Annotated in this window: 56 protein-coding genes (1 of these 56 running past the window's edge); 25 read left to right on the plus strand and 31 right to left on the minus strand. The window is 45.9% G+C overall.

The genetic code is table 11. The features are described from left to right. On the plus strand, nt 1-841 hold the 3' portion of the coding sequence (locus tag ACHUFM_RS05750) for a bifunctional transcriptional activator/DNA repair enzyme AdaA (protein WP_394180441.1). 212 nt of this gene lie to the left of the window's left edge; only the last 841 of its 1,053 coding nucleotides appear in the window; its start codon lies off the left edge, out of view; the stop codon is at nt 839-841. Nucleotides 842-996: 155 nt separating this feature from the next. Then, entirely contained in the window at nt 997-1,404 is a 408-nt protein-coding gene (locus ACHUFM_RS05755) for a gamma-glutamylcyclotransferase family protein (RefSeq protein ID WP_394180443.1), read from the plus strand. Here ACHUFM_RS05755 and ACHUFM_RS05760 read toward each other — a convergent pair. From ACHUFM_RS05760 to ACHUFM_RS05790, 7 genes are all read right to left on the minus strand, one after another. Next, a complete protein-coding gene (locus ACHUFM_RS05760) occupies nt 1,379-2,548 on the minus strand; it encodes an aldose 1-epimerase family protein (protein ID WP_394180445.1) in 1,170 nt (389 codons plus the stop codon). The two genes, ACHUFM_RS05755 and ACHUFM_RS05760, sit on opposite strands and share 26 nt — an antisense overlap. 110 nt (nt 2,549-2,658) lie before the next feature. Next, complete coding sequence (locus tag ACHUFM_RS05765) at nt 2,659-3,111, minus strand: phosphatase domain-containing protein (protein ID WP_394180447.1); 453 nt, start codon at nt 3,109-3,111, stop codon at nt 2,659-2,661. Next, on the minus strand, nt 3,108-3,662 hold the full coding sequence (locus tag ACHUFM_RS05770; protein ID WP_394180449.1) for a histidine phosphatase family protein: 555 nt from the start codon (nt 3,660-3,662) through the stop codon (nt 3,108-3,110). The genes ACHUFM_RS05765 and ACHUFM_RS05770 overlap by 4 nt, the downstream gene beginning before the upstream one ends. After that, nucleotides 3,646-4,746: an MBL fold metallo-hydrolase gene (locus ACHUFM_RS05775; protein ID WP_394180451.1), complete on the minus strand. Its 1,101-nt coding sequence runs from the start codon at nt 4,744-4,746 to the stop codon at nt 3,646-3,648. Before ACHUFM_RS05775 ends, ACHUFM_RS05770 begins: the two co-directional genes overlap by 17 nt. Next, nucleotides 4,743-5,801 carry an ABC transporter ATP-binding protein gene (locus ACHUFM_RS05780; RefSeq protein WP_394180453.1) on the minus strand — a complete coding sequence of 353 codons (1,059 nt, stop codon included), beginning with the start codon at nt 5,799-5,801 and terminating at the stop codon, nt 4,743-4,745. The genes ACHUFM_RS05775 and ACHUFM_RS05780 overlap by 4 nt, the downstream gene beginning before the upstream one ends. Then, nucleotides 5,789-7,471: an ABC transporter permease gene (locus ACHUFM_RS05785; RefSeq protein ID WP_394180804.1), complete on the minus strand. Its 1,683-nt coding sequence runs from the start codon at nt 7,469-7,471 to the stop codon at nt 5,789-5,791. Before ACHUFM_RS05785 ends, ACHUFM_RS05780 begins: the two co-directional genes overlap by 13 nt. 50 nt (nt 7,472-7,521) lie before the next feature. Beyond that, on the minus strand, nt 7,522-8,499 hold the full coding sequence (locus ACHUFM_RS05790; RefSeq protein WP_394180455.1) for an ABC transporter substrate-binding protein: 978 nt from the start codon (nt 8,497-8,499) through the stop codon (nt 7,522-7,524). A gap of 140 nt (nt 8,500-8,639) precedes the next feature. On the opposite strand from ACHUFM_RS05790, the gene ACHUFM_RS05795 reads away from it, so the two are divergent. Beyond that, on the plus strand, nt 8,640-9,389 hold the full coding sequence (locus tag ACHUFM_RS05795) for a DeoR/GlpR family DNA-binding transcription regulator (RefSeq protein ID WP_394180457.1): 750 nt from the start codon (nt 8,640-8,642) through the stop codon (nt 9,387-9,389). A 114-nt stretch (nt 9,390-9,503) separates the two neighbouring features. On the opposite strand, the gene ACHUFM_RS05800 is transcribed toward ACHUFM_RS05795, so the two are convergent. Then, nucleotides 9,504-10,964: a coniferyl aldehyde dehydrogenase gene (locus ACHUFM_RS05800; protein ID WP_394180459.1), complete on the minus strand. Its 1,461-nt coding sequence runs from the start codon at nt 10,962-10,964 to the stop codon at nt 9,504-9,506. Between the two features lie 112 nt (nt 10,965-11,076). Here ACHUFM_RS05800 and ACHUFM_RS05805 point away from each other — a divergent pair, with 112 nt between their 5' ends. The 8 genes from ACHUFM_RS05805 (at nt 11,077) to ACHUFM_RS05840 (ending at nt 20,432) form a co-directional block, all read left to right on the plus strand. Then, entirely contained in the window at nt 11,077-11,697 is a 621-nt protein-coding gene (locus ACHUFM_RS05805; RefSeq protein ID WP_394180461.1) for an SGNH/GDSL hydrolase family protein, read from the plus strand. Nucleotides 11,698-12,114: 417 nt separating this feature from the next. Then, nucleotides 12,115-12,984 carry an NAD(P)-dependent oxidoreductase gene (locus ACHUFM_RS05810; RefSeq protein WP_394180463.1) on the plus strand — a complete coding sequence of 290 codons (870 nt, stop codon included), beginning with the start codon at nt 12,115-12,117 and terminating at the stop codon, nt 12,982-12,984. 476 nt (nt 12,985-13,460) lie between these two features. Then, nucleotides 13,461-15,053: an ABC transporter substrate-binding protein gene (locus tag ACHUFM_RS05815; protein ID WP_394180465.1), complete on the plus strand. Its 1,593-nt coding sequence runs from the start codon at nt 13,461-13,463 to the stop codon at nt 15,051-15,053. Between the two features lie 118 nt (nt 15,054-15,171). Continuing rightward, nucleotides 15,172-16,182, plus strand: coding sequence for an ABC transporter permease subunit (locus ACHUFM_RS05820; RefSeq protein ID WP_394180467.1), 1,011 nt, complete (start codon nt 15,172-15,174; stop codon nt 16,180-16,182). A gap of 14 nt (nt 16,183-16,196) precedes the next feature. After that, nucleotides 16,197-17,087, plus strand: coding sequence for a dipeptide ABC transporter permease DppC (gene dppC, locus ACHUFM_RS05825; protein WP_394180469.1), 891 nt, complete (start codon nt 16,197-16,199; stop codon nt 17,085-17,087). A gap of 10 nt (nt 17,088-17,097) precedes the next feature. Next, complete coding sequence (gene dppD, locus ACHUFM_RS05830) at nt 17,098-18,066, plus strand: dipeptide ABC transporter ATP-binding protein (protein WP_394180471.1); 969 nt, start codon at nt 17,098-17,100, stop codon at nt 18,064-18,066. Then, nucleotides 18,063-19,064: a peptide ABC transporter ATP-binding protein gene (locus ACHUFM_RS05835; RefSeq protein WP_394180473.1), complete on the plus strand. Its 1,002-nt coding sequence runs from the start codon at nt 18,063-18,065 to the stop codon at nt 19,062-19,064. The genes dppD and ACHUFM_RS05835 overlap by 4 nt, the downstream gene beginning before the upstream one ends. A 144-nt stretch (nt 19,065-19,208) precedes the next feature. Beyond that, nucleotides 19,209-20,432 (plus strand): MFS transporter, encoded by a 1,224-nt coding sequence (locus ACHUFM_RS05840; protein WP_394180475.1) that lies wholly within the window; start codon nt 19,209-19,211, stop codon nt 20,430-20,432. 137 nt (nt 20,433-20,569) lie between these two features. Here ACHUFM_RS05840 and ACHUFM_RS05845 read toward each other — a convergent pair whose 3' ends face one another. From ACHUFM_RS05845 to ACHUFM_RS05865, 5 genes are all read right to left on the minus strand, one after another. Beyond that, nucleotides 20,570-21,631 carry a methyltransferase gene (locus ACHUFM_RS05845; protein ID WP_394180477.1) on the minus strand — a complete coding sequence of 354 codons (1,062 nt, stop codon included), beginning with the start codon at nt 21,629-21,631 and terminating at the stop codon, nt 20,570-20,572. Continuing rightward, on the minus strand, nt 21,621-22,229 hold the full coding sequence (locus ACHUFM_RS05850; RefSeq protein ID WP_394180479.1) for a gamma-glutamylcyclotransferase family protein: 609 nt from the start codon (nt 22,227-22,229) through the stop codon (nt 21,621-21,623). Before ACHUFM_RS05850 ends, ACHUFM_RS05845 begins: the two co-directional genes overlap by 11 nt. Before the next feature lie 87 nt (nt 22,230-22,316). Continuing rightward, on the minus strand, nt 22,317-23,834 hold the full coding sequence (locus ACHUFM_RS05855) for a DHA2 family efflux MFS transporter permease subunit (protein ID WP_394180481.1): 1,518 nt from the start codon (nt 23,832-23,834) through the stop codon (nt 22,317-22,319). 15 nt (nt 23,835-23,849) lie between these two features. Then, nucleotides 23,850-24,914: an HlyD family secretion protein gene (locus tag ACHUFM_RS05860; protein WP_394180483.1), complete on the minus strand. Its 1,065-nt coding sequence runs from the start codon at nt 24,912-24,914 to the stop codon at nt 23,850-23,852. A 35-nt stretch (nt 24,915-24,949) separates the two neighbouring features. After that, nucleotides 24,950-25,366, minus strand: a complete 417-nt coding sequence (locus ACHUFM_RS05865) for a MarR family winged helix-turn-helix transcriptional regulator (protein ID WP_394180485.1) — start codon at nt 25,364-25,366, stop codon at nt 24,950-24,952. 180 nt (nt 25,367-25,546) lie between these two features. Here ACHUFM_RS05865 and ACHUFM_RS05870 point away from each other — a divergent pair, with 180 nt between their 5' ends. Then, the gene (locus tag ACHUFM_RS05870) at nt 25,547-26,290 is read left to right on the plus strand and encodes an SDR family oxidoreductase (protein ID WP_394180487.1); all 744 of its coding nucleotides are present in this window, start codon (nt 25,547-25,549) and stop codon (nt 26,288-26,290) included. A gap of 10 nt (nt 26,291-26,300) precedes the next feature. On the opposite strand, the gene ACHUFM_RS05875 is transcribed toward ACHUFM_RS05870, so the two are convergent. The 7 genes from ACHUFM_RS05875 to pdxR form a co-directional block, all read right to left on the minus strand. Then, on the minus strand, nt 26,301-27,953 hold the full coding sequence (locus ACHUFM_RS05875) for a tannase/feruloyl esterase family alpha/beta hydrolase (RefSeq protein WP_394180489.1): 1,653 nt from the start codon (nt 27,951-27,953) through the stop codon (nt 26,301-26,303). Between the two features lie 183 nt (nt 27,954-28,136). Beyond that, nucleotides 28,137-29,027 carry a heme o synthase gene (gene cyoE, locus ACHUFM_RS05880; RefSeq protein WP_063332274.1) on the minus strand — a complete coding sequence of 297 codons (891 nt, stop codon included), beginning with the start codon at nt 29,025-29,027 and terminating at the stop codon, nt 28,137-28,139. Nucleotides 29,028-29,079: 52 nt separating this feature from the next. After that, nucleotides 29,080-29,400 (minus strand): cytochrome o ubiquinol oxidase subunit IV, encoded by a 321-nt coding sequence (cyoD, locus tag ACHUFM_RS05885; protein WP_063332275.1) that lies wholly within the window; start codon nt 29,398-29,400, stop codon nt 29,080-29,082. After that, complete coding sequence (gene cyoC, locus ACHUFM_RS05890) at nt 29,400-30,020, minus strand: cytochrome o ubiquinol oxidase subunit III (RefSeq protein ID WP_063332276.1); 621 nt, start codon at nt 30,018-30,020, stop codon at nt 29,400-29,402. Before cyoC ends, cyoD begins: the two co-directional genes overlap by 1 nt. A gap of 2 nt (nt 30,021-30,022) precedes the next feature. Continuing rightward, a complete protein-coding gene (cyoB, locus tag ACHUFM_RS05895) occupies nt 30,023-32,002 on the minus strand; it encodes a cytochrome o ubiquinol oxidase subunit I (RefSeq protein WP_394180492.1) in 1,980 nt (659 codons plus the stop codon). Further along, complete coding sequence (gene cyoA, locus ACHUFM_RS05900) at nt 32,002-33,063, minus strand: ubiquinol oxidase subunit II (RefSeq protein WP_394180494.1); 1,062 nt, start codon at nt 33,061-33,063, stop codon at nt 32,002-32,004. Before cyoA ends, cyoB begins: the two co-directional genes overlap by 1 nt. A 643-nt stretch (nt 33,064-33,706) precedes the next feature. Beyond that, nucleotides 33,707-35,221 (minus strand): MocR-like pyridoxine biosynthesis transcription factor PdxR, encoded by a 1,515-nt coding sequence (pdxR, locus tag ACHUFM_RS05905; protein ID WP_394180496.1) that lies wholly within the window; start codon nt 35,219-35,221, stop codon nt 33,707-33,709. A gap of 127 nt (nt 35,222-35,348) precedes the next feature. Between pdxR and ACHUFM_RS05910 the strand changes: the two genes are divergently transcribed. After that, nucleotides 35,349-35,996, plus strand: a complete 648-nt coding sequence (locus ACHUFM_RS05910; RefSeq protein WP_394180498.1) for a pyridoxamine 5'-phosphate oxidase family protein — start codon at nt 35,349-35,351, stop codon at nt 35,994-35,996. Nucleotides 35,997-36,074: 78 nt separating this feature from the next. On the opposite strand, the gene ACHUFM_RS05915 is transcribed toward ACHUFM_RS05910, so the two are convergent. Continuing rightward, complete coding sequence (locus ACHUFM_RS05915) at nt 36,075-36,290, minus strand: DUF2798 domain-containing protein (RefSeq protein WP_394180500.1); 216 nt, start codon at nt 36,288-36,290, stop codon at nt 36,075-36,077. Nucleotides 36,291-36,425: 135 nt separating this feature from the next. Between ACHUFM_RS05915 and ACHUFM_RS05920 the strand changes: the two genes are divergently transcribed. Beyond that, nucleotides 36,426-37,316 (plus strand): LysR family transcriptional regulator, encoded by an 891-nt coding sequence (locus tag ACHUFM_RS05920; protein WP_394180502.1) that lies wholly within the window; start codon nt 36,426-36,428, stop codon nt 37,314-37,316. Between the two features lie 19 nt (nt 37,317-37,335). Continuing rightward, on the plus strand, nt 37,336-38,142 hold the full coding sequence (locus tag ACHUFM_RS05925) for a TSUP family transporter (RefSeq protein ID WP_394180504.1): 807 nt from the start codon (nt 37,336-37,338) through the stop codon (nt 38,140-38,142). A 4-nt stretch (nt 38,143-38,146) separates the two neighbouring features. Here the strand turns inward: ACHUFM_RS05925 and ACHUFM_RS05930 are convergent, their stop codons facing one another. Then, a complete protein-coding gene (locus ACHUFM_RS05930; RefSeq protein ID WP_394180506.1) occupies nt 38,147-39,433 on the minus strand; it encodes an MATE family efflux transporter in 1,287 nt (428 codons plus the stop codon). 415 nt (nt 39,434-39,848) lie between these two features. Here ACHUFM_RS05930 and ACHUFM_RS05935 point away from each other — a divergent pair, with 415 nt between their 5' ends. Together ACHUFM_RS05935 and ACHUFM_RS05940 are read left to right on the plus strand one after the other, a co-directional pair. Beyond that, nucleotides 39,849-40,052 carry a hypothetical protein gene (locus tag ACHUFM_RS05935; RefSeq protein WP_394180508.1) on the plus strand — a complete coding sequence of 68 codons (204 nt, stop codon included), beginning with the start codon at nt 39,849-39,851 and terminating at the stop codon, nt 40,050-40,052. Nucleotides 40,053-40,055: 3 nt separating this feature from the next. Further along, nucleotides 40,056-40,484, plus strand: coding sequence for a globin domain-containing protein (locus ACHUFM_RS05940; RefSeq protein WP_394180510.1), 429 nt, complete (start codon nt 40,056-40,058; stop codon nt 40,482-40,484). 75 nt (nt 40,485-40,559) lie between these two features. On the opposite strand, the gene ACHUFM_RS05945 is transcribed toward ACHUFM_RS05940, so the two are convergent. After that, nucleotides 40,560-41,198: a glutathione S-transferase family protein gene (locus tag ACHUFM_RS05945; protein WP_394180512.1), complete on the minus strand. Its 639-nt coding sequence runs from the start codon at nt 41,196-41,198 to the stop codon at nt 40,560-40,562. A gap of 143 nt (nt 41,199-41,341) precedes the next feature. Between ACHUFM_RS05945 and ACHUFM_RS05950 the strand changes: the two genes are divergently transcribed. Continuing rightward, nucleotides 41,342-42,301 (plus strand): helix-turn-helix transcriptional regulator, encoded by a 960-nt coding sequence (locus ACHUFM_RS05950; RefSeq protein WP_394180514.1) that lies wholly within the window; start codon nt 41,342-41,344, stop codon nt 42,299-42,301. Nucleotides 42,302-42,766: 465 nt separating this feature from the next. Here the strand turns inward: ACHUFM_RS05950 and ACHUFM_RS05955 are convergent, their stop codons facing one another. The 5 genes from ACHUFM_RS05955 to ACHUFM_RS05975 form a co-directional block, all read right to left on the minus strand. Beyond that, complete coding sequence (locus tag ACHUFM_RS05955) at nt 42,767-43,936, minus strand: GNAT family N-acetyltransferase (RefSeq protein ID WP_394180516.1); 1,170 nt, start codon at nt 43,934-43,936, stop codon at nt 42,767-42,769. Between the two features lie 3 nt (nt 43,937-43,939). After that, nucleotides 43,940-44,746 (minus strand): shikimate dehydrogenase, encoded by an 807-nt coding sequence (aroE, locus tag ACHUFM_RS05960; protein WP_394180518.1) that lies wholly within the window; start codon nt 44,744-44,746, stop codon nt 43,940-43,942. Nucleotides 44,747-44,794: 48 nt separating this feature from the next. Then, entirely contained in the window at nt 44,795-45,739 is a 945-nt protein-coding gene (gene hemF / locus ACHUFM_RS05965; RefSeq protein WP_394180520.1) for an oxygen-dependent coproporphyrinogen oxidase, read from the minus strand. 64 nt (nt 45,740-45,803) lie between these two features. Beyond that, on the minus strand, nt 45,804-46,751 hold the full coding sequence (gene lpxM, locus ACHUFM_RS05970) for a lauroyl-Kdo(2)-lipid IV(A) myristoyltransferase (RefSeq protein ID WP_394180522.1): 948 nt from the start codon (nt 46,749-46,751) through the stop codon (nt 45,804-45,806). Between the two features lie 51 nt (nt 46,752-46,802). Beyond that, nucleotides 46,803-47,354 carry a TetR/AcrR family transcriptional regulator gene (locus ACHUFM_RS05975; RefSeq protein WP_394180524.1) on the minus strand — a complete coding sequence of 184 codons (552 nt, stop codon included), beginning with the start codon at nt 47,352-47,354 and terminating at the stop codon, nt 46,803-46,805. A gap of 107 nt (nt 47,355-47,461) precedes the next feature. Here ACHUFM_RS05975 and lpdA point away from each other — a divergent pair, with 107 nt between their 5' ends. The 3 genes from lpdA (at nt 47,462) to ACHUFM_RS05990 (ending at nt 49,712) form a co-directional block, all read left to right on the plus strand. After that, nucleotides 47,462-48,889 carry a dihydrolipoyl dehydrogenase gene (gene lpdA, locus ACHUFM_RS05980; RefSeq protein WP_394180526.1) on the plus strand — a complete coding sequence of 476 codons (1,428 nt, stop codon included), beginning with the start codon at nt 47,462-47,464 and terminating at the stop codon, nt 48,887-48,889. Between the two features lie 131 nt (nt 48,890-49,020). After that, nucleotides 49,021-49,320: a type II toxin-antitoxin system HigB family toxin gene (locus ACHUFM_RS05985; protein WP_394180528.1), complete on the plus strand. Its 300-nt coding sequence runs from the start codon at nt 49,021-49,023 to the stop codon at nt 49,318-49,320. 11 nt (nt 49,321-49,331) lie between these two features. Further along, complete coding sequence (locus ACHUFM_RS05990; protein ID WP_394180530.1) at nt 49,332-49,712, plus strand: helix-turn-helix domain-containing protein; 381 nt, start codon at nt 49,332-49,334, stop codon at nt 49,710-49,712. A 59-nt stretch (nt 49,713-49,771) separates the two neighbouring features. Here the strand turns inward: ACHUFM_RS05990 and ACHUFM_RS05995 are convergent, their stop codons facing one another. Then, complete coding sequence (locus tag ACHUFM_RS05995) at nt 49,772-50,125, minus strand: hypothetical protein (RefSeq protein WP_394180532.1); 354 nt, start codon at nt 50,123-50,125, stop codon at nt 49,772-49,774. A 79-nt stretch (nt 50,126-50,204) separates the two neighbouring features. Continuing rightward, nucleotides 50,205-50,981: a hypothetical protein gene (locus ACHUFM_RS06000; RefSeq protein WP_394180534.1), complete on the minus strand. Its 777-nt coding sequence runs from the start codon at nt 50,979-50,981 to the stop codon at nt 50,205-50,207. Between the two features lie 158 nt (nt 50,982-51,139). Between ACHUFM_RS06000 and ACHUFM_RS06005 the strand changes: the two genes are divergently transcribed. The 4 genes from ACHUFM_RS06005 (at nt 51,140) to ACHUFM_RS06020 (ending at nt 55,465) form a co-directional block, all read left to right on the plus strand. Continuing rightward, entirely contained in the window at nt 51,140-52,141 is a 1,002-nt protein-coding gene (locus ACHUFM_RS06005; RefSeq protein ID WP_394180536.1) for a dihydrodipicolinate synthase family protein, read from the plus strand. Then, the gene (locus ACHUFM_RS06010; RefSeq protein ID WP_394180538.1) at nt 52,135-53,073 is read left to right on the plus strand and encodes a 4-hydroxyproline epimerase; all 939 of its coding nucleotides are present in this window, start codon (nt 52,135-52,137) and stop codon (nt 53,071-53,073) included. The genes ACHUFM_RS06005 and ACHUFM_RS06010 overlap by 7 nt, the downstream gene beginning before the upstream one ends. Then, entirely contained in the window at nt 53,067-54,371 is a 1,305-nt protein-coding gene (locus tag ACHUFM_RS06015) for an NAD(P)/FAD-dependent oxidoreductase (RefSeq protein ID WP_394180540.1), read from the plus strand. Before ACHUFM_RS06010 ends, ACHUFM_RS06015 begins: the two co-directional genes overlap by 7 nt. A 77-nt stretch (nt 54,372-54,448) precedes the next feature. Further along, nucleotides 54,449-55,465 (plus strand): Ldh family oxidoreductase, encoded by a 1,017-nt coding sequence (locus ACHUFM_RS06020; protein WP_394180542.1) that lies wholly within the window; start codon nt 54,449-54,451, stop codon nt 55,463-55,465. 23 nt (nt 55,466-55,488) lie between these two features. On the opposite strand, the gene ACHUFM_RS06025 is transcribed toward ACHUFM_RS06020, so the two are convergent. Then, nucleotides 55,489-57,018 carry an aldehyde dehydrogenase (NADP(+)) gene (locus ACHUFM_RS06025; protein ID WP_394180544.1) on the minus strand — a complete coding sequence of 510 codons (1,530 nt, stop codon included), beginning with the start codon at nt 57,016-57,018 and terminating at the stop codon, nt 55,489-55,491. Nucleotides 57,019-57,211: the final 193 nt, after the last annotated feature.

Raw genomic sequence — 57,211 nt, forward strand, 5'->3', positions numbered from 1 at the left:
CTGCCGACCAACAGAAAACAGTCAACAAGCACCGCCAGAAGTCGAAGCGGCGATGAATCTAGTAAGAGACTGCACGAAAGCCAAGATTACCGATCAGCAATTACGAGAAGCAGGAATTCGACCGATTTTTGTCCGCCGCTGGTTTAATCAGCATTACAGCATGACATTCCAAGCTTTTCAGCGCATGTATCGTATCAACTTCGCTTACCACGAACTAAAAAGTGGCAAGACAGCGACGCATGTGGCTTTGGATTCAGGTTATGATTCCTTAAGCGGCTTTGGCTACACCTATAAAAAACTGTTGGGTCATTCCCCCACACTAAACCGGGAGCAATCTGTGATTTTAATTGACCGACTGACCACCCCTATCGGCCCTATGTTCGTGTGCGCTACCGACCAAGGCATTTGCCTTCTGGAGTTCGTTGATCGCCGTATGTTAGAAACAGAATTTGAAGACTTACAGCGGCGTCTCAAAACCACCATCATCAATGGTGAGAATCAGCACATCGTCCAATTGAAAACGGAACTAGAGGAATATTTTGCGGGCCAACGCCAGCACTTTACGGTGCCTTTGCATAGCCCCGGCACCGAATTTCAAAACCAAGTGTGGCAAGTGCTGCAGACTATCCCATATGGTCAAACAGCCAGTTATCAAGAACAGGCCATTAAGCTGAATAATCCCAAGGCCGTTCGAGCGGTTGCTAGAGCCAATGGCATGAATCGCATTGCCATTGTTATTCCTTGCCATAGGGTCATTGGTAAGGATGGCAGTTTGGTGGGTTATGCCGGTGGTTTAGAACGGAAAAAATGGTTACTTGAACACGAGAAGACACACGCTTAAGTTACCTTTTGTATCTCACTGCAAGGTTTTCCGTCCCCTTTTCAAGGATGCGTCATAGCAAGGTAATTTTTCAGCAAAGCTGTTTCCAGTGGCTTGAATTTCCTCTGTAATAAGGCCATTTTGTGCGCTTTTACAGCTAAAGATGGAATTCAACCATGTCTACACACATCGTTGCCGTATATGGAACCCTTCGCGAAGGCTTGTCTGATCATGGCCTAATTGCCGACTGTAAACGCATTGGTTTGGGTTGGCTCACCGGCTTTCGTATGCACAATCTCGGGGACTTCCCTGCCATTGTCCCTACTCTAGACGAAAGTGGGCGCATCCGCGTGGAGTGGTATCAAGTAAGCGATGAGTTATTGGCCGAATTGGACCAATTACAGGGCTTCGATGAAAGTGCATTAAGCCAATCTATTCACACTCGTAAACGGATTTTTACCCCTTACGGTAAAGGCTGGATATACATTTATAATCAAACATTAGGCAATGCGCCCTACATGGAAGCGGGGGATTGGACCCGCTTCCTGAAAGAACAATCTAATCCAACACCACAACCGGCTTAGACGAGATTTGAGGAGACGTTTGAGCCTGCAATTCCTCAATGCGTAAACGACTCTCAGCGACTTCTTGTTCATCTGTGAATAGACCAAAACGAACAATAAATTGTTTTGATTCTCCGGCTTCGATGGTCGGCACTAAACCAAGTGGTCGCTGATAAGCACGGTTATAAGCAAAACTGGTGCCAGGCTCGATTCCCACCACATAACCTTGTTCCAGTGTGTCCGTATTTTTCCACACGGTAAGCACTGGCAAGGTGTCCGTTTGATAGCTGACTTCTATGCCACAGCTCGCATTGGCGTTATGTAACAGAGCATGAGAAAAACCTTTCACATCACTAATCGGACGAATGTTAAACACCATTTCATCAAAGTCTTTCGTTGGTGCAGGCATCTGATTCCAATCGTTCAAACCACCAGCTGCATAGTCGTTAAAAGGCGATAGTTCCGCCATAGGAACATGTAACTGCGCGCCATTCTCAAGAATCGGTTGCGCAAAATTATTGTGGTAAATGGCTTGGTATTCACGAGGATAACTACCTTTGTTGGTCAAGGTATCTTCAACCAATAAATAAGGTTCGTCTGGTGTTAATGATAAAACCGTGTGCAATTCAAAATTAGTGAATTTAAAACGCTTTTCATCGACTCGACCACGTAAAGTCACACGATAAGGCGGTACTTGCTCGACCTCTAAAACCACTTCGTCTGCGGGTGTGTTTTGAATACGACCGTGCAATGTTAAAAACTCATCGCCGTCTTGACCGGGATGCCCTGCCCACTGATAACCACAACGCACGATCATCTCGTTAAAACCATCTAACCAACCAATGCCGCCAGACGCTTCTTGATTAATAAAACTCGGATGAACCACTTCCTTAACAGGTGAATCCCAACCAAATCGTACGTCTTTTCCTGCCGTATCTTTTCTCACGACATCAAGAACCGCCATCCCGCGCGTCGGCACAACACGAACCACAGAATCACCAACGGTTAAGGTGATCAAACGAGAACCGGTTTGCTTGCCGCCGATTAAACAGGTTTGTTGCACGTGAATAGGAAGGTCTTTCGGCAAGCCCATTAATTCGGCAGAAAGAGATAAGTTGCCGACATCGATGTGTTGTTGATTACTAAGAAGGACAAGTTGAAACATAAGTAAGGCTCCAAAAAAATGTCCCACATGCTAGCGCGAGCTAGATAACAAGGCTAGCCATGAGGATAAAATCTGCTATTTATTCCATGTTCCTTGGCTCTTCGTTCTAATTAAAAATTCCCCGGCGCACACTGTAAACACGTCAGACCCAAATTACGCCAACCCTGCACCACAGCGTCGCGGTCATCCAATACCAACCAAGGGGAGAAGCCATCACTATGAATTTTCTCTAACAAGGCTTTTTTCACCTCTTCGTCTGGCACAGCATCGGCGCCTTCTGGACGTAAATATATGCCATCGCACGGAATATGGTGTTTTTGAATCCATTCAAGCGAGTGCTGTTTGTGGGACTCAGGACGACCACTGCAAATCAAAATATGCTGGCCTTGTTGCTTAAGAATATTCACCAATCGCAGCACATTTTCGATCACTGGCGCATGTTTCATGTGCTCAAAAAACGGGTCCCAATGTTTTTCAGCGCCCAATACCCAATGGGCAACTTGAGTGTGATCGAATTCAGCAAGGGTGCCATCTAAATCAACAATAACGGCGTTTGGAGTCATAAAAATCTTCCTTTAAAAGGGGTGATATTCCAGCCGTTTTCATCTTGGCTGGGAACGAAAGAAATCGGGGTCACATTGCCAATTCTGGGGCAATACGGTGTGCCATTAATCACATTGTTCAACACACGGTACACGCCCGAATGCGCAATGATTAACGGCCAATCATGTTCACTTAAAATAGTATTTAGCGTGCTGATAACACGGGCTTCAAAGTCATGCCAAGATTCGCCATTAGGCGGCGTAATTTCATAGGCCAGTTGCTGCTCAATCGGACAACCTTCTAGATCGCCCCAGTTGCGCTCTTTAAGCTGTTCGTAAGGGTGGATGACTTGATTGGGCACCGCGTAAGATGCGGTTTGTTGAGTGCGTTGTAGTGTGCTGGTAATCACCGCGCTCCACTCAATAGCGCTCAGTATCGGCGCCGCTTGTTGGGCTTGTTGAATACCTTTTTCACTCAATGGACTGTCGGTAAAACCACCAATGCGAAACGCGGCGTTGAACTCGCTTTGCGCATGACGAGCAAAGACAAAAGGTTTAGAAAGTAAGGTCATAATCTAACTCTATATACTCTAACTCAATATAAGCATCTGCAGTAACGCTTGGGCCAAGGGCCTGCCGCCATTCATTTAGGTCTTTCATCTGGTGAAAGAGGGGTGAACACAGATCGCACTCAAGATGATCAACAAGACGCTTGAGATCTCGCTTGCGCGGATGAACATTCCAACGTTCAAAGTGGGCCCTGTCTTCGCTGACGGCTTGTCGGGCGTGTTCAGGAAGATGTCCGGTATAAACGGGTAAATAACGCTCTGGCTGCTGTAGTAATACTGCCGCCTCCCCACTCATGCCATCAGGGTCACCGCATAACACCACCTTGGCATTTGGGTTAAACGGCTGGCTCTTAATACGTTCTAAGATAGGTCGGACCTCGGTACAAATACCTTCTATGGGTGCGGCCAAAGCCGACTCTGGTGACAAACAATCTTCGCCTAATGTCCAATCGTCGAAACCAAGCGACGTCAGCCAACAGGCAATTTCTAAGGCGCGTCCGCTTGGTGGAACTGGCATCAATAACGCTCTCTCATCACTAAGGAAATTCACCAAGGCACTTTTGCATTGCTCTAATGAATTGTCGTACAAACCATAGGACGCATCGAGCAAGGCGATGCTGGCTTGCGGCGGCGTAGTGAAAGGATACAAGGTAGATTCCAGACTGAAATCGCCGCTGTAGAACACCCCCTTCCCAATGTTGAGATGTAGCCAAATGCCGCCAAACGAATGCCCTGCGGAGCCTGTGGTGACTTCAATGCCTTCAACCAAGGTCGTGCCGCACACCGGCAAGGTCTGTAGATTCAGATGACTCGGTAGCTGTTTCTGCACCAACAAGGTCGCATACACTGGCACCTTGCTGTCTACGTCATCTAATCCGCCCATGTGATCTTGATGATCGTGGGAAATAAATATGGCATCTAAATGAGCGGGTTGCGTCCAACCTTTGGCTTCGTCCGCTTCTAACGCGCCTCCAGCATCCAGTAAAAAGCGCAGTGTTCGAGCATGAGGCGATGCTTGATAAGTGACCAAAATCGCCGCGGCGGTTTTTCGGCCAGCACCACTGAGAATATCTACGCAAACTTTCATGACTCACTCTCAAGCGACCAAGCCTGCCCTAGACGCACATGATGCTGGCTATCAAGCGTCATCGGCACATCGCTGTAAGCCAATAACGTCTGACCATCGTTTAGCCTTAACTCGATGTCATAACGCTCGCCCCGGAAAATACAGTTACGAACGGTCACGGCGAGCGGTTTTGAATTCGCAACATCGGCACTTGCATCAACAAACGCAATATCTTGTGGTCGAACCAACACCTTGCTGGAGACTGTTTGTGGCGAATAGCCATCAATCAAACGATGTAAGTCGGCGCTATTAAGGTATTGCTGAGGTGCAATCGCTTCTACACTTAACACGGAACCTCGACCGATAAAGTTCGCCAACCAAGTGTTCTTCGGCGTGGCGTACAATTCCTGTGGCGTTCCCCATTGCACAAGTTGACCTTTGTTTAATACCGCGATGTGATCTGCCAACGACATGGCTTCGGATTGATCGTGAGTCACATAAACGATGGTCGCGCCCGTACGCTTATGAAACGCGCGGAAGGTTTCTTCCATAGTGGCACGTAAATGACGATCTAAGTTCGCCAATGGTTCGTCGAACAACACCACGTCCGGTTCGGTCACCAAACTTCGCGCCAATGCCACGCGCTGACGTTGTCCGCCGCTGAGCTGTGCTGGCAATCGATCGGCATAGTCTTCAAGCTGAACGATCTCTAACGCTTCTTGGATGCGTCGATTGCGCTCGGCGGCAGGGATCTTCTGCACCTTAAGCGGATAACCAACATTGTCTTTGACGCTCATGTGCGGCCACAGCGCGTAAGATTGAAAAACCATGCCGAAGTTTCTGTCTTCCGTCGGAACATGCTGTCTCGAACTAGAAAGACACTCGCTTCCGTGAAGGATTTGTCCGTCAGAAACCGCTTCAAATCCCGCTAACATTCTTAAAATAGTCGATTTACCACAGCCGCTCGGGCCAAGCAACGCGACAAATTCGCCCGGTTCAATGGTCAAACTCAAGCCTTTAACAACAGGATCGCCATGAAAAGATTTATGTAGATTGTCTAATATTAATCGTGCCATGGAATCACTCCTTTCGGCAGACGGGAAGCAAACAAGCTCAATAGGCTCATCAGCCCTGCAACCAGCAACACCACCAGCACGGCAATGGCAGAAGCCAGTACACTGTCGCCACTTTCATCGAGGTTAAAAATCAGTACGCCTAAGGTTTCGTTTCCCGCACTCCACAGCAAAGCCGACACCGTCAGCTCATTAATCGAGATGAGAAACACCAATAACCCACCCGCGAAAAAGGCGGGAGCCGTGAGCGGCAGAATAATATCGACTAAGCGTTTCAGCGGCCTTGCGCCCGCCAGTTGCGCAGCTTCTTCTAACGCAGGATCTAACTGGGACATGGCGCTTAATACTGGCTTCAAGCACACGCTCAAAAAACACGAAAGGTACGCCAAAAAGATAATGCCCAAGGTGCCGTACAGGCTCACTTGGATAAAGGGCAAGGGTTTGGCAAACAGCAAAATAAAGGCAATCGCCAACACAATCCCTGGGATGGCATAAGGCACTTCGATCAAGCTGGCAATCACGGCTCTGGTGCGCATTGGCAAACGCATCAACAAATAGCCTAAAGGCAAGGACACCAACATGAGAACCAAAGCACAGGAAAAGGCCAAGAAAACACTGTTCTCAAACGCTCGTGACGTCACGCCTTGGCGACTGATCATCTCGTAAAACGCAGACAAAGTAATGGTGTCGGACGTCAGCGACATGCCCAAAGCAGGCACCAACGAACTCACCACCAAGGCAAACAAAGGTGCTACTAAAATAAAACAAAGTATCAAGGCCAACAGCACTTCCAGTGGTAAACGCCAGCGCTGTAAGCGAAATGAAATCGACTGCGCCGTGTGACCCAGTAAGGCATAACGGCTACGCTGCTGCAGCCATTGCTGTAAAAGCATGCCCGCCAACACCAACAAAGCGATGATCATCGACAGCCCAGCCACTTGGCTCAGCATATCGTTACCGAATCCCGCCATTTGCTGATAAATCAAGGTAGGCAAAACAATGTAACCGGCGGGGATACCCAGCATCGCAGGAATACCGAAATTACCCAGCGACGAAACAAACGCCAATGCCGCCCCCGCGATAATCGCACTGCGACATAACGGCACAATGATGTCGAACCAAACTCGACACTGAGATGCTTTCGACAGCTGTGCGGCTTCCAATAAATCTTGTGGTAATGCAATCAGTTGCGTTCGAAGAGCGAGATACACCAAGGGCGCACTTTGGATACCCAACAACAAGGCAATGCCTTCTGCAGAATACATCGGCTGTGGGCTACCCAACGCAGGCGCAATGCCCAAGGTGTTTAAAATAGGACTCGCCGGACCAAACAATTGTAGCCAGCTCAATGCTGTGACTTGAGGTGGAATCATCATCGGCAACATAAAGCAGAACACCCAAATGGCGCGCCCACGAATGTTCGTCAAAGTAACAATAAAGCCAAATCCGCCGCCTAGAATCACGGCAATCAAGGTGCCTAAACCAGACGTATAAAAGCTGTTTTTTAAGGCAATCCAAGTACGCTCACTGCGTAATACTTCCGCCAAAGGCGATGACGCCGAAAAGGTAACATGACTTAGCGCTTCCACCAGCAACCGCAAACTCGGCACAAGGCTCAAGGTCGCAATCAAAATGAAGAGTCCAATGGACAACCAGCGAAGCTGGCTGTCCATCGTCAATCCATCCATAACTCGTGCTTTTAACAAAGAAGGCGTCATCTTGCTTAACCTTCAAAGATCTTGCTAAAGCGAGCTTTATTCACTTCATTGTTTTCTAGCGTCTTCGCCGCATCAAATGGCATCAAACGAATCGCGTCACGCTTAGGAAACCCCGCTGGGACGCCGATATCACCACGAGCAGGTAAATACCCTTGCTCTAATACCAACTGCTGACCGTCTTTGGACAACAGAAAATCCACAAAACGTTTCGCGGCCGCTTTATTTTTCGCGCCTTTCATAATGGCAACCGGTTCCGTCACCATGCTTACGCCCGTTTTAGGGAAAATAAACTCGATCGGCGAGCCTTTCGCCGCTTCACGAATGGCTAAGAAATCCACAATCACGCCATACGGTTTTGTACCTGACGCAACGGCTTTCAATACACCACCGTTGCCGCCTTGGGCTTTCACTTGGTTCGCGTGCAATTGCTCGTAGTAATTCCAGCCTAGCGTTTTGTCATCCGTTAAGGTCGCAAGGTGGATCAGTGCCGCGCCAGAATACAAAGGGCTAGGCATGGCCACTTGGTTTTTATATTCAGGCTTCGCCAGATCCGACCAATCCGTTGGATGTTGTGGTGCTTTTTGATGACGAACAATGCCCGTCGTGATCAATTTTGTACCGTAGTAATAACCCTTATCGCTGTACAAACTGTCTTCGTATTGTGTGCGGTTAGGACTTAAGTAGGATTCTAAATAACCGTCCGACACCATGGATTCCATGGTCACGCTGTCGGCAATTAACAGCACATCAGGTTTCACCACGCCGGAAGACAATTCAGCGCGTAATTTGGTCATCAACTTCGTGGTGCCGTCACGAACCCATTCTACTTTGATGTCTGGATTTTCCGCTTCAAAAGCGTCCACTGTCATTTGCGCGTCTTTGTTTGGCTGACTGGTATACAGGGTCAACGTCTCTTGAGCTTGCGCAGAAAGAGGAAAAGCAAGTGCCGCTGCGCATATCAATAAAGTCTTCTTAACGGTCATTGGGAAACTCTCTTTTTGATAAGTGAGCTGCAACAATACCGACACAATTTGACACTATAGTGACAAAAAATTTTCGTTTAATGGCGACCTTCTTTCGCTTCGAAAAGCCACGTAAAAAACCACGAAAAGGACTCAGCCCTATGAATAAGCGACATCATGAAATTGTCCAATGGGTGAATTTACAAGGAAGACAGACATTACAAGCCGTCGCAGACCAGTTTTCGGTTTCGGTGCAAACCATTCGCTCGGACATTCGATTGTTGGCGGAAAAAGGACTCATACTGCGCAGTCACGGCGAAGTAATCCCATTTCCACATCGTGAAAATATCAGTTTTGACCAACGGCGGATTCGTCATGCCGCAGGCAAAAAACACATTGCCGACCTGTGTGTGAGCAAGATTGCGGATTATCAATCAATCTTTCTCGGCAGTGGTTCAAGTGTCGCGGAAGTGGCGAGTCAGCTGACGTCCTTTCAAGGCCTACAAGTGATGACGACCAACTTGCATGCCGCACGCAATTTATGTGAACACCCAGATTGCGAGCTGACGATTTCGGGCGGCCGAGTACGAATGCGTGACCAAGATGTTATTGGCGGTGATGCCATGCGCTTTTTCCAACGCTATCGCGCCGACATTGGTATTTTTTCCGTCGCGGCGACCAATAAACAAGGGTATTTATTTGATTTCACCGACGAAGAAGTCATGGCCAGAGAAGCCTTGGTAGAACATTGTCATTATCGTATTTTGGTGATCGACAGCACAAAATTTGATACTGAATCTCGTTGTTTATGGGGAAAGATGAGCGACTATGATTGTATCATTACCGACCAACAACCTGCTCCCGCGCTATTAAGTACCCTGACCTATCAAGGCGTTGAAGTATTGTATTGACCAGCACACGCCATGTTTGTAGACATTGCACAGAAGGTATTTGGCCGGAACCTAGACCAAGCCCCAAGCACTGACGGTTAAGTGCGTGGGGCTTTTTAAACACGCATTTGCGTGTTACAAATGTGGCCAGAATTTCGCCACAATGCGATGCACCCATCGATCGTAAGGAGGCGCAATCAGGGCGACCAAATTCACACCAGACTTACGCAACACCGCTTTATTATGTGACAAGGTTCGAAAGCCTTCTTCGGCATGATAGGCCCCCATGCCAGAGTCTCCCACGCCACCAAAAGGCAAATCAGATTGAGCCACGTGAATCAAAGCATGGTTGATCACCAACCCTCCGCTGGCGATGCTTTGCTCACAACGTTGTTCGTCTTCTTTATGCTGTGTAAATAAATACATGGCCAAAGGACGAGGGCGTTGCTGTATGTATTGAAACCCTTCGTCTATGGTCTGATAAGTGAGTATCGGTAATATCGGCCCAAAAATTTCATCCTGCATCACCGCGAGTTCTTCTTTAGCCTCATGCAAAACATACAATGCAAGCTTTCCTTCTAAGGTATCTGGCCCTTGTGGTAGAAGGTTGTCGCATTGAACCCCAGATGCTTGCGCTTCTTCTAGGTAGCCTTGCAGACGTGAGAGCTGTCGATCATTAATGATGCTGGTGTAATCTGGGCTGGCAATGCCTTGCGGATATTGATCAGCTAATACCTTTTTAAGGTGTTCAATTAGCTCCGCTTTTTGTGACTCATGGCACAACACGTAATCCGGTGCGACGCAGGTTTGCCCTGCATTAATAAGCTTAGCAAAGACCAATTTTTTCGCAGTATCCACTAAGTCCGCCGATGGCGTGATCAAGAGAGGTGACTTGCCCCCCAATTCCAATGTGACAGGGGTGAGGTGCTGAGCGGCATTTTTCATCACAATACGGCCAACGTTGGTCGAGCCCGTAAACAGCAAATGATCGAATGCCAATTGACTAAATTGATTGGCAATGTCCGCTTCACCTTCTATCACTTCAGCCCACTCATCACCGCAAGCGGTTTGTAAAATTTGGCGTAATACTTTATTGGTCGCCGGGCAAAACTCCGACACCTTCAACATCACTCGGTTACCTGCCGCGATGGCGCCAACGATGGGCCCCAGAGACAGCAAAACAGGGTAATTCCAAGGCGCGATCACACCCACTAACCCTTTAGGTTGATAAAACACCTTGCCACTGGCTGGCCAACTGGTCATATGCAAAGATCGTCGACTCGGTTTCATCCATTTGTGTAAATGCTTTAAGGCATGTTTGATTTCACCCAATAGCGGCACCAACTCAATCAAACGCGATTCAGCATGGGCGCGACAGCCGAAGTCTTGCTGTAACGCGTCCAACAAGGGGACTTCATACTCTAATAGGGTTGTTTTTAGGCTCAACAATAACTGCCGTCTAGCCTCTTCAGAAGGATACGGTTTGGTTCGAGTCAATGATTTCAAACGAGCGAAAGCCGAGTTAAGTTGTGCTTCCGAATCAATAAGGGTGCTGTTCATGTCTGCCTCAAAAGAATTATTGATTTTATTATTCATCCAAGCGCACCTAACAAAAAGGAAATTGTCCATTTATTGATCAATGTCGTTTCCTAACCCTCGGCGGTTGGCTACACTTTAATCTACTAAGAATAAGAGCAAGGAACGTATTATGGCAACCATACTCTGTTACGGCGACTCTCTCACTTGGGGCAGCATACCAAATGGTGGTCGCTACCCTAAACGTCTGCGCTGGCCATCTATTTTGAATCACTTACTCGGCTCTCAACACCAAGTCATTAATTTTGGTTTACCCGGACGAACCACCATTTGGAACGATCCTTTTTTAGAAGGACGAAACGGCTTAACCTATCTGCAAGCCGCTTTGGAGACCTTCGGGCCTGTCGACCTTCTTATCATCATGCTGGGCACCAATGATCTAAAGCGTCACTTCAATGTGGGTGCTTATGAAGCTGCAAAAGGCGTGGAAAAGTTGATCGCAAAGTCAAGAATGCCAAGTGATCATGGATTCCCTAGTCCAAGCCTGTTGATCATTGCACCACCAAATATTTTATCCCCAAAAGGCGCGATGTCTGAAAGCTTTAGCGGCGCCACTGAAAAATCCCAATACTTTCATCAACATTACCAAGATATTACCTCACAGAATCAATGTCTCTTCTTAAACTCCGCAGGTGTGTTACAACCCAGTGATATCGACGGTGTCCACCTAGATACACAAGGAAATGAGCAACTTGCTAACGCCATTTTTGAATTAATAAAAGACAGATTTTAAATATAACATACTGTTTTTATAGGGATTTATAGCGTTTTTTTGATAGTTGAGAGACATCAAATAAACGCTCTCTCATTTTTTTCTTCCGAGTGAATCTAAAAATTGGCAGAAATTAATGGGGTGTTAGATCTTGACAAAAAAACAGTCCTAATAATGATTGTTATGAAAAGTGAAAATTTGTACAAAATATGCACGATTATCCAGCCTTTTTTCGATTTAGATGAAATAATCGGCCATGCTTGCATTTCGTTCACAAAGTTATCCACAAGATGCTGTGTGCCAATTCTTTGCTTCAAATAAACCGGGTTCCCCCTGAAAAACCAACTGTATGTCGGAATTTAATGCATTTTGTACCTCAATTTTTAAAATGATCGACGTATGATACAAAGCACACTTGAGAGAAAAAGGACGCATAATATGAAGGTTAGCTTTATCGGACTCGGTACCATGGGGTTCCCAATGGCCGGACATTTAAGTAAAGCAGGTCATTCTGTTGTGGTTTACAACCGCTCAGTCGAAAAAGCGCAATTATGGTGTGATCGCTTTGCTGGATCCTATGCAGAAACGCCTGCGGTAGCGGCAAAAGATGCTGACATTGTGCTGACCTGTGTTGGCAACGACGAGGATCTCAAAGACGTTTACTTAGGGCAAAATGGTGCTTTCCAATGCGCCAAACCTGGCACCTTATTCATTGATCATACGACCGCGTCCGCTGAAGTCGCAAAAACCTTACTACATGCCGCCAATAAAAAAGGTTATGACTTTATGGACGCACCAGTGTCTGGAGGCCAGGCAGGTGCCGAGAATGGGGTATTAACCGTGATGATTGGGGGCGAACTCGCTCATTTAGAAAAAGCCAAGCCTGTATTAGACTGTTATGCCAAAGCCACCAGCCTCATGGGGGATGTGGGTCAAGGCCAAGTGGCCAAGATGGTGAATCAAATTCTCATTGCAGGTGTTTTATCAGGACTTTCTGAAGGCATTCGGTTTGCCCAGCAAGCAGGATTGGACATGGCAACCTTGGTCGATACTCTCAAACACGGCGCGGCGGGCTCTTGGCAATTAGAAAATCGCGGAGAGACCATGGCCAAGGATGAATTTGATTTTGGTTTTGCCATTGAGTGGATGCATAAGGATCTTGGTCTTTGTTTAGCGCAAGCGGAAAAAATGGGACTGAGCTTACCGCTGACACAAGAAGTCGACGACAAATATCAGCAACTGATCAATGCAGGTCATGGTCGCCAAGACACGTCCGTTTTAATCAAAGCACTTGACCAAACTACCTAATACTTTTTGAGCCAGAGAGGTCATGTCTCTCTGGCAAAGCGCGCTAATCCCTGTCTCTTTACACATTTTTTTCCTCCCTGAACCCATCACTTTTCTAAACTGAGAAAATGAATTTGCACTTTTTTGCCTCATTCAGTTTTTGCTTTTTCGTGCTTCAAGCCAGATATAACAAGCCTTTACCTTCGTTATCGAAAATCTCTATTCATTAGACGTATAGGACATATCGTTATTTCGATTGGTCATTGCTGATTGCTTCAGTACTCTTCAACAACGCTGTTTTGACAGTCTGTTCATCGGATCTGTCATATGGCTAAAGGGGGCTCAAGGATGAGGCAGAACAGCCCCATTTAAACTTGGAGTTTAAATGGGGCTTGTTTTATCAATAAGAAGGCTCTTTCCCACCTGATCACAAAAGTAACGAATATCGACTTCCCACGTGCTTAGCACGAATATAATTATGTTAATGGAGAGTTCAAATGAAAAAAGGGCTAGCAAAACTAACGCTCGCGCTAATGACCGCCGGTGCCATTAGTACTACTGCTCATGCGGCGACTACTTTGGTTTACTGCTCAGAAGGCAGTCCTGAAGGCTTTAACCCAGCTTTTTACACGTCTGGTACGACGTTTGATGCAACATCTAAAAACATGTTCAACCGTTTGATGGAATTCAAACTTGGCACCACTGAAACTGAGCCAGGCTTGGCGACCAGCTACGATGTTTCTGCCGATGGCCTTGAGTACACTTTCCATTTGCGTAAGGGTGTGAAGTTCCATTCTTCTAAATCGTTCAAACCAACACGTGACTTTAATGCAGACGATGTCATCTTCACATTTGACCGTCAGTGGAACAAAAACAACCCTTATCACACTGTTTCAGGTGGTTCATACGAATACTTCAACGGTATGGGTATGGGTGACCTAATCAAAGACATCGTGAAAGTAGATGACTACACGGTGAAATTTGTTCTAAATCAGCCAGAAGCGCCTTTCATTGCCAACTTGGCGATGGACTTTGCGTCTATCTTCTCGAAAGAACAAGCTGATTATCTAATGAAGCAAGGCACACCGGAGCAACTTGATATCAACCCTGTCGCAACGGGTCCATTCCAGAAAGTTCAGTACCAAAAAGACTCTTTGATTCGCTACACAGCCTTTAAAGATTACTGGAAAGGCAAAGCCAAAGTGGATCGCTTAGTCTTCTCTATCACACCTGATGCTTCTGTTCGCTACGCGAAATTGAAAGCCGGTGAATGTGATGTGATGCCGTACCCGAATCCTGCTGATCTTGAGCAAATGGATCAGGATCCAAACATCAATCTAATGAGTCAAGAAGGTCTGAACGTTGGTTATCTTGCGTTTAATACGCAGAAAAAACCGTTTGATGACATTCGAGTTCGCCAAGCCCTTAACCTAGCAACGGACAAGAGCGCCATCATTGATGCGGTTTTCCAAGGCGCAGGTAAAGCGGCGAAAAACCCAATTCCACCCACTATGTGGTCTTACAACAACAATGTCGTGGACTACCCATATGACCCTGTTAAAGCGAAAAAACTATTAGCCGAAGCGGGTTATCCAGATGGTTTCTCAACTAACATCTGGGCTATGCCGGTACAACGTCCATACAATCCAAATGCGCGTCGTATGGCTGAAATCATGCAAGAAGACTGGTCTAAAGTCGGTGTGAAGGCGGAAATCGTTTCTTACGAATGGGGTGAATACCTAAACCGTTCTAAGAAAGGTGAGCACGACACGGTACTACTAGGTTGGACTGGTGACAACGGTGACCCAGATAACTTCCTATACGTTTTGCTAGGTTGTGATGGCGTCGGTGGTTCAAACCGTGCGCAATGGTGTAACGAAGAGTTCAACGACCTATTACTAGCGGCGAAGCAAACCTCTGACAAAGCTGAACGTACTAAGGATTACGAGCAAGCTCAAGTGGTCTTCAAGCGCGAAGCGCCTTGGATCACGGTGGCACACTCTGTTGTCTATGAGCCAATCAGCAAAGACGTTAAAGGGTACAAAATCGACCCTCTAGGTGGTCATTACTTCTATAACGTAAGCAAATAAATTGTCCTAATTCGGACAAATAATGCCTACTTGTTGATGAGAGAAAGTCAGCAAGTAGGCATTCTGTTGAACGAGTGAGTCCTCGATCAATTCGTACCCCGAGAGAGCCTGTCCTATTATGTTCCAATTTATTTTTCGTCGTTTAAGTCTGGTCGTGCCAACCTTTATCGGCATCACCTTACTGACTTTCACGCTGATCCGTCTCATCCCTGGTGACCCTATTGAAGTCATGGCTGGAGAACGCGGTGTCAGTGCAGAGCGACATGCCGAGTTAAGCGCTCAACTAGGCTTTGATCAGCCTCTATATGTCCAATATTTCCGCTATGTTGGTGGGGTATTACAAGGCGACCTAGGCAATTCCTTAATCACCAAAGAGCCGGTCATGAAAGAGTTTCTAACCCTCTTTCCAGCCACCATTGAGTTGGCGTTTTGTGCCGCCATCTTCGCAATTTTAGTGGGTCTACCTGCCGGTATCTTTGCCGCGGTTAAACGAGGCACGGTATTAGACCACTCTGTTATGACTTTTTCCCTAACCGGTTACTCTATGCCTATTTTCTGGTGGGCTTTACTGCTGATGTTGGTCTTTTCCGTAACCTTAGGCTGGACTCCCGTATCTGGACGAATTGATGTGGTCTATTGGATCGATGATGTGACCGGATTCATGCTCATCGATGCATTACTTTCCGATGAAGTCGGGGCGTTCCGTTCCGCTGTCGCGCACTTAATTCTGCCCAGCATTGTACTAGGGACCATTCCCATGGCAGTGATCGCCCGTATGACACGCTCCTCCATGTTGGAAGTGCTCAGTGAAGACTACATTCGTACCGCGCGGGCCAAAGGTATTGCTCCCTGGCGCGTCATCATTATTCACGCCTTACGTAATGCGTTGATCCCTGTGATAACGGTGATTGGTCTGCAAGTTGGTATTTTGTTGTCCGGCGCCATCCTCACCGAGACTGTATTTGCTTGGCCAGGCATCGGGAAATGGCTGATTGAGTCCATCGGGCGTCGTGATTACCCTGTGGTGCAAGGTGGCATCTTAATTGTGGCCTGTATCATCATCACAGTGAATTTATTAGTCGACATTGCCTATGGCATTGTTAATCCACGTATTAGACACAGTAAATAAAAGGGCGCCGATTTATGTCTTCTCAAACCATTACTGCGCCAATACCAAAAACACCACTGCAAGAGTTTTGGCATTATTTCCGTACCAATAAAGGAGCTGTGGCGGGCCTTAGCTTTATTGTGCTGATTTGTTTTATGGCCATTTTTGCCGATTTTGTCGCACCACATTCTCCATCACAACAATATCGTGATGCACTCCTTCTACCGCCAGCATGGTTACAAGGTGGTAACTGGTCCTTTATTTTAGGCACAGATGATGTGGGCCGAGACATTCTGTCTCGCTTAATTCACGGCTCTCGTTTGTCTATCTCAGTAGGTATCGTTGCTGTGACCGCATCACTCATCATGGGGATATTGCTCGGACTGATTGCTGGCTACTTCAAAGGCATGATCGACACCATGATTATGCGCATTGTCGACATCATGTTGGCCATGCCAAGCTTGCTACTGGCGATTGCGATTGTGGCTATCTTAGGGCCAAGCATCGTCAATGCGGCATTAGCCATCTCCATTGTCTCGTTGCCGCATTATGTTCGTTTAACTCGAGCGGCGACCATGGCAGAAATGTCAAAAGACTACGTCACCTCCTCGCGCGTTATCGGAGCTGGACCACTTCGACTGATGTTTATTTGTATTCTGCCAAACTGTTTGGCGCCCCTTATCGTTCAAGCGACATTGGGTTTTTCCACTGCCATTCTCGATATGGCGGCCTTGGGTTTCCTAGGATTAGGCGCTCAACCGCCCACACCAGAGTGGGGCTCAATGCTGTCCGATGCACTGCAATTCGTACAGCGTGCTTGGTGGGTCGTCACCTTTCCTGGCTTGATGATCCTCATTACCGTTCTGGCGTTTAACTTAATGGGCGACGGCTTGCGTGACGCCCTTGACCCTAAGTTAAAGCAATAGGAGAGGCCAAATGTCATTATTAGAACTCAATAATTTAAGCGTAAAATTTGGCCCATTCCAAGCCGTTGATAACATCAGTTATCAAGTTGAAGAAGGCGAAGTGCTCGGCATAGTAGGTGAGTCCGGCTCCGGAAAAAGTGTTAGCTCTCTTTCCATCATGGGACTGATCGATTACCCAGGAAAAGTCAGCGCAGAACGCCTGTCTTTTAATGGACAAGACCTACAGGCCATGCCGGAAAAGCAACGTCGTAAGCTCACCGGCTCAGACATTGCGATGATTTTCCAAGACCCAATGACCAGCTTAAACCCATGCTTTACCGTGGGTTATCAAATCATTGAAGCCTTAAAGACCCACCAAGGTGGCAGCAAAAAAGTGCTTAAGGTACGAGCCATCGAGTTGCTGACACAAGTGGGGATTCCAGCCCCAGAGTCCCGTTTAGACAATTATCCCCACCAGCTATCCGGCGGCATGAGTCAGCGGGTGATGATCGCCATTGCGATTGCTTGTAACCCTAAGTTGTTAATTGCCGATGAACCCACCACCGCATTAGACGTGACCATTCAAGCTCAAATCATCGACTTGTTGATTGAGCTGCAGCGTAAACAAAAAATGGGCTTGGTCTTAATTACCCATGATCTGGCACTGGTTGCTGAAGTGGCTGATCGCGTGATTGTGATGTACGCCGGTCAAATCGTCGAATCCGGTCCCGCGGTGGAGGTCTTCTCAACACCAAGACACCCTTACACACAAGCATTACTGGCGTCGTTACCTGAGTCGGCGGCGGGCAAGTCTCGACTGGATGCGTTACCTGGGGTGGTGCCTGGTCAATATGATAGACCGCTGGGCTGTTTGTTAAGTCCGCGCTGTCCTTATGCCACAGAGCAATGTCGTCAAGTAGAACCGGATAACCAAGGCGACCTTCATCGTCAGGTGAAATGCCATACGCCGTTAGATACAGAAGGGAGACCTGCTGCATGAGTAGTAACCATTTAATTCTCGACGCTCAAGAACTGAAGCAGCATTATCATGTGAAGCAAGGGGTCTTTAAACCCGATGCCGTGGTAAAAGCCGTGGATGGCATCAGTTTTCAACTGGAAAAAGGTAAGACTCTGGCCATCGTTGGTGAGTCTGGTTGTGGCAAATCGACATTAGGTCGCATGCTCACCATGATAGAAACACCAACGTCAGGCCGCCTTGAACATTTGGGAGAAGACCTGTTAAGCCTCAGTAAATCCGCTCAAGCGACATTACGACAGAAGATTCAAATCATCTTCCAGAACCCTTACGGATCCCTAAACCCGCGTAAAAAAATTGGCAGCATTTTAGAAGAACCGTTAGTCATTAACCGTCAGCTTTCCAAAGCCGAGCGTAAAGCCAAAGCTCTTAGTATCATGGCAAAAGTGGGGCTGAAAGCAGAACATTATGATCGTTACCCGCACATGTTTTCTGGCGGGCAACGTCAGCGTATTGCCATTGCTCGAGGCCTGATGTTGGATCCAAGTATCATTGTCGCCGATGAACCTGTCTCCGCACTGGATGTTTCAGTACAAGCACAAGTGCTGAACCTAATGATGGATCTGCAAACGGAACTGGGATTAAGCTATGTCTTTATCTCCCACGATTTATCTGTGGTTGAACACATTGCTGATAACGTGATGGTAATGTATCTAGGCAAGGTCGTTGAACAAGGTTCAAAAGAAGAGCTGTTCAATAACCCCAAACACCCATATACGTTAGCACTACTGTCCAGTACGCCACAATTGTCTCCAGATAAGCGTCGGCAACGTATCAAATTACAAGGTGAATTGCCTTCGCCACTAAACCCACCTTCTGGCTGTGCTTTTCATGGTCGTTGTCAGCATGCGAATGAACGTTGTCAGCAAGAAGTACCTGCACTTCGTGAAGATCAAACCAGTCATTTGATTGCCTGTCATGCGATCGAAGAACAACGCATTGAATTTCGCCATGCTTTATAGCTTGGCTTAATACTGAACTCCCACCGAGTATTTGCGTCCGTAAGGGCGCTTTTTTTTGATCAAACCGTTTGATAAGAGAGGCTTAAACAGCGTATAACCAAAGAGATAAATCTGGACGATTTTTTTAGCCAAAGGATAGGCACAATGAACCACAAACTAGAACAAGCTCAGCAGACTCAGTCCTTTATTCAACGTGCCACAATATGGCTTATTTTCACTCGCGTGTTGTCTGACTTTGCTGGGGTGTTGAATCTCATTTCATTGTCCAGCTATGTTTATTTCATCAGCCAAAACGTGTTCACGCTCAGCTTGTTTATGGCCGCAAGCATTGTTGGCGGAATCCTAGCAAGTCTCGTCAGCTTTTTTTCAAGGCAACCACACAAGCATACCTTGAGCCTCTTAAACGTCATGCGACTCATTCTGCTCTTGGCCTTAGTGCTTCTACCTTCACAACACCAAGTTAGCGTTTTACCTTGGATTGCTTTAATAGGGGGATTTTGTAATGCATGTTTTATGATCACATTAAACAGCCAGATCCCGCTTTGGATTGAAAAAGCGAAGCACATCAGTACTAATTCTTGGCTGACCGCCATGTCCGCCATCGCGTCTGTTATTGCTGGATTGAGTATCGGTTTATTCGTGTCAATTGGGGGTTACCAAGGCGTCTTTATGGTTAATATCATCTTGTATTGCTGCGTTGCTCTCAGCCTGCTAATACTCTCGACCATTCGACCAATATCGGATGATCATACAGCCCCAGAAATTCAAACAGTTCAACCAGCTAGACTGTTTAATCGCCCTTTTAAATCACCTTCCCTAGGCTGGTTGTTTGCCATTTCAGCAGGCAATAGTTTCGCTTGTGCAGCCCAACAAGTGGGGTTCCCTGTGTTATCACAACACCTTACGCCGCAGAATATTAGCTATGCGATGGGGCTCTTAATGTCGACATGGGGCATTGGGAAATTCATTGGGGCGAGTCAGGCGGGATTTTATCTAAAATACAAACCTTTAATGTCATTAGAAAATGGCTTCTGTCTATCCTGCCTGATCATGTCCTGTGGCTTTGTATTGGCGTTTCAGCAGTCCCTACTAAGTTGGGCTATCGTCTTTATATGCTTGGCGGGAATTGGCGAAGGTGGAGCGGAAGTCAGTTTAACCTCTTCCGTTCAACTTGAGTCTAAAGGTTTACATTTAACCTTATTTAGCAGCGTCGCATTGATGAAAATGGTCGCCAGTGCCATCGGTGCTTTATTAGTCAGTCCTTTCTTTTTGTTTTTAGATCTTGGCTTAGTGATCTTGCTATTTCACACACTCCCCATCGGTCTGATGGCTTTCATGATTCGAAAAAAATACCAAGCCATCTCCTGATGGCTTGGTATTATGTGTTCAGTTTGTACCAACCATAAGCTCACCACATAGCACTTATGGTTTGATTGTCGTATTCGTCACCACTGTACCCATCAACATTATAGAAAAGATACAATCTAACCAGCCGTTTATCGGCGTTACTTTTTCTTCATTTGGCGGCCATGATACACCGCAAATCCTTTGTCTCTAAATAAACGTGTGTGGCTGCCTAATGCGGCATCTAAAATAGGCGGGTAACGTAAAAAATCATTGGCAACCACAAACAACTCACCATTCAACGTCAAATGATTTTTGACACCAATAAAAAAGCTTTCAGCCACGCTGTAATCCGTACTCACACCCGTATGAAAAGGTGGATTAGTAATCACGTAGTTAAAACGTCCCTTCACATTAGCAAGACCATTGGAAGCAATCAAAGTAAGCGCTTCACTGGCGTTATTTTCAGCAAACGTCAGCTCGGTAGCCTTAAGCGCTAAAGCACTGTCATCTAACGCTGTGACGTTGGCTTTGGTGTGACCATATAGCCACAAGCTAATAATGCCGTCGCCACAACCAAAGTCTAACAATCGAGCTTGACTCACATCACTCATGAAGCGATGCTGCTGCAATTGATTTAGCAGTATCTCGGTTCCCTTATCCAATTTACCATGACCAAATACCCCAGGTAGGCTACACAACGTCATTTCCTGACCCGCAACCGTTAATGTCCAAGACCGTATCCAATCCGCAAAAACAAACGGCTTAACTGGACGACGCTTGTAGCCGGAGAAAAGCAAACAATGTTTCGCACTGTCTACCTTACCCACTTCGTCTAAATTCGGCTCTAGGCGTTTTATAGAGGATTTTACACCGCTTTTATTATCCCCCACTAACCAAACTTGTCCGCCTTCTTTTACATGCGGCAATACCGAAGCCAATAGATAATCCAATAGCTCTTTGGCTTTGGGTTGATAAATCACCACATGATCGAATTCGACCTCATGATCGGCAGGCCATTGTTCAGAGAACAGTAAATTGTCTTCTGCGAACCCAAGCTGATGCAGCGCGTCATAACGGGTTTTAGATTGACACCAAGCGTACACAGAAGCTTGTCCTGTTAACGTTTGCGGATACGTGTCTTCGGGATTCGCAAACAAAACATTGCCAACAAGTTGGGCCTCGTTGCGAGCCAATAATTGGCTAGTTGAATTAAGATTCATAAGTAACAGAAAGCTCTTTAATAGATAAGGTGGTAACAGATTCCAGTAACGGATTTAAACTGTCCGTGATGACGTCTGGCTGTACTCTAGGATAGCGAGGTTGAGGTCGATCGTTCAGCGCTGGGTAATGCCAACCTTGTGTAAATGATAAAAAATCGTCAGCAAAATCCGTACTGTGTTCCAAGCACCCAGACAGAATCACATCGAGATAACTCAATGCAATGGGGCAGTCCGCATGAGGCGGTACCACTTGATCAGTGTAATAAATCCAATAAGTGCCTTCTGGCAAATCGGTATCCTGATACGGCGTTAGAGCCTCAGCTTGAATTTGACGACGTCGATAACCTTGCTCACGTTCATCAAATAAGGCAAATTGGTCATAGGCCACTTCGACCAGAACCCCATTACAACTTGCATGAGAGGCAAGTACAACCGCCACAGAGCTCATGCCAAACTCGGACGACATGACCGACCAATGACGCTCATAGCCCTGCAGTTTAACCGGCCAAACTTGCCCAGTCTCACCGGTTTTTGATCGACTTTCACCGTTAATTAAGCTGCCATAGCCTAAAATAAAATGTCGCTCAGATAGACTCACTCTTGTCTCCAACGCTGCATTTGCTTGAAAACACGCATAATAGCTTGGCAAGCCAAGGCATACCAGCACCAAGCTAAGACAAAACCATTAATGGGTTGTCGATTTCGTCCCGCTTTTCAGTAACAGCACTAATGGTAAGGCCGCTAATGTCACCCACATCATCAACCTAAAATCTTGTAAGTAAGCTAGCGTCGATGCTTGCTCATTAACCAAAGCGTTTAAGGTAGCTAACCCAGTTACGTGAGTAATGTCGTAAACGCCTTCTTGTTGCGCCACATGTAATCCTAGATTGAAAGGATTGATGTAATCGGCAAAGGCTGCATGATTAACCTGGATACGTTGTGCTAAGTAAGTGGTCACCACAGAAATACCAATACTGCTGCCAATGTTACGCAATAAACTGAACATGGAAGTACCTTCATTGCGATATTTAGAGTCTAGGGTTGCAAAACTGATGGTAGATAATGGAACAAAGATAAAACCTAAACCAACCCCTTGAACGATACCGGTTCGGATAATGTCCCATGCTGAAACTTGCGCGGTAAACAACGTCATTTCCCACATAGAAAACGTGATTAACAGCAAACCAAGCGTGATAAAGAATCGAGGGTCAACCTTATTAGACAAGCGTCCTACAATCATCATGGCCGCCATGGTACCAAAGCCACGAGGTGCCAAAATGCTTCCTATGTCCACTACGGGATACCCCATTAACGAGCTCATAAAGGGTGGAAGTAACGTCATCGACGCCAATAAAATCACGCCCACGATAAAAATAAACACCATGCCCACACTAAAGTTGCGATCTCGAAACATCGCCGGATCAATAAAAGGCTGACGGTGTGTAAAAATGTGCACCAAAAACATATAGCCACAAGTCAATACCAACACCCCTTCGATCATGATTTCCAAGCTGCCGAACCAATTTTGAGATTCGCCTCGATCGAGCATCATTTGCAAACTGCCAATGGTGACCCCTAGCAGCACAAAACCATAAAAATCAAAGCGACGATTTTTATCCAATGTAGACTCTTGTAGAAACCCTGCTAACCCTAACCATGCCAAGATACCAAACGGCACATTAATATAAAAAACCCAACGCCAGCTATAATACTCTGTTAATAAGCCACCCAAATAAGGTCCTAGAATGGGGCCGACCATCACACCAATTCCCCACATGGCCATGGCGGATCCATGCTTTTCTTTCGGGTAGGCGTCCAATAAAACGGACTGTGAAAGGGGCACTAAACTGGCACCGAAAACCCCTTGTAAGAGACGAAACAAGACAATTTGGTTAAGAGACTGAGCGGCACCACACAAAATGGAAGACAAAGTAAAGCCGACAATGGACCACATGAATACGCGTTTACGACCCATTTTGGCAGACAAAACGCCAGTCAAAGGCATACAGATGGCCGCCGCCACAATGTAGGACGTCAGCACCCAAGAGATTTGATCCTGAGTCGTCCCCATGGTGCCCTTCATGTAAGGCAAGGCAACATTCGCAATGGTAGTGTCTAAAGCTTGCATGATGGTGGCTAACATCACGGAAATAGTGATCATCATGCGACTGGTGTGATTGTTTTTGACAAGATCCTGTTGCACTAGCATGACTCCATTTTATAAAGTCATGCCAAGCAATTGACGATGATAAGTTGTATCTATGGTCACAGTTGAACTCAAGCCAGTACGCAGCTCGGGGATGCTTTGGCCCTGATCGAATTGAATTTTGACCGCTAAACGCTGAGCAATCTTCACCCAGTTACCCGTGGCATTCTCTGCTGGGATCACTGAAAACTCAGCCCCCGTCGCTGGGCTGATGCTTTCCACCTTGCCATGTAGCGTCGTATCTGGAAACGCATCCACTTCGATTGCGACCGTTTGACCTACCTGCACGTGAGTCAGGTCTTTTTCTGTGAAATTGGCTTCAATCCATTTTTCTTTATCCGCCACTAGCACCATCGCAGTGGCACCTTTTGTCATGTATTCACCTTGATTCGGTACTTTCGCGACCACCCCAGAAACAGGTGCACGCACTTCTACATGATTCAAATCAATACGCGACTGATTCAATGCCGCCAAGGCAGACTGATAACTAGGATGATCTTCTAGAGGCGCTGTTGGGTTTCCACCCAACGCTTCTTTTAAACGATATAAATCTTTCTTCAAGGTAGCGACTTGCAAACGACTCACCTCTGCCGCCTGCTTTGCTTGATCAAATTGAGTATCTGAGATGAATTTTTGCTTTAACAGGTTAGCTTGGCGTTGCTCTTCCCGTTGATTGAACGCATAGGTATTTTCCGCCTGTGCGATTTCAGCTTGCTTCTCCTGATAAGCTGCTTGCTGCTCTAAGATGTCTAATTTCACTTGTTGTAATTGCGCATTCGCTTTGGCTTCAGCCAACTTAAAAGGCGTTGCATCAATCACGAACAACACTTGCCCAGAATGAACGGTTTGATTTTCTTTTACTGCCACCTGTTCGATTGGGCCAGATATTTCAGTATTAATACGATTAATGTCTGACTGAACATAGGCATTATCCGTTTCCACATAGCGCCCACCCAACATGTAAGCCGTAGCTGACCCTAACACCACAAGACAGGGTACGACAAACAGTAAAATGCGACGCAACCAAGGTTTCTCTGTCGGTTTTTTTCGAATAGATTGGTCTTTTTCTTCAGTCATTATCCTAAGATCTCCACACTGTATTTTTATCGCGTTCAGTCATCGGTAAGGTTTTCATGCATTTTTGTCAGAACGTCCATCGCCACATCAATTTGCTCTGGCGTTAATCCTTGTAACGCTTTTTCACGAACTCGATTGATTTCTTTGTCTATTTCTAGCAACCAAGGTGTGGCTTTTTCAGTTAAGAACAAAGCATTAGCACGCCGATCCTTCGGATCAGCTCGACGTTCAACCAAACCATCAGATACCAACTGATCAATTAAACGAGCTAACGTTATCGGCTGAATATCCAGTAATTCCGCAAGTGTTACCTGTTTTACGCCTTCATTTCGCGATACAGATAACAAAGTGCGAGCCTGCATTAGCGTCATGACTAGATCACTTTTGCGGTATTCACGACGCATAAGGCGTAATACATCTGTAATAAGAAAGTTGATGTTTTTAGATTGCATGAAACTCACCGATTTAATATGAATTAATTATTATATATATTGCTTACTATATTCAATCATAGCCCACCAATGTATCAAATGCTTCCTTAATGACGGCTCCCCCTCCTTGTTGATTCCTTTTTTACATGGACAACTTCTGGCTTAATGTGAAAATGACATAGACAACACAAGGAGTACTTCATGAGCAAGCCCATCGTTTTAATTACTGGTGCCAGCCGTGGCATAGGCGCCGCCACAGCTAAACTAGCCGCTCAACGTGGTTATCATGTGATCATTAATTATCGAAAAGAAGCTCAGCTTGCTGAACAACTGGTCACAAAAATTCGTCAACATGGCGGACAAGCAGACGCGTTACAGGCAGATGTGAATGATGAAGCAAGTATCATTGCTCTGTTTAATCAAATTATTGAAAACTGGGGACCTGTCTGGGGGCTGGTCAACAACGCGGGGATTTTAGAAACGCAACAACGCTTCGGCGAACTTTCTTTGGAACGTTGGCAGCGAGTATTCACGACCAATGTTTTTGGCCCTATGTTGTGCAGTCAGCATGCCATCAAACAAATGCGACAACACCATTTACGGGGCAGCATAGTCAACGTGTCATCCTTAGCCTCGGTGATGGGTGCGCCAAACGAATACGTGGATTATGCAGCCAGTAAAGGAGCACTAGACACCATGAGTAAAGGTTTAGCGAAAGAATTAGCGGCAGAAGGGATCCGCATTAATACGGTTCGCCCAGGCTTTATCTATACTGAAATGCATGCCGATGGCGGCGAGGCCAATCGTGTCGATCGACTGGCCCCCAGCATTCCGATGCAACGCGGTGGACAAGCAGATGAAGTGGCAGAAGCCATTGTCTGGTTATTAAGTGAGAAAGCCAGCTATTGTACAGGGAGCTTTCTTGACGTAGCAGGAGGACGATAAACAGAACCGCTTATTTCGCCACCACACACTGAAAGGAACTGGCCAAATGTAAGTCACCCTGACGATAACGAGCATAACTAGGGTAAGGGCATAAAGGGCGCTTTAATCCCACCATTCTTGAGGTCAGTTCTGGATTATTCGCTCGTGTGGCCGCAATCACTTCCCTTGGAGGACGCTGTTGCTCCACCCAATTTACCAAGGGTTGCAACATATCAAACTGATCGGCCGATAAACCACCTTGTTGATGTGGCATCCCCGGCACCCGGTAGAAACGCACAAAGTCTGCTGCTTTGCCCGCCAAAGCGAAATCCAGAAAATCATACCAACGTACCGTGTCTTGAACAGAAAACACCGGATCGCTGTTACCATGAAATACAATCAACTTACCACCATGTTGCTTGAATTGTGTCAGTGTTGGCTTCACGGCATCAGGGGGCGTCATCAATGACACAGCGGATTCGGTAAACTCACCGTTCGTTGCAAAGATTTTGCCGGCATCACGATCAAAATCAAACGATTGTAGGAAGTCTGTTAAAGAAAAAATGTCGCCTTTTACGGCTTGATAAGGCGTACTGTATAGATTGGCTAACGCACTCGCTCCGATGACCACACTCGCCGGCATGTGCTGCCAAGCGTCTAATTTACTGGCAATTTTCCAGCCGCGCCAATTGTTCGATTGCAAACCTGTGTCATAAGGCCAGCTAGTATAAAGCGCTTGATTCTTAGCATTATGCGGACCTTGATGCATTCGAACTAGAGCACCAATTTTCGCGATAGGCAAACAGTCCCGATCAAACTCGCTCTTGCAGACCAAAGCCGTGGGTTTAAAACGTTGCTGACAAGCGTCTATCGCAAAGATCAAATCATCACTGACCCCGTCTAAGTCATCACATTGCTGGATAAGACGACGTGTAATGTATTCTAAGTCTCTCTCGCTAAAAGAGGAGCGAATGTCTGACTGAATAGATTGTAATGCTTGATAATCCCAAGGGTGTTGTAAAGCCGCTTTGGGCGCATTAAATCCAGGAGAAGCAACCAATAAGCCATCAAACATCTCTGGGAAACGGCTCGCCGCCACCATGGCAGTTCGACCACCGTTAGCTTGCCCAATGCCGTAACGATATTGCACTGATGCCCCATAATACTGTTCAGCCAGAGCCTGTGCGATGGGCATAATGTTTGCCATCGCTTGGTAGGCAAATTCTTCTCTCGCCGTCGCATCACGTCCAAACAAAAAGGGTTTCGATAAGCCGCCAGCCGCTTTTTTAAACGCGTCATTATCATGACCTTCATTTGAGCTGACAACCGCAAACCCTTGATTGATCGCATATTGATTAACGGTTAAGCCGGTGATGTTACCAACAGCAGGAGCAAGCTCACCACCAAAAGCGGTATCAAATTGGTACGCCAAACGTCCTTGCCAACCATAAGGTAAACGCAGTTCAAAACGCGTCGTATAAAAGGTGCCGTCTTTACCAATCCGTCGATTCACTACACCTTTAACCTGACAATAAGCCGTTCGAACTTGTTCTGTAGGAGCGTACATGGCGGTTTTAATTTCGAGCTTATCTGTGGCTTGCGATCTAAGTGCCTGACATTGCGTCGTATCTGCTGATGCGGGGTAACTCGTGGCAAATGCCATTAAAGCGATAGACCTGATCAAAAACCTCTTCATTTCCCCATCCTTCATTGGAATAGCAATCAACGTCGTCAGCTTGTTTAATATCGAAACAACGACTTAGGTGGTATTCAAAATACCCAATAACGTTGGAAATGGGAAGTTATCAACTAAGGGAAGGGGAAAATAAAAACGGGCTCAAATGAGCCCGTTTTCAATCAATCAAATCTAATGTGCCGATAACACCAGCAAATCTGGTGATACTTCATTAAAATCAATCGCCATCGTCACGCTCAAGGCTGTCACAGTTATGATTGAAAAGAAGAACACTTGTCGTGCCCAACCGTTTAAATCAATGTCAGCACGAAAACCTCTTAACGCCATGGCTAACCACCAAAGGCTAGTTGACAAGGCCACGACCATAAAACCAATTCCGACGTATCCCGCCAGCGGTAATAAGGCCGCCACAACAGCAAAAGCCGCTATGTGTAAGATGATATGACGCTTCGCTTTGGCAATGCCTTGTGACACGGGCAAAACCGGAATACCAGCCGCCTTGTAATCATCAAAACGAAAAATCGCAATCGCATAAGAATGTGGCATTTGCCAAATGCTGAACATAGTCAACAAAATAGCCGCACCAGCATCAAATTGGCCTGCTGCTGCACAATATCCCACTACCGGAGGAACAGCACCAGAAAGACTACCAATGAAAGTACCGTAAACAGACTTACGCTTGAAATATAAAGTATACAAGCCAACATAAACCACATAACCAAACACAGCAAAAGCCACTGCGACCCAGTTAGTGAAATACCCCAGCAAAGCAAAACCAATTACACCTAAAACTACACCGTGAAAGAAGGCGGCTTTACCTGACATTTCACCATTCACCGTCACACGATTGCGTGTACGCTTCATTTTGGCATCAATATCACGGTCGATGTAATTGTTAATGGCACAACCAGAGGCTACAACCAATGATAGTCCTATGACCGTCATGAGCATGAGCATCCAATCAATATCGCCACGAGCGGCTAAAAAGAAGCCACCCGCAACAGATATAAGGTTGCCCATAATGATGCCAGGTTTAGTGACCTGTAAATAACGCTTAAACATCTTTAGGGCTCCCTTCGCGGTTTAATTTCCGCATCATCACAATCAACTCGGCTTACATCATCATGGCGTTGGATGCGTAGATAATCCATACGGACAACGCAACAACCATGACAATGATGACAGCGGAAAAGATAAACGAATAAGTATCCAACTTGCCCTGCTCAGAGAAGTCCAAATGAAGGAAGTACTTCAAGTGAACGAAGATCTGAATAATGGCCAATACCACTACAGCGATGTAAGTTGGACCTTTATCAAACGCTTCCGTCATAACCATCCAGAATGGAATACCAGTCAAAATAACAGACCAAACAAAACCAATCACATATGACTTAACGCTACCGTGTGAATGTGCTTCAGAAGAATGATCACTCATTAGATCGCCCCCATCAGATAAACAACGGTGAATACACAAATCCAAACAACATCTAGGAAGTGCCAGAACAAGCTTAGGCAACTAATGCGAGTAATCGCACGGCCAGTCAAACCTGTTTTCGCCACTTCAATCATCAAGATCACCATCCAAATCATACCAGCAGTTACGTGTAAGCCGTGAGTACCCACTAGGGTAAAGAAGGCTGACAAGAACGCACTCGCCTGAGGACCGTGACCATTTACGATCAAGTGATGGAACTCGTAAATCTCTAGCGCGATGAAGCAAGCACCAAATAAGAAGGTTACGGCTAACCAACCTAATGTACCGGCTTTGTTTTTACGGTGCGCACTGATCATTGCGAAACCATAGGTGATACTTGAGAAAAGTAGCGCCGCGGTACCCGCAAGAATCAATTCAAGATCAAAAATATCTTTACCAGAAACCCCACCAGCTGTGTTCATAAAGAGCACAGCGTAGGTAGCAAAGATGGATGCGAACAACAAACAGTCCGTCATCAAGTATAACCAGAACCCAAATACGGTATTGCTACCAGTATCGTGGTGCTCGTCGTGGTGTGCACCCGCTTCGTGAGCATCGTGCGTATTCATTGCAGTACTCATGATTACCCCTTAGCCACGTTGTCTAGGTGCTCATTTTCGATTTGAGCAACTTCATCAGGTTGAACATAGTAGTCCACATCTGTCGTGTAAGCACGAACGATAAAAGTAACGACAGTGCCGACCAGACTTGCAATCGCTAACCACCAGATATGCCAGATCATAGCGAAACCAAACGCGGTTAATAGACCACCCATAATGATGCCAGCAGATGTGTTCTTAGGCATATGGATTGGCGCATAACTTTCTTTACGTTGGTATGCAGTACCTTTTTCTTTCATATCGGTGAATGCATCGATATCAGACACAACAGGTAGCTCAGCAAAGTTGTAGTACTGTGGCGGTGACGCAGTAGACCATTCCAGAGTATGACCGTTCCATGGATCACCTGTTGTGTCTAGGTTCTGCTTACGATCGCGGAAACTGACATACAACTGTAGGAGTTGACAAGCAATACCAGCGAAGATAACAAACGCACCTACTAGAGCAATGTACAACCAAATGTTCCAATCAGGGTTATCTGTGTGGTTCAGACGACGAGTCATTCCCAAGAAGCCCAATACGTATAGAGGCATAAAGGCTAAGAAGAAGCCAACCAACCAGCACCAGAATGCCGCTTTGCCTAATTTCACGTTCAAATGGAAGCCCATCGCTTTCGGGAACCAGAAGGCAAAGCCCGCTAGGTAACCAAACACCGCACCACCAATGATGGTGTTGTGGAAGTGAGCAATCAAGAACAAGCTGTTGTGCAATACGTAGTCAGCACCAGGAACCGCGAGAAGAACCCCTGTCATACCACCAATCGTGAAGGTAACCATGAAACCTAATGTCCAAAGCACAGGAACCGTCATGCGAAGACGACCACGGTACATAGTGAACAACCAGTTAAACAATTTCACGCCCGTTGGTACGGCAATGATCATGGTCATGATACCGAAGAAGGCATTCACGTTGGCACTTGAACCCATGGTAAAGAAGTGGTGCAACCATACGATGAAACCAAGAATGGAGATCGATGCCGTTGCCCAAACCATGGACTTGTAACCAAACAGACGCTTACCTGTAAAGGTAGAGACGATTTCCGAGAAGATACCAAACGCTGGTAATACTAGGATGTACACCTCAGGGTGACCCCATGCCCAGAACAGGTTGATATACATCATCGAGTTACCACCACCATCATTCGTGAAGAAATGGAAGTCTAGGTAACGGTCTAGCGTTAGCATGGCTAACACGGCTGTCAAAATTGGGAACGAAGCCGCGATCAAAATGTTGGCCCAAGTACAGGTCCAAGTAAAGATCGGCATGTCCATCAATTTCATACCAGGAGCACGCATTTTGAACACAGTGGCTAAGAAGTTAACCGCTGTCAAAGTCGTACCAATACCGGATATCTGCAATGCCCATATGTAGTAATCAACCCCCACACCCGGACTGTACTCCAATCCAGCGAGAGGCGGATAAGCCACCCAACCTGTCTTAGCAAATTCACCAAGACCAAGAGAGATGTTTACCAAGATCGCACCTGATGCTGCCAACCAAAAACTTAAGTTGTTCAAGAATGGGAAAGCAACGTCACGAGCACCGATCTGTAATGGCACAACAATGTTCATCAAACCAATCATAAACGGCATCGCCATAAAGATGATCATGATCACACCGTGGGCAGTAAAGATCTGGTCATAGTGATGCGGTGGCAGATAACCTGGGTCACCGTTGGTTGCTAGCGCAAGCTGCAAACGCATCATAATGGCATCGGCAAAACCACGCATTAACATGATCAAAGCCAGTACTATGTACATGATACCAAGCTTCTTATGGTCAACAGAGGTCAACCAATCGCGCCACAGAACGCCCAACAAATTATTTTTTAGAACCAGGAATGCGACCAAACAAGCCACTACCGCAACCACACACAAAGTGGTGATGACAATAGGGTCATGTGGAATTGCATCCATGGAGAGTTTGCCTAAGAAACCAGACATTATTGATCAGCCTCCGTATGCATATCATGAGATGAGTGTTCAGACTCGTCATGATTCATATCACTGTGGTTCATTTCTTCGTGATTCATCTCACCATGATCCATGTGACCATGACTTGAGTTATCGTGAATCATTTTGGAATCAAAAACAGTTCCTTTAAGCAACTCAACTTTGCCGTGATCTTTCATGAACTTCATAACATTGTCCATAAAAACACTGGATTTGATTGAATTGTAGTATTGAACTGGAGTCGGCTCGTGATGATGAGCATCTAGATCGTGTTCAGCAAGTTTCTCATAAGATGCTTGATCTAATATGCCATTATTAATTGATCCGGCAATTGACTCGGCTTTCACACCTTCAACCCAAGCGTTAAAGTCCGCTTCAGTTTCTGTGGCAATGGCCTTGAACTTCATGCCAGTGAAACCACCACCACTGTAATTCGAAGAGATACCGTCATATGTGCCTGGCTCATTCGCGATCAAGTGCAGCTTCGTCACCATACCTGCCATTGAGTAAATCTGACTACCCAATTGCGGAATGAAGAATGAGTTCATAGTACCTTCAGACGAAATCTGGAAAGCGACAGGAACATTTGCTGGGAATCTAAGCTCGTTCACAGATGCAATTCCAAGATCTGGATAGATGAATAACCACTTCCAGTTCATTGAAACAACTTGAACGTTGATATGCTCTTTCTCATGTTCTAGAGGCTTATAAGGATCTAGAGCGTGAGTAGACTTCCAAGTAATCACGCCAAGAACGATGACGATGACGATTGGAATGGCCCAAACAATAGTTTCAATTTTAGTGGAGTGTGACCACTTAGGTTCGTAAATTTCATCGCGGCCTTCACGGTATTTCCAAGCGAAATACAATGTCATGAAGATCACAGGAATTACTACAAGTAGCATTAACAGAGTAGCAACAATAATTAGTTGCTTCTCTTCAATACCAACCTGCCCTTTTGGATCGAGCACACCACCCTGACAACCGGCGAGCAAGCCCACCATTAGCGCCAAAGCGACTTTACTTAGGATACGAGTTAACAAGAGAATCATCCTCTAACCCCGAGGTTCACAAAACTGCTACTTGACCATCAAGTAACAGAACGAAAATCCGGCATAGCCGGGTATTTCAGTAAAGATCACCACACTGAAAACAGCATAAGAATCATTACTAGGCTAAAGTTAATTAACGCAGCAACAGTTCTTTTGGATCACCTAAATCTGAAAAAGGTACTCAACATTCGTTTCGTGAATCGAGCCACAACTCGATTAACTGCTTTCCCACAAAGCAATCACGAAGATAGCGAATGGCCATATTTGGCGAGTAAAGGTTGATATCGGTCATAGCGGACCCACATCTAACCAGTAATACTATAGTCAACTTGCACAAAAAGAGAGCGTCATTTCTGTCAATTTTGTGACGTGCCTCAGATACAAAAAATCATTTAAAACCTTATATTTACTAAGCTTTTAAAGGTATGACACGCCATACAACTGGCTCAATCTAATTATCCAACTTCTATGTCATCATGCTCTTAATGACAGCGTTTACAACACTGAGCACGAATTACGGTGTGCGGAATATACCAAAAACCAAGCAATCACACAAAGTCTAGTTTAGCCTTTGTTGTGGCTTGCTTCACCGAATTTTTACAAAATCCACATTCTCATCCAACACGGAATAAGACCATCTTCGTCAACATTCGTCTGTCTTTTCAAACATAGCGATCAATACAGAGCGCATAGTGAGCAAAAGGTGTTTCATGGTCGATTCGTCAACACCACTAAAGCCCAAAACAAATCCTACCTTCGCCTTGTTTGCCTGCTGATAATGTAAAGACAAGGGCGACAGACTAATCGCCTGTTGCTTTAAACGCTCCGCAACAACGCAGTCGAGAGCTTGTCGACTATCGTGAGAACGGCTTAGCTCGGCTTTAAACTCAATCATCACATGCATGCCGCCGGTTGGCTTCTTCCACTCAAACCAAGCCGACAAATACTCAGACAAATATGCTAAAAGCATATCTCTTTTGAGCCGGTAATGACGACGCATTCGATTTAAATGTCGGTTAAAGTTGCCCTGGATCAAAAAATCTGCAACAACCGGTTGCATTGGCAAGGAAGCTGACATACCGATTTTAGTTTGGGCATGTTCCAGTAATGTGACATGAGCCATCGGGGCGACAATAAACCCTAACCTAAGCCCTCGAAACAAAACTTTCGAAAAACTGCCCACAAAAAACACCTTATTCTTCGAAGCTTCATGAGCTTGTGCACTTTGCATAAAGGGCACTTCCATTCGCCCTTGATAAACAAATTCGTTATCGTAATCATCTTCAATCACCCACCAAGGAGAAGATGTTTCTTGTAACGTTTTCAGCCACTTTTGGCGACGTTGTGAGCTAATCGATGTACCAAGTGGATATTGACGATTTGGCGTCAAGATAGCGATATTTTCTCCCTGACTTGGCTCGGGAAAACACGGACCTTCCTGATCAATTTTAATAGATTGCATGTTTGACGTTTGCCCAACTGCTTGCCTAATCGGTGGATAGGTTGGTTCCTCTAACCACCAATTGATCGCTTTCTCGTCCTTCGATGACAAAGCATGCTGCAAGAGCTGTAAAGAATCTCGATTACCTGCCGTGATCAGGATTTGCTCCGCTTGACATTCCAATCCTCGAACACGGTATAAATAGTCCACCAATGCCGCCTTGAGGGCGGGATAACCCGTAAGATACCCACCTTGCATCACTTGATAATCCGGTTTTAGCCAGCTTCGACGCATACTGGCAGCCCATTCTTTACTGGGAAAGACCTCAACATCAACGCCAGCATCAAAGCCCATGTATTGACTCTGTGGAGAAGACACAGACACTTTCGAGCCAGACGGTGAATACATAGCGTCTATTGAATCTGCATTTAGAGCAGCTTTTCTCTCAGCTCGATAAGCCATTTGTGGCGCCACAAAGACCCCGCGTTTGAATTCACTGACCAAAATGCCTTCTGCTATTAATTGGTCGTACGCTCTTGATGTGGTGCTTCTGGACACCCCTAGGGACGTCGCCAATAGTCTTGAAGACGGCAGCTTGTCACCAACAGTCAATTCGCCAGACGCAATGCCTTGCTGAATCTGATCCATCAGTTGCTGGTAATAGGGGCCACCCTGTTCCTCTATGGCTATACGTAAACTGGCAATAGCGTACTTCATTTGATATCTGGCCTGCTTTTTTATTTGTATTCTGGCTATTTTTATAAAAGCCAGACTTTACTAAAGTCTCATATATCAACAGGCAATACACAAGTCGCTGTCAGCAGAATATTCAGGAGAACATCAAATGAGTCAGGCATTGGAAACCCCTTTGAGCAAAGTAAAAAGAGGGCCGAATCGCGCCTCTTATGACAAACAACAAGCCCTCGATATTATTGATGGCGCACTCATGTGTCATGTGGGGCAAACCAAGGATGGCCAAGTTTTTGTTACACCAACTTGTCACTGGCGTGAAGGGGATTACTTCTATTGGCACGCTCATTCTAAAGCTCGCAACGTTAAAGGTCCCATCGATGACCCCGAAAAAGTTTGCATTAACGTCAGTCTATTGGATGGCTTAGTCATGGCAAGATCGGCCATGCATCACTCTGTAAACTACCGCTCTGTCACGTTATTTGGCGTACCGGAACGGGTTGAAGATAACGACGAAAAGGTACGTCAGTTCAAACTCTTCTTGGACAAAGTCAGCCCAGGCCGTTGGGAAACACTGCGCCCAGTGAATGAAACTGAAATTAAAGCCACCGGGGTGGTGCGCATCAAAATCGAAGAGGCCTCCGTTAAATTCCGTGCTGAGCCACCAATTGACGCACCTGAAGATTATAACTGGCCTGTTTGGGCAGGGGTTATTCCTTTGGAACGATCTTGGGGGACTCCGCAAACAGACCCTGTTCAACAACAAATTTTTGCCCCAGCTAAACCACCCGAAGCCTTTTAATTGGCTTTATGAAACATGTTATCTGGCTATAAAAAAAGCACGCGAAATTTGCGTGCTTTTTGCTGGTTTATAAATCACTTAAACTTTTTTCGCTAACCAAGCACTGAACTTTTGAATTTCAGGTGCCGATAAAAAAGAGATGGTCGCCGCCGCCGGCCAAGCAAAACTCCAAGCCTTCATCCAAAAAAGAACAAACTCTGGGTGTGATCCAAGGTTAACGAACGTAATCCAACCTGACATAAAAAATGATAAGACACAGGACATGATCAACGCGAAGTAAAGACGAAATTTCATTTTTCTCTCCTTGCACTGGACCACTCGTCTGCCCCGAATGGCACCATTGCATCATTTAACTTTGATCTCATTCTAGCAAACTACTATATTTGTAAATATAGCCATTTATTAAAACTAAATTTGCAAATATGTAAAATGCTAGATGACCTAAAAATCTTTATTACCGCGGCCAATAAACACAGCCTAACGCAGGCAGCGAAAAGCCTGAACATGACCATTGCGACTGTCTCTCGACGGATTAGCGCATTAGAGCAGGCATTAGGCTGTGAGCTGCTGCACCGCTCCACAAAAGGACTTAAGCTAACGCCGATAGGGGAAGACTATTATCAGGAATGCGCGGAATTCATAGACGCACTTGATCAACGTATATCAAATCTCGATAAAACCCTTCACAGCTTATCAGGTGAAGTTAAAATCTTAGCGCCAACAAACTTAGGCAGTGGACCTTTAGATGCATTTTGGCAACATTTCGCCTCAAAACACCCAAATATCCAACTTAATATTGAGCTCAGCAACGCCATTCAAGACATGCATGAAAACCGCGCTGACTTAGCCATCCGTTCCGGCCCATTGCCTGATTCGTCTTTAATTCAAAAGCGGCTTGGCTTCATAGAACCCATTCTCGTCGCCTCGCCCAACACCAGTTTTACTTTACCCAACCGAGTTGAAGACATCATCGAATGCCCCAGTATTGCCGCCAATATGTTTTCTGACTGGCGTCTAATCCATCAAGATGGCAATATCTGCGCGTTACAAAAAAATCATCAACACCTGAGCAACGACATGAATGTCAGCCTCAATCTGGTGAAAGCCGGTGCGGGTATCACTCTAATGCCCACCAGCATGGTCTATGAGGCCATTCAAGCGGGCGAACTCATCCAAGTATTACCCGAATGGCGAGGACAAAAGAGAGAGATTCACCTTGTCTGGCCACACCGGCGTAGCTTGTCGGCAAGAGCTCAATTACTAAGGGATGAACTGATTCTCTTTCTACATCAACAAGCTTGGTTTGAACAAGCCGATTAATCAACGTTAAGGAAGTAAGATGGCCGATTTACTTTGGTGGCAATACACACTCATTGCTGTCATTTTTATTTGGAGTGGTTTTGTTCGAAGTGGCTTAGGATTTGGCGGCGCCGTACTCGCCTTACCGTTTCTCTTATTAGTGGAAAACGATCCGTTACTTTTCCTACCCATTATTTCCATTCACCTCTTGGTATTTTCAAGCTGGATTGCATGGCAAGGTTCAAAAGTAACCAAACAGCAGGCGATTAAAGCAGCAGAACGAGGCGAAGAACCGCAAGAAGTACAGGGCAATATTGCTTGGGGTTATTTAAAGAAAGCGCTTGGTATCATGATAGTGCCTAAATTAATCGGCGTATTTGGCTTGTTAACCTTACCGGGCAACATAGTCACTGGCGTAATTTTTGTTATCGTCGCCGTCTTTGCTGTGTCTTATATTCTCAACAAGCCTTTTTACACCAACAACCGAATTCTCGATACCGTCTTTCTGATGCTTGGCGGTTACGTCAGTGGCACCTCATTAATCGGAGCGCCGTTAATCGTTTCCGTGTTTGCCACCAAAGTACCACGTCATCAATTACGCGATACGCTGTTTGTACTCTGGTTCATTCTCGTCACCATTAAAATGGCATCTTTCATCATCGCTGGAATCGACCTGCAACTGATTCACCAATTATGGTTACTGCCTTGCGCTCTACTCGGTCATGTATTTGGCCAAAAGCTGCATAACCGTATCCAAAAAGCCGAAACGCCTGTGTTTTTCCAATTTGTCGGTTGGGCACTACTCACCGTTTGTGGCTTTGGTCTTTACTCAACCTTTATGCTTTGAAACATCAATTAGAAAACCAAACATCCTTACGTAGGTTTTGTCGGTAGCAGATGTAAAGTGTTAGGGCGCGGGCAATGAAGAGGGCCGCTTGGCTCAGCCAAAGCCCATGATTGCCTAAGCCTTGGCTGATAAACCAAACCGGAAAGAACACGCCGAGGACACAAAGAATCATGGTGTTCTGCATTTGTTTGACACTGGTGGTACCGATGAAAACACCATCCAACATAAAGGACCAAATACCCAACAGAGGGAAGGTTATTAGCCAAGGTAGGTACAGTTTCGCTTCGGCTCGAACACTTTCTACACTGGTCAATAAGTGAATAATATGATCGCCAAATAGCCAAAAAATAAACATCAAAACCAACGCAGCCAGCAGAGCCCAATAAGTGGATAAGCGAATCACCTTTTGAAAATTAGTCTTATCCTTGCGGCCGTAGTATTCACCGCACAAGGCTTCCACCGAAAAAGCAAAGCCGTCTAACGCATTGGAAATAATCATCAAAAAAATCAGTAGTACTGCATTGGCCGCCAATATCGCGTCCCCTTGACGAGCCCCTTGAGAGGTAAAAAACAACATCACCAATAACAACAAAATGGTGCGCACGAACAGATACCGGTTCACTCGAACCAGAGCCACATATTCACGCCACTTAATCAAAGCCGATAAAGGCACATGTCCGTCAAAGGTTTGCAGCTTACGCCATGCTAAGAATAAGGCGAACACCACCCCAACGTAGTGCGCAATCACAGTGGCCCAAGCGACGCCATCACTGGCCATGCCTAAACCGTAAACGGCAAAGTAATCCAATACCATGTTGACCAGGTTAATCACCAGCAACATCCATAATGGGCCTTTTGAGTATTGCACACCAAAGAACCAACCCATTAAGGCATAGCCAGCTAAAACAGCTGGCGCACTGTAAATACGAATCTCGCTGTAACTTTTTGCCCAAGGTGCCACTTCCGCACTGGGCGACATGAGGTGCAAAGCCAAATCAAGAATGGGACCACGAAATAGAATCAGTATTAGACCAATCACCAATCCCATTAAAATGGACTGCAACAAGAGTTCACGCACCCGCCGATAATCTTCTTGGCCTAACGCTTGTGCAGTTAAGCCGGTCGATCCCATGCGTAAAAAACCAAACGCCCAAAATAGAAAGCTAAAAATGCTGGCCCCAATGGCGACAGCACCAAGATAAGTGGCCGTGCCTAAATGTCCCACCACCGCTGTGTCGACTAAACCTAGTAAAGGAGTGGTGATATTCGACACCATGGGTGGCCAAGCCATGTGCCAAATCCGCCTATTTAGCACCATATTAAGACGCCACGCGGACAATAAAGAGGCAAAAGAAAATTGGGACAAAGGATTCTCACATGTGAAAAAGGGATTCTGTGGATAAAAATCAACCAGCTCAGGTCAATTCGATTCCAAAAAACTGTGGAAAATCATAGCAGTTATTCACACGACCTGTCATCAATCGCCTATCTTGCTCTTTTTTTGAACAAATTGGCCTGTTTTTTGCCCATTGCCTCCACTTTTGGTTTACTTGTCCACATATCCCCCGCTGACCACCCCGCACCATAACTCTCTCTAAAAAATTGGATAACTGGTGCTTTTTTCCACAATTCAAGCTACAAGTGCGCGGAATTTTGCTAAACTGGCGCCAACTTTTCATCTCTATTTATCTATCAGGAGAGCCAATATGATGGCGAAAAAACTTAGGCCTTACATTGAAGGTTTAGCAGTGGGCTGTGTCTTCATTAGTATTACCATGTTGTTTCAAATTCCTTTCTATATGAGTTTGATCATTGGCGCATTGGCAGCCATTGGCGGTTATCGCAATTCCATCAAAATGGATAAAGAAAAAGCGGCTAAACAAGCTCCTAAATCGACGGATGAAGAATAACGAATGACGGATCAAATGAAGCCTACTTATGGTGAAGGCGATGCGACATTGCAGGCTGTAGGTGGATTAGACGGTTTAAAACGTTTGGTTGGATGTTTTTATCGGATTATGGAAAGCACACCAGCATACCGCCCTTTGTTTGACATGCATCCTGCTGACACCCAGCTGAGTATCTACAAACTGGTGGCGTTTTTGTCGGGTTGGATGGGCGGTGAACGCTTGTATGCAAAAACCTACGGTAAAATTCATTTACCCCAAGCTCACGCGCATTTAGTGGTCACCGACAAAGAGAAAGCCATGTGGTTAAACTGCATGGCTGAGGCGCTAAACGAACAAAGTTACCCTGACGCACTGAAACGCTATTTGATAGAGAAGCTCGAATTTCCCGCAGAACGCATTCGGCAAGTTAGCCAGATTCACCACCAAAAGTAGGATTAATCTTGCTGCTTAAACGACAGCAGAGCGTGAGTATCTATTGTATTCATGCCCTGCCTAACTAAAAAATAACTACGAATACTCAAGCAGCAACGCTTGGTCGTCTTGTTCGACTTTAACAAATGCGGGGCGGGACACAATACGTTCGATATAAGCGTCCACCAGCGGATTCGTCGAAATGAGTCCAAACATACGACACCACTTCAGACTGATTCCCCAAAGAACATCCACAGCTGAGAAATGTTCTCCTAGTAAATAGGGACTTTTGGCAATTTGATCATATATCGTATCCAGCATTTTATCGTAACGACCATAAGGCGCCTGAGAAGGCTCAATGGCAGGACGATTAAAAGCTTTATCAATCACGGCCGGTTCAAAACTGCTCCCTTGATAAGCCACCCAGCGTAAATACGCACCACGATTAGGGTCATCCAAGGCAGGTGCTAATCCCTTTTCGGGATACAAATCAGCTAAATACAGATAACAGGCAACTTGCTCAGTAACAACAATGCCATTATGAACAAGTGTTGGAAATTTCCCTAAAGGGTTAATCTTCAAAAAATCTGGCTGCTGATTTTCTCCTGCTTTGAAATTAAGCACATTCATGTCGTAAGGAACGCCCAACTCTTCCAGTAATACTCTAACGCCAGTGCCTCGGGTTTGTGGGGCATGATAAAGCGTAATACTGCCTTTGCTATGGATACCATTCATCTTGATTACCTCAAACTATGTTAGGTGAAATAGTGGTGACTGAATGAACCATATTAGAGATGAAACCTGACACCTTCTGTCAGGTATTTAATTTATACTGATAAAAAACACCACACTTTATTAGCACCTTACAGGAGCGTCCCATGCGAGCCAGTCGTATACTAAAACTGTTAATGACTTTGCAGACTCATGACAAAGTGACAGCTCGCGCTTTAGCCGATATTTGCGAAACCTCTGTTCGAACCATATATCGTGACATAGAAGCATTAAGTGCGATTGGGGTGCCGGTTTACAGCGAACAAGGCATACAGGGCGGCTATCGACTTTTACACGGTTATCGAACGTATCTTAACGGACTCTCAGAGAAAGAAGCAGAAACACTCTTTTTAGCAGGATTAACAGGCCCAGCTCAGAAGATGGGCTTGGAAGCGACGCTGGAAAATGCGCAATTGAAGCTAAAAGCAGCCTTACCAGATACCTTTAGAAGTCAGGCAGAGCGTCTGCAAAGTCGATTTTTACTGGACACCCCAAGTTGGTTTTCGGATGACGAAAAAGCCGAGCTACTTCCTCAGCTGATGACTGCTGTATTAGAACAACACCAGATTGCTATAAGTTATGAGAGTTGGAAAGGGAAGCGTGAACGAATAGCGAATCCTTTAGGCGTCGTCCTGAAAGGCGGACAATGGTATTTGATCGCGCAAGTTGAACAGGATATTCGAACCTATCGAGTATCTCGCATTGATACATTAACACTATCCACCGACACATTTGAACGACCAGAAGGCTTCAACTTAATGGCATTCTGGCAAACCAGTTTACGGCGTGTGGAAGCCATTCAGTTTCCTATAATGGCTGAGGTTCGTATCACTCCCCTTGGCTTAAAAATGATGGATTTTATTTGTGCATCCTATGTGATCAATAACGCTAAGATAAAACCCGAAGATGAATCAGGCTGGCACCGAGCCAGATTTCCAGTAGGCAAATCAGTACACGGTTGTGCTGAACTCTTACGCTTTGGGGCGGAACTGGAAGTGATTGGCCCAGTAGAACTGCGTGCAGAAATGAAGAAGATGGTGTCATCCTTGGTAAAGTTATATCACTGAAATACAGCGCTGAGTTAAGTAGAAAAGTTGGGGGCTTATCGCTTAAGGCCTGCTCCCTTTGAGTTTCATCCCGCCAATACAAGACAAAAGACAAAACCCCATCTTCCGTCTTCCCCTTTTAAAAGGGGAAGAGACTTAGGCCTTTGGTGTCATCACTTGAGGCACTTTACCCTCAGCGAAAAATATTCGATTCAATCCTGATTGAACGACCATGATCTCCTCACGAGACACAGTAAAGCCAGATTCTAAAACACATAAAGAACCCATCAATACCTTACGTAACGCATCGTTGTGCTAAAGCTTACTTCAACTAAGCCAATGAGACGTTTTGGGCTGAAAGTCCGACAAAAGATTTTTTGGTTACTTTTGCATCGTTTGGCAAAAGTAACACGCCCAGCGGGGCGGAATAAAGCTAATGAATACAAAGCAATTGAATGGAACTTGACTAACCTGATACCCCGAGAATTAACTCTCTTTAAACGGCAACAACGCGTGGGTATCTTGATGGTACTCACGCACGGCTTGCGCTTCTTCTTCACAAAAGCGAGCGATGGCGTCACGAAAGCCTTCATGGGCAATGTGATGAATGCTGTGGCTAAACACAGGTTCAAATCCGCGGGCAATTTTGTGTTCCCCTTGGGTGCCAGGATCAAAATGTTGTAACCCTTTCTCCAAACAGAATTCTATCCCTTGATAGTAACAAGCCTCAAAATGCAGGCAATCGACTTCTTCCATACAACCCCAATAACGGCCATACAAAGAGTGATCGTCGAAGAAACACCAAGACGCCGCAATGGCGTTTTCTCCCGTTTCTTCTTTACGGTAAGCCTGAACTAAGAGAATTTGTTCACCCATGTTTTCAGCCAATTGCGCAAAGAAGTCTCGAGTTAAATACCCTTGTTGACCACGTTTCGCGTAAGTGGATTGATAACACAGGTAAAAGAAGTCAATGTCGGCAGGGCTTAACTCAGAGCCTAACTTGCGCTTAAGCGTCACCCCTTGTGCTGCGACTTTTTCTCTTTCTTTGCGCGCAGCCTTCCGCTTGCGACTAGAAAAGTGAGCGAAATAATCCGTCATGTCTCGGTAATTGCGGTTAAACCAATGAAACTGACAGGAAATTCGTTCTAAGTATTCGCCATCCTGTCTCAATACCGCCGCATGCTCAGGTTTGGTAAAGAGCAAATGCCAGCTGGAAAACTCTCTTTGTTGATTCGCTTGGGTCAAGACATCCGCAACGGTTTGATACAGGTGCACAAAAGCCGCATCCTCACCTTTTGGGTCCAGATGAGAAAAGAGCCGAATTCCAGTAACAGGCGAGAAAGGCACCGCCCAAACTCGTTTTGGGTAATATCGAAAGCCATAACGCTGAAACGCATCCGCCCAGGCCCAATCAAACACAAACTCCCCTTGGGAATGGGTCTTCAAATAGGTGGGAGCAATAGCGAGGGGGGTGTCATCGTTATCCATGACCAATAAATACTCTGGATACCAACCTGTGCCATCGCCAATACTCTGGCTCTTTTCCAAGGCGTGATGAAAAGCAAACTGCGCAAAAGGGGAGTTTGTTTCCCCAATGGCTTTATTCCAAAGGTCTTGCCCTATGTCCTCAACGGAAGTAAACCACTGCGCTTTCATCAATTAATCCGCCATTTGTTCACGTAAACGCGTGACCAAGGAAGCAGTATCAGGACGTGTTTGTCGCCACAGATAAAAGGCTTCCGCGGCTTGTCCAACCAACATGCCCAAACCGTCTGCACCTGCCGCACCCAGTTCATGAGCCCATTGCAAAAACACAGTGCGTTGTTTGCCATACATCATGTCATAACACCAAGTTTGCTGGCCCACCAGCTCGTCTTTCAATGGCGGCAATTGCCCAGATAAACTGGCTGACGTGCCGTTGATGATGACATCGAACGAGCCTTCTAACGCTTCAAAAGAGGAGGCTAAGCAATCAAAATGGTCTGCCAATTGCTGCGCTTTGGCGAGTGTTCTATTGGCAATGGTGACGGACGCGGGCTGTTCATCCAATACAGGCTCCAACACACCACGAACGGCGCCACCAGCACCCAAAATCAAGATACGTTTGTCCTTCAAACTCTGTTTATGGTTGATTGTAATGTCACGAACCATGCCGATTCCGTCGGTATTGTCGCCGAAAAGGTCACCATTTTTCGCCATTAACAAGGTATTCACGGCACCAGCTTGTTTGGCTCTTTGGCTCAGTACATCACACATAGCATAAGCGCGCTCTTTAAAGGGAACGGTGACGTTCAAACCTTTTCCGCCTTGTTGGAAAAAATCGCGTACTTGCTGCTCGAAACCCTCGTCGTCACCAAGCAAAGTGGTGTATTGCATGCTTTGCTTTGTTTGCAGGGCAAATTCAGCATGAATCGCAGGTGATTTACTGTGAGCGATGGGGTTGCCTACCACGGCGTATTGATCCACAACACTTCCTCTTATCAATGAATGTTTTAACAGAGCTGGCCAGTTCTTCTATAGATTTTCCAGCCAGTTTCTTGAGGTCAAATAATATTCCGTCAATTTGGCTTCTGGGCTATTTGGCTCTACTTGATACTCATAGGTCCAACGCACTTCTGGCGGCAAAGACATCAATATGGATTCGGTACGGCCCAATCCACTTTGCAGACCAAAATGGGTGCCTCGGTCAAATACCAGATTGAATTCCACATAGCGTCCACGACGATGCAGTTGGAAATCTCGCTGTTGCTCGGTATAAGGTAAGTCTTTACGGCGCGATAAAATCGGTAAATAGGCTTGGCTAAATGCGTCTCCGACAGAGCGCATCATAGCAAAACAATCGGCAAAGCTGCCTTCATTAAAGTCATCGTAAAACAAACCACCAATACCACGAGGCTCAGCCCGATGTTTTAGATAAAAATAGTCATCGCACCAGCTTTTAAATCGCTGATAATAACCTTCACCAAAAGGTTCCACCGCTTGCTGAGCCATTTGGTGCCATTGGATACAGTCTTCATCAAAACCATAATAAGGTGTCAGATCAAAACCGCCACCAAACCACCAAACTGGCGCCATGCCTTCTTTGTAAACAACAAACAGACGCACATTAGCATGAGAGGTGGGTGCCATTGGGTTCTTCGGGTGAATCACCAAGGAAACCCCCATGGCTTCAAAACGGCCACCCGCTAATTCCGGACGTTCTTCCGTTGCAGAAGGGGGAAGTGTATCGCCCATCACATGGGAAAAGTTAACACCGCCTTTCTCAATAACCTCACCATTAGCCATTACTCGAGTTCTTCCGCCGCCACCATTGGGTCTGTCCCAAGCGTCTTGATGAAAGCGCGTATTGGGCTCCAACGCTTCCAGCTCAGTACATATCCTATCTTGTAACGACATAAGATAGTCTTTCACTGCGGCAATATCTTGCTCTGTCACGCTTGCCATGTGGTGCTCAGACATAATTACTCCCCAAAATCATTTCCCAAAAGCGACGATCAATCTTGTTTGGCAATATCACTTTTGGTTAATACAAGCGCGACCCATCAGGACGCGTACGCAATAAATTCAACACCCACATGTATTGCTCAGGATGCGCTGAAATAAGTTGTTCTAAGGTTTGGTTCATTCGCTCTGCGTCGGCTTTTTCATCACCCGTAGGGAAGTTTTCTAACGCCGGTAATATGTGCAGATGGTACTTTTTACTTTGTGCATCATAGGCAGGCAGCATGGGTACCACCACCGCATTAGACAATTTTGCTAGCTTGCCTAAGCCCTTCATAGTGGCTTTCTCTGTGGCAAAAAAAGGCGCGAATACCGAGTTTTTCGGACCTAAGTCTTCATCCGGTAGGTAATAACCTAAATACCCTTGTTTGATGGATTGTAAATAGGGTTTGATGCCCGCATCACGATGATAAACCCGCGCCCCATATTGAATACGCTGTAAGTGAATCAACCAGTCAGTAATAGGGTTTTTCTGATCTCGAATCATAGCGACTGTATTAAAACCATGAGCGGTTAACATCACGCCAGCATAATCAATTGCCCAACAGTGCGGCACCAAAGCAACGACATTTTGCTGAGCTTTTAATCGAGGAAACAGATGCTCTTCACCATGAATCACACAACGCTGTTGATTATGACGCTTGCTACGGATTAAGAGTTCACCGTAGGCCAGAAAAAATTGCGCAGCCACTTGAAAGCTGTGTTTCAGCAAAGCTTCTCGCTCAGCTAATGACTTGTCAGGAAAGCACTCCGCTAGGTTAATTCGAGCACGTTTTAATGCACCGCTTTTGGTATTTAGCAAGCGTCCTGCAATCCAACTGGCCAGCGCATCTCGCCAAGCCACAGGCACAAACGCCAGTAAAAAGGTGAAAGCCACCCCAAGCCAAGTCAACCAAAAACGAGGGAGAAGGAAGCGCCACTGAAAGGTCGGGTTATAGAGCTTATTGTCAGCTTTTTCGGGAGATTTCATCAAATTCTTCGCTTCTCATTGAATGCCCGTATGATACATGAAGTGGCGTACTCAACGCCACGCAGACACCACTTGTTCGAAGCAGTCTTCCTTACCAGTTGCCTGAACCAAAACCGAAGCACCGTGTAAGCATGCCAATAAACGCACTGCCGCTGTTTCCGAATTATCACCCGATAAACTCGGCAAACGTGATAACACTTGCTGCAACCATTGCAATTTCACTTCATAAAAAGCCGCCAAGCTACCACTAACTTCCTCAGGTAAGACTTGTTTGTCTGCCGTCAGCATAGTACATAAACTCATGTGTTTTTGATCGATCACTTTGGCTTTAAAACCATCAATAAAACCATTCACCATAGCGCTTGGCTCATACTCATCCGTCATAGGGTCGGGCAATTGTGAAGCAAACTCATTTGTATAACGCTCCATCACCGCGCTTACCAAGTCTCCCTTGGTGCGAAAGTGATAGTGAACACTTGCACTCTTAATGCCGATTTGCTCTGCAATATCACGAAAACTAAAGGCGCCATAACCACCAACAATGATGTGTTGCTCCGCCAAATCCATGATTTTGCTTTTGGTGTCGACTTTATCTGCTGTCATTCCACTCTCTCAAACTCATCTATCAACTGATAGGTATTTTATTGACCTAGCGTAAATCCTCAAGTTATATTGCATCTATCTACTGATAGGTAAAGAGGTGCTTTCCTATGAAAACATTTGATTTGATCGTACTTGGCAGTGGCCCTGGTGGTTATGCGGCTGCCTTTCGTGCTGCTGATTTGGGTTTAAAGGTAGCCATGATAGAACGTCACGCGGCCCTTGGCGGTGTGTGCTTAAACGTTGGCTGTATTCCTTCCAAAGCTTTGCTGCATGTGGCCGGTAAAATTCGTATGGCCGATGAAGAGGCTCACGGTGTGACTTATGCCAAACCTCAAATCGACTTAAACGCCATTCGACACCATAGACAATCAACCGTGGACACCCTCACGGGCAATCTCGCCTTGATGGCAAAAGGTCGTGGCGTTGAGATTTTTCATGGCGAAGGGCATTTTTTATCCCGCAACCAGATTCAGATAACCAAACAAGATCAAGCACAAAGTGATTCCACAGAGGTTTTGAACTTTAAACACGCCATCATTGCAGTAGGCTCAAGAGCGATTCGTTTGCCTTTTGTTCCTTATGACGACCCACGTATTTTGGATGCCACCAGTGCCTTACAACTTGAGCGCATTCCCGAGCACATGTTGGTATTAGGCGGCGGCATTATTGGCTTGGAGATGGCCACGGTTTATCAAGCTTTGGGGGCCAAAATTACCGTTGCAGAGCTGGGTGATCAGATCATGACAGGAGCAGATAAAGATCTGGTTCGAGTCTTCGAACAAACCAACAAAGACCGCATGACCTTCCTAACGAAAACCCAAGTAACGGATATACAAGCGACACCTGAGTCTTTACTGGTGCAGCTGAAAGATCAAACGGGTGAACGACAGCTAGCAGTGGATGCAGTATTAGTCGCAGTAGGTCGTTCTCCTAATGGCAAAAACGCTGGTATTGCCGACATAGGTGTGGAGATCGATGATAGAGGGTTTGTTATCATAGATGATAGATGTAGAACTTCTGTACCCAATATCTTCGCCATTGGCGATGTGACTCACGGCCCTATGCTGGCCCATAAAGCCTCTCATCAAGGCCATATTGCAGCGGAAGTCATTGCTGGGCATAAGGTGGATTTCCAACCTTTGGCAATTCCATCCATTGCTTATACCTTCCCAGAAGTGGCTTGGGTAGGGTTAACCGAAAGCGCCGCGAAAGCACAAAATATCCCAGTAAAAAGTGCCGTTTTCCCATGGAGCGCCAGTGGTCGCGCCATTGCTTCTGGCATCACTCAAGGCAAAACCAAACTCATTTACGATGAGGCAACCGAGCGGGTATTGGGCGCAGGCATAGTCGGGGCGCATGCTGGTGAATTGCTCGGTGAACTGACCCTCGCCATTGAATTTGGCGCCACCTTAGAAGACATTGCATTGACCATTCATGCTCACCCAAGTCTGCATGAATCCGTTGGCTTAGCCGCCGAACTGGGCGCAGGGACGATTACAGACTTGCCGAACAAAAAAGCGAAAAAGGTTAAATAACACTTTCAGACTTTATCTAATCTATCTCCATAAATTACTTCATTCCATTTTTCCCAAAACGGGAAAAAGTCTTGCTATATGTAAGTCCATTTCCCATAATGGGAAGTGGACTTACATGGAAGAGTAGTCAAATGAGAATATTCACCAAAAAAACACTAAGGGAATTTTGGGAGCAAAAAGAATTTCAGGATTCTGAACAGCCACTAAAAGCATGGCACGATGAAGCAAAACATGCAGTTTGGAAGACGCCACACGACATAAAAGAACAATATCGTAATGCGAGTATAGTCAAAAACAACAAGGTAATCTTCAATATCCACGGTAATAAATACCGCTTAGTTGTTGAGATAGATTATGAGTGCTCTCACTGTTATGTACTGTTCGTAGGCACTCACAAGCAATATGACAAAGTGGATATTGATTCACTTTAAGAGGAAACAATATGAACATTAAACCTATTAAAAATGATGATGATCTAGACGCAGCTGTTTTACGCATGCGCAGCCTTCGTGGAGCTAAGCCCAATACGCCAGAAGGCGATGAAATGGAAATTTTAGGGGCGCTAGCTGAAGCCTACGAGGAAAAGCATCACGCTATCGATCCACCCGACCCAATAGAAGCCATCAAATTTCGCATGGAACAAATGAACTTAAAGGATACCGATTTAATCGAGTATCTAGGTCAACGTAGCCGTGTCAGCGAAGTACTTAATAAGAAAAGGCGCTTAAGTCTAACCATGATCCGAAGCTTGAATAAAGGCCTGCATATTCCTTTAGAATGCTTGATTAAAGACTATAGCTTAGACAATGAAAAAGCCGTTTGATCAAACGGCTTTTCGACTTGTATTTGTCATGGAATATAGGGGCTAGTGCGAAATACTTATCAACTGACATAGAAGATATGTTGCTCGTTATCATAACTAAAATTGAGGACAATCTGGATTTGGCCTTCTTCAAGGTGCAGCTTCGAAACAAGATCGAACGTGCCTTTCTCCGCTTTATCGGCAAAGGCTTTTAATTGCTTTTCCAGCATCACCCAAGCGACATCATCCCTTGATTCATCCACCCCAACAAGCTCAATCGAATTCGTCCGCAACCAAGCAAAATACGCCAATGAATTCGTCTTAATATCCGCAGCATCACCAGTCTCCGAGACTATATAGTTCATACCACATATGGAAAGCTGCTGTTGTAAATACATTTTCCACTGCTGCATGAACTGATCTAAATAGGACAAAAAACCTCTTCCAGTCAAAACTTTATCGTTTATTTTTTAAGACTTATTGTAACCATCTTAAAAAAGCTTATCTCTGCTTTTAAATAGATATGTGGAAACCATTCAGAAGTACGCTACTTTTATACCAAAAATCCACTAGTAGATTTTTATAGGCCTCAACCTTTTCATCCGTTAACAAAAAAACCTCATCAAAAAGAGTAGACTGAGCCAGAGTTTTAAATTCTTTATTGCCTCGATTTACAAAGTCTTTTGGAGTGTATGACTGCTCTTCAAACACAAATTTTTGAGTATTAATCAGATGGGATGATTTATCTTTTAGTGTATTAAAAGATTTGCCAAGTCCATGCTTAATGGCATTATTCAAGTTAGACAGCTCAACAATACAATCATAGTGTTCTTCACTAAACCAAGCCTCATCAGAATTTTTTATTTTTTCTAACCACTTAATTGCATATTGAGCATTATCATTAAATTCAGAATAAGAATAAGGAGATCCAGCAGGCTTATCGGTTTTGTCTTTACTAGTCACAAAGTTCCCTCTCATTACCTCACCTCTAAAACATTGTAGAACCTGTTGTTCAAATACACTATAAAGCTGAGTAACTACAAAACATCTATGCTGATACCCCATTTTCTCTCTCATAAATAGTAACTCACATGCATGCTCGTAAGCGTCTTCTTCATCTTCAAAATGACGCTGAAGTTCTCTCACTTTACTAATAACAAAATTTTCACGTTGAGTTTCATCAAAATGAAATAGAGGAGCTATTTCTTTCTTATACACATCAAAAATTTGCTCAAGTTGAAGCATGTTTGTTTGTTCATTCGACAAGAACATCTGAATTCTAGCAGTCATTGAATGACTCCTTATCCATTTTAAATTAAAGGTCAAAACAGAATAATACACTTCCACCCAATCAAATAACCATTGACTATTTTTCGCACTGAGTCTATTTTGGATACAAAATACATTTCATCTAAAATCTTCTATTCTCTGTGAAAAGGTAACGAACGATGGCCAATACTCAACTTGATACGTCAGTTTTCCACGGCATCATGCCCGCATTAATGACTCCTTGTAAGCCAGATCGCAGTCCTGATTTCGATGCCTTGGTGAAAAAGGGTAAGGAAATGATGGCGGCCGGCATGTCTGCCGTAGTGTATTGCGGTTCTATGGGCGATTGGCCTTTATTGACTGACACAGAACGTATGGAAGGGGTTGAACGTCTGGTCGCGGCTGGAGTGCCTGTGGTCGTCGGAACAGGAGCGATCAATACCAAGTCAGCGGTGACGCTTGCGGCTCATGCACAAAAAGTCGGCGCGGCAGGTTTAATGGTGATTCCTCGCGTCTTGTCCCGTGGTTCAGTCATTACCGCTCAACGCCATCATTTTAAAGCCATTTTGGCCGCCGCACCGGATGTACCTGCCATCATCTACAACAGCCCCGTGTACGGCTTTGCCACTCGTACTGATTTGTTTTTCTCTTTGCGTGCTGAGCATTCTAATTTAGTCGGCTTTAAGGAGTTTGGTGGCGCAGACGATTTACGCTACGCCGCTGAAAACATCACCTCACAAGACGATGATGTTCTCTTGATGGTAGGAGTGGATACGGCTGTGTTTCATGGTTTTGTAAACTGTGGCGCGGTTGGCGCTATTACCGGCATAGGCACCGCCTTACCGAAAGAAGTATTGCTGCTCGCAGATTTGTCTCGTAAAGCGGCACAAGGTGATACCAAAGCCCGCAAGCTTGCACAAGAGCTTGAACAAGCCTTTCACGTACTAGCCAGCTTTGATGAAGGTCCTGAACTGGTGCTATTTTTCAAATATTTGCTGGTACTGAACGGCGAACCAGAGTATCAATTACACTTTAATGAGACCGATGAGCTCAGTGATGCCCAGCGCCATTACTGTGAACAACAGTATGCTTTGTTCAAAGCATGGTTTGCGGATTGGTCTCAACAGAATGATGTACTTTCTATTATTCAAGCAACGAATACGCAGGTCACGGAATGCTAACCGTCATAGATAGTCACACAGAAGGGGAACCCACGCGCGTGGTCTTATCCGGTGGGCCAGACCTTGGTGAAGGAAGCTTGGCCGAAAAAGCCCAGCGTTTGGCCACAGAACATCAAGATTTCTATCGTTCTTTAGTGGTTGAACCTTATGGACAAGAAGCCATGGTGGGCGCGTTATTAGTAGAGCCCTCCGACCCAAGTTGCGTGACTGGCGTAATATATTTTGATGCGGCTGCGGTGATTGGCATGTGCGGTCACGGCACCATAGGCTTGGCTGCGACCTTAGCTCATTTAGGCCGTATTGGTATCGGTACCCATAAAATAGAGACGCCGGTCGGTATTGTTGAAATCACCCTCCAAGATAAAAATACGGTCACAGTACAAAATATTGAAAGTTACCGTTTTCAAAAAGCCGTGACATTAGATGTTGAAGGCGTTGGTCCGGTTACTGGGGATATCGCCTATGGAGGCAATTGGTTCTTCATTGTCGACGAAAGTCCTACTCCAGTGTTGCCCGACAACATCCGCACTCTAACCGAAGTGGGCATAAAAGTTCGAGAAAGTCTCTATGCCAATGGTATTGAAGGAGAGAACGGCGGCATCATTGACCACATTGTTTTTTATGGCCCAGCCGCTACCGAACACGGTCATAGTCGTAACTTTGTCCTCTGCCCAGACAATGCTTACGATCGTTCTCCCTGCGGCACGGGCAGTTCCGCACGGCTGGCTTGTTTGGCCGCGGATCAACGTTTAGCACCCAATGAAGACATTTACCAAGAAAGTATCATAGGAAGCGGTTACACCTTGAGTTACCAAACAGGTACTAGCCAAGGGAAAGTCATTCCATCCATCACAGGCCAAGCCTTTATCACCCGTGAAGCCAAGATGATGATTAATGCCAATGACCCTTTGCGTCACGGTGTCTCATGCTAACCCATCAAGAGCAGGACGCAGACGTAATCGTCATAGGCGCGGGCATAATCGGCATCAGTTGTGCCTTGCGCTTGCAACAAGCAGGCAAAAAGGTATTGGTGTTGGACACTAAAGGCGTTGCCGCCGAAACCTCAGCAGGGAATGCCGGTGCGTTTGCCTTTGCCGATGTGATTCCGTTAGCCACGCCAGGCATATTACGCAAAGCTCCGAAATGGCTACTCGATCCGCTAGGGCCGTTATCTATTCGCCCCGCTTATGTTCTCAAGTTGCTGCCTTGGTTATGGCGTTTTTGGCGCGCCAGCGGGCAAGACAAATACGCTGCGGCACTGGCTGCACAAGCCAATCTCATGAGTTTTTCCAAAGATGCCTTGGAGCGACAAATTCAATCCACCAAAGGGGAAATTCTCATTCGTCGAGAAGGCCAGCTGCAACTTTATGAAGGGGAAAAAGAGTTTCAAGCAACACTACCGAGTTGGCAAACACGCCAAGAACATGGTGTCGTGTTCGAATTGCTCGAATCCCCTGACGCCATTGCTCACATCCAACCCGGCATTCATCCTCGCTTTACTCACGCCGCTTATACTCCTGAATGGAAAAACGTGGTGGACCCCAAAGTCTGGACTGAGCATCTAGCGCAAGCTTTTGTTGCTTTGGGAGGTCAGATAGAAACCGCCTGTGTGGATCAGATTCGCCTGCTAGAAGAGGGTGTATCTTTGCTCAGTCAAGATCAACAACGTAAATCCAAGCAATTGGTCATTGCGGCAGGGGCTTGGTCAAAACCGTTAGCCGCGCAATTAGGTGATAGATTGCCTTTAGAGACCGAAAGAGGGTACAACACGACTTTGCCAGCCGGTTCATTCAAGCTGAGAACCCACCTGACTTTCAGCAATCATGGTTTTGTCGTCACCAAGGTTCAAGATAAGATTCGTGTTGGTGGCGCGGTGGAATTAGCGGGGTTAACGCTGGCACCGAATTATCAAAGAGCCCAGCATTTGTTAGATAAAGCCAAACGCTTCTTACCTGAGCTTGACCCTATTCAACGAGACAAGGCTTTAGCGCAACACAAATCAGCTCAACACACACCACCAGAACAATGGATGGGCTTTCGTCCGTCTATGCCAGACAGTTTACCTGTCATTGATTACGCCAGCCGAACTCGACAAGTGGTTTACGCCTTTGGCCACGGCCACTTGGGGCTCACCCAATCCGCAGGCACGGCAGAATTGGTTTGTGAATTGCTCCACAACCAAACCAACAGCATTGATTTATCACCCTATTCGGCAAAACGTTTTACGTGAAACACTCTCTGAATAAAAAGCCATGAACAGAAAACGATGAACCTAGCGTCATAAAACAACACAGCATTGGAGACATTATGAGCGAGCAAGTTACTCTAAGCTTAACTGAGGTCAAATCCCTAAGTAAGTCCATACTCACTCTGCATGGCTTTAATGACCATCATGCTGACGCCATCACAGAAATTATTTACACCAACCAACTTGGTGATTGCCACTCTCATGGTTTATTTCGCTTATTCATGTGTATTGAAAGCATTCGCTCAGGTCGAGTCAGTGGTACCGCTCAGCCTATCATTGAAGACGCAGGCCCAGCGATTGTAAGAGCCAATGCTCAAGAGGGCATTTCTCTTCTGGCCATGCAAGCGGCCATGCCAAGATTAATCGACAAAGCCAAACACAATGGCATCGCCGCCTTAGCGATCAATCGATGTTTTCACTTCTCAGCCCTGTGGCCGGAAGTCGAGATGCTCTCTGCTGCCGGACTGGCAGGCATGGCCATGTTACCCAGTCACGCCTGGGTCGCCCCGACCGGAGGAACGCGAGGATTACTTGGTACCAATCCTTTTGCCTTTAGCTGGCCACGAGACGGTCAGGCCCCTTTCACGTTTGACTTTGCCACCAGCCAATTCGCTCGAGGTGAAATCGAACTCTATCGACGAGCAGGTAAAGCCTTACCCGAAGGGGTTGCCATCGATAAAGACGGTCACCCCACCACGGATGCAGAAGCGGCAATGGAAGGCGCTATGTTGACCTTTGGCGGACACAAAGGATCCGCTCTTTCACTGATGATTGAACTGATGGCAGGGCCTTTGATTGATGATTTGACCAGTAAAGAGAGCATGGACTTCGCCGAAGGCAAACCAGAAGCGCCTTATCATGGGGAAATCATCATCGCCTTTGATCCTGATTTATTCAGTGGCGGCCAACGCGCCAGCAATCAACAAAGAGCAGAACGCTTATTTGCTGATGTACTGGATCAAGGAGCACGCTTGCCGTCGCAACGACGACAAGCGGCACAACAAAAGAACCTTGCCCGAAAGGCCGTCGATATTCCCAAAAGTTTGTATGACGACCTTATGAAGCTAAAAAATTAAGAAAAGGGGGAATACTCAACGTTCTAATCTAGATGTGTTAATTCAGCCGGCAATAACGCATCAGGAATATCTTGGTAGCAAACTGGGCGTAAAAAACGACGAATGGCCATGGTTCCCACAGAAGTGGCCCCAAAATTGGTCGACGCAGGGTAAGGACCGCCGTGTACCATGCTGTCACACACTTCTACGCCTGTAGGAAACGCGTTTGCCAATACTCGTCCTGCTTTTCTTTCCAAGATGGGCATTAAGCGCTGCGCACTGGGGTAATCTTCTTCATCCATATGTAAGGTACAGGTTAGTTGACCCTCTAATGATTGAGCTACAGCCAGCATGTCCGTTAAGTCTTTTGCCATGACGACAATACCCAATGGACCAAACACTTCTTCCGCTAGATCAGGATTAGTCAGCCAAGTTTCGGCATTAACTTTATATAAGTTTGGTGACGCCTGCCGTTCCAAGCTATCCGTACAATAGATAGGTTGTAATAGTTGCAACGCTTCAAGACGGGATTTACCTTGTCGATATCCCTCGGCAATGGCATCCGTCAACATAGTTTGACTGGATACTGTCTTTAATTCTTGCGCGATAGAAGACACAAACTCGTCACTCTTTGTGTCTTCTAGCATTACGGCAATACCAGGATTTGTACAAAATTGCCCCGCCCCCATGGTCAGTGAAGCCGCCCAACCTTGAGCCAATGATTTACCTCGATCTGCCACGGCGTGCGGTAAGAAGAACATAGGATTAATCGATCCCAATTCCCCGAAAAAAGGGATGGGGTCTGGACGCTGCACGCAGAGATCAAACAAAGCCCGTCCAGCACGTAATGATCCAGTAAAACCTACAGCCTTTATCATAGGGTGCTGAACTAGGCTCTGACCAACCACATACGACTCACCGCTGTCTTGCAACAAGCTGAATACACCCATTGGCATATCACATCGTACTATGGCAGCGAGAATGGCTTCCGCAACGATCTCTGCTGTACCTGGGTGAGCCGGATGACCTTTCACCACCACAGGACATCCCGCCGCCAACGCAGAAGCAGTATCACCACCAGCTGTAGAGAAAGCTAAAGGAAAGTTGGACGCCCCAAATACCGCAACAGGGCCGATTGGGCGTTGTATCATTTTTAAGTCAGCTCTGGGTAATGGTTGTCGGTCAGGAAGCGCTTTATCATGACGACGATCCAAATATTCCCCAGTCAAAATATGGTCAGCAAATAAACGTAATTGCCCGCAGGTACGTCCTCGTTCGCCAATCAAACGGGCGTCCGGCAGACCGGTTTCGGCTGCTGCGATGTGAGTAATCTCATCGCCTCGAACTTCAATTTCATCTGCAATGGCACGTAAGAAATTTGCTCGCTGTTGACGACTGGAATGACAATACTCATTAAACGCCTGCTCTGCGGCTTGAACCGCCTGCTCGACTAATTCAACATCGGCACTGTAGAAAGAAAACGCTTCGCCGGTTAGCACTCTAGACTGAAATACCTGCGATGAGGAATGCCACTGACCAGCAATAAGATGTTTTCCGTGAGGTGAATACGTCATAAAGCGAGCTCCATTTTGTTGTCTATTACCTTTTTTATTGTCTGTCGTGCAGACTCATTGAGCATCACACACTAAGTTTCAGACAAGACAATATGTATTTTGTATCCAATTCATTCTCAAGGATTGTTACATAAGAAACAAGCGGTAATTAATGTAAAAAAGCCCATACGCTGTTTGCGGACGGGCTTTAAAA

It is taken from the genome of Marinomonas posidonica (assembly GCF_043643765.1).
Lineage (GTDB): Bacteria > Pseudomonadota > Gammaproteobacteria > Pseudomonadales > Marinomonadaceae > Marinomonas > Marinomonas posidonica_A.

What these genes read in the sequence shown, in the direction of transcription:
- ACHUFM_RS05755 (WP_394180443.1), top strand. Translation starts at nt 997, where the DNA reads ATGTCTACACACATCGTTGCCGTATATGGAACCCTTCGCGAAGGCTTG.
- ACHUFM_RS05760 (WP_394180445.1), bottom strand. Translation starts at nt 2,548, where the DNA reads ATGTTTCAACTTGTCCTTCTTAGTAATCAACAACACATCGATGTCGGC.
- ACHUFM_RS05765 (WP_394180447.1), bottom strand. Translation starts at nt 3,111, where the DNA reads ATGACTCCAAACGCCGTTATTGTTGATTTAGATGGCACCCTTGCTGAA.
- ACHUFM_RS05770 (WP_394180449.1), bottom strand. Translation starts at nt 3,662, where the DNA reads ATGACCTTACTTTCTAAACCTTTTGTCTTTGCTCGTCATGCGCAAAGC.
- ACHUFM_RS05775 (WP_394180451.1), bottom strand. Translation starts at nt 4,746, where the DNA reads ATGAAAGTTTGCGTAGATATTCTCAGTGGTGCTGGCCGAAAAACCGCC.
- ACHUFM_RS05780 (WP_394180453.1), bottom strand. Translation starts at nt 5,801, where the DNA reads ATGGCACGATTAATATTAGACAATCTACATAAATCTTTTCATGGCGAT.
- ACHUFM_RS05785 (WP_394180804.1), bottom strand. Translation starts at nt 7,471, where the DNA reads ATGGACAGCCAGCTTCGCTGGTTGTCCATTGGACTCTTCATTTTGATT.
- ACHUFM_RS05790 (WP_394180455.1), bottom strand. Translation starts at nt 8,499, where the DNA reads ATGACCGTTAAGAAGACTTTATTGATATGCGCAGCGGCACTTGCTTTT.
- ACHUFM_RS05795 (WP_394180457.1), top strand. Translation starts at nt 8,640, where the DNA reads ATGAATAAGCGACATCATGAAATTGTCCAATGGGTGAATTTACAAGGA.
- ACHUFM_RS05800 (WP_394180459.1), bottom strand. Translation starts at nt 10,964, where the DNA reads ATGAATAATAAAATCAATAATTCTTTTGAGGCAGACATGAACAGCACC.
- ACHUFM_RS05805 (WP_394180461.1), top strand. Translation starts at nt 11,077, where the DNA reads ATGGCAACCATACTCTGTTACGGCGACTCTCTCACTTGGGGCAGCATA.
- ACHUFM_RS05810 (WP_394180463.1), top strand. Translation starts at nt 12,115, where the DNA reads ATGAAGGTTAGCTTTATCGGACTCGGTACCATGGGGTTCCCAATGGCC.
- ACHUFM_RS05815 (WP_394180465.1), top strand. Translation starts at nt 13,461, where the DNA reads ATGAAAAAAGGGCTAGCAAAACTAACGCTCGCGCTAATGACCGCCGGT.
- ACHUFM_RS05820 (WP_394180467.1), top strand. Translation starts at nt 15,172, where the DNA reads ATGTTCCAATTTATTTTTCGTCGTTTAAGTCTGGTCGTGCCAACCTTT.
- dppC (WP_394180469.1), top strand. Translation starts at nt 16,197, where the DNA reads ATGTCTTCTCAAACCATTACTGCGCCAATACCAAAAACACCACTGCAA.
- dppD (WP_394180471.1), top strand. Translation starts at nt 17,098, where the DNA reads ATGTCATTATTAGAACTCAATAATTTAAGCGTAAAATTTGGCCCATTC.
- ACHUFM_RS05835 (WP_394180473.1), top strand. Translation starts at nt 18,063, where the DNA reads ATGAGTAGTAACCATTTAATTCTCGACGCTCAAGAACTGAAGCAGCAT.
- ACHUFM_RS05840 (WP_394180475.1), top strand. Translation starts at nt 19,209, where the DNA reads ATGAACCACAAACTAGAACAAGCTCAGCAGACTCAGTCCTTTATTCAA.
- ACHUFM_RS05845 (WP_394180477.1), bottom strand. Translation starts at nt 21,631, where the DNA reads ATGAATCTTAATTCAACTAGCCAATTATTGGCTCGCAACGAGGCCCAA.
- ACHUFM_RS05860 (WP_394180483.1), bottom strand. Translation starts at nt 24,914, where the DNA reads ATGACTGAAGAAAAAGACCAATCTATTCGAAAAAAACCGACAGAGAAA.
- ACHUFM_RS05865 (WP_394180485.1), bottom strand. Translation starts at nt 25,366, where the DNA reads ATGCAATCTAAAAACATCAACTTTCTTATTACAGATGTATTACGCCTT.
- ACHUFM_RS05870 (WP_394180487.1), top strand. Translation starts at nt 25,547, where the DNA reads ATGAGCAAGCCCATCGTTTTAATTACTGGTGCCAGCCGTGGCATAGGC.
- cyoE (WP_063332274.1), bottom strand. Translation starts at nt 29,027, where the DNA reads ATGTTTAAGCGTTATTTACAGGTCACTAAACCTGGCATCATTATGGGC.
- cyoD (WP_063332275.1), bottom strand. Translation starts at nt 29,400, where the DNA reads ATGAGTGATCATTCTTCTGAAGCACATTCACACGGTAGCGTTAAGTCA.
- cyoC (WP_063332276.1), bottom strand. Translation starts at nt 30,020, where the DNA reads ATGAGTACTGCAATGAATACGCACGATGCTCACGAAGCGGGTGCACAC.
- cyoB (WP_394180492.1), bottom strand. Translation starts at nt 32,002, where the DNA reads ATGTCTGGTTTCTTAGGCAAACTCTCCATGGATGCAATTCCACATGAC.
- cyoA (WP_394180494.1), bottom strand. Translation starts at nt 33,063, where the DNA reads ATGATTCTCTTGTTAACTCGTATCCTAAGTAAAGTCGCTTTGGCGCTA.
- pdxR (WP_394180496.1), bottom strand. Translation starts at nt 35,221, where the DNA reads ATGAAGTACGCTATTGCCAGTTTACGTATAGCCATAGAGGAACAGGGT.
- ACHUFM_RS05910 (WP_394180498.1), top strand. Translation starts at nt 35,349, where the DNA reads ATGAGTCAGGCATTGGAAACCCCTTTGAGCAAAGTAAAAAGAGGGCCG.
- ACHUFM_RS05915 (WP_394180500.1), bottom strand. Translation starts at nt 36,290, where the DNA reads ATGAAATTTCGTCTTTACTTCGCGTTGATCATGTCCTGTGTCTTATCA.
- ACHUFM_RS05920 (WP_394180502.1), top strand. Translation starts at nt 36,426, where the DNA reads ATGCTAGATGACCTAAAAATCTTTATTACCGCGGCCAATAAACACAGC.
- ACHUFM_RS05925 (WP_394180504.1), top strand. Translation starts at nt 37,336, where the DNA reads ATGGCCGATTTACTTTGGTGGCAATACACACTCATTGCTGTCATTTTT.
- ACHUFM_RS05930 (WP_394180506.1), bottom strand. Translation starts at nt 39,433, where the DNA reads ATGGCTTGGCCACCCATGGTGTCGAATATCACCACTCCTTTACTAGGT.
- ACHUFM_RS05935 (WP_394180508.1), top strand. Translation starts at nt 39,849, where the DNA reads ATGATGGCGAAAAAACTTAGGCCTTACATTGAAGGTTTAGCAGTGGGC.
- ACHUFM_RS05940 (WP_394180510.1), top strand. Translation starts at nt 40,056, where the DNA reads ATGACGGATCAAATGAAGCCTACTTATGGTGAAGGCGATGCGACATTG.
- ACHUFM_RS05945 (WP_394180512.1), bottom strand. Translation starts at nt 41,198, where the DNA reads ATGAATGGTATCCATAGCAAAGGCAGTATTACGCTTTATCATGCCCCA.
- ACHUFM_RS05950 (WP_394180514.1), top strand. Translation starts at nt 41,342, where the DNA reads ATGCGAGCCAGTCGTATACTAAAACTGTTAATGACTTTGCAGACTCAT.
- ACHUFM_RS05955 (WP_394180516.1), bottom strand. Translation starts at nt 43,936, where the DNA reads ATGAAAGCGCAGTGGTTTACTTCCGTTGAGGACATAGGGCAAGACCTT.
- hemF (WP_394180520.1), bottom strand. Translation starts at nt 45,739, where the DNA reads ATGTCTGAGCACCACATGGCAAGCGTGACAGAGCAAGATATTGCCGCA.
- lpxM (WP_394180522.1), bottom strand. Translation starts at nt 46,751, where the DNA reads ATGAAATCTCCCGAAAAAGCTGACAATAAGCTCTATAACCCGACCTTT.
- ACHUFM_RS05975 (WP_394180524.1), bottom strand. Translation starts at nt 47,354, where the DNA reads ATGACAGCAGATAAAGTCGACACCAAAAGCAAAATCATGGATTTGGCG.
- lpdA (WP_394180526.1), top strand. Translation starts at nt 47,462, where the DNA reads ATGAAAACATTTGATTTGATCGTACTTGGCAGTGGCCCTGGTGGTTAT.
- ACHUFM_RS05985 (WP_394180528.1), top strand. Translation starts at nt 49,021, where the DNA reads ATGAGAATATTCACCAAAAAAACACTAAGGGAATTTTGGGAGCAAAAA.
- ACHUFM_RS05990 (WP_394180530.1), top strand. Translation starts at nt 49,332, where the DNA reads ATGAACATTAAACCTATTAAAAATGATGATGATCTAGACGCAGCTGTT.
- ACHUFM_RS06000 (WP_394180534.1), bottom strand. Translation starts at nt 50,981, where the DNA reads ATGACTGCTAGAATTCAGATGTTCTTGTCGAATGAACAAACAAACATG.
- ACHUFM_RS06005 (WP_394180536.1), top strand. Translation starts at nt 51,140, where the DNA reads ATGGCCAATACTCAACTTGATACGTCAGTTTTCCACGGCATCATGCCC.
- ACHUFM_RS06010 (WP_394180538.1), top strand. Translation starts at nt 52,135, where the DNA reads ATGCTAACCGTCATAGATAGTCACACAGAAGGGGAACCCACGCGCGTG.
- ACHUFM_RS06015 (WP_394180540.1), top strand. Translation starts at nt 53,067, where the DNA reads ATGCTAACCCATCAAGAGCAGGACGCAGACGTAATCGTCATAGGCGCG.
- ACHUFM_RS06020 (WP_394180542.1), top strand. Translation starts at nt 54,449, where the DNA reads ATGAGCGAGCAAGTTACTCTAAGCTTAACTGAGGTCAAATCCCTAAGT.
- ACHUFM_RS06025 (WP_394180544.1), bottom strand. Translation starts at nt 57,018, where the DNA reads ATGACGTATTCACCTCACGGAAAACATCTTATTGCTGGTCAGTGGCAT.